The organism is Allobosea sp. ASV33 (assembly GCF_016428755.1).
Classification (GTDB): Bacteria; Pseudomonadota; Alphaproteobacteria; order Rhizobiales; family Beijerinckiaceae; genus Allobosea.
In genome coordinates this window covers 1-54671 of record NZ_JAELTI010000018.1, presented here as the reverse complement: position 1 = coordinate 54671, position 54671 = coordinate 1, and the positions used below count along the sequence as shown (strand labels likewise).

Sequence of the window (54671 nt, the reverse complement as noted above, 5' to 3'; positions counted from 1 at the left end):
TGACGAGAGGTCTTCGTTACGCGACGATTTAATCAATCGATTGATTAAATCAGCCGACGGTGCTATCGGCGAGGCATGAAAGCCATTCCAGACAGCGATGCAGGGACGCGCGAGGCGCTGATCCGGGCTGGGCTCGACCTGTTCGGGCGGCACGGGTACGAGGCGAGCTCGATCCGGGAGATCGCGCAGGCGGCGGGCGTTAACAGTGCCGGCATCGCCTATCATTTCGGCGGCAAGGACGGTCTGCGCCGGGCCTGCGCCGAGGCCGTGGTCGCGACGATGAAGCAGCGCGTCTTCGGTGCCGCCGCGGCGATGCCGCCGCTCGACGGGCTCGCGCCGGAGGCGGCGGTGGAGCTGATGCTCGGCATCGTCGGGCGCGTCACCGCCTTCGCGACACAGGCGCAGGAGAGCGAGACGATCGCCCGTTTCGTCATCCGCGAGATGATGGAGCCGACGGCCGCCTTCGAGGCGCTCTATGAGGGGCTCGTCGGTCCGGTCCATGGCCAGGTCTGCCGGCTCTGGGCCGCTGCGACCGGCATGGAGCCGGAGGCGCAAGACACCAAGCTCGCGGTCTTCGCGACGATCGGGCAGGTCATCTATTTCCGGCTCGCCCGGCCAGCCGTGATGCGGCGCATGGGCTGGGACGCGATCGACACGGCGCAGAGCGAGGCGATCGCGGATGTCATCCGCGCCAATGTCCGCGCGAGCATCGCCAGCATGCGGGAGAGACGGTCATGATTCTCGGCTTCCTCTGTTCCTTCGGGCTGATCGCCGGCAGCTTCTCGGCCTGCGGCGGCGATACGGTCCGCATCGCCGGCTATGTCGAGGGCGAATACGTCCGGCTCGGCCCGATCGATACGGCCCGGATCGAGCGCATCGATGTCCGCCGGGGCGATCGCGTCGAGGCCGGCAAGGCCGTGGCCGCGCTGGAGACGACGGATGCCGAGAATGCAGTCCGGGAAAGCGAGGCGCGGTTGGTGCAGGCGCAGGCGCAGCTCGACAATCTGCGCAGCGGCAAGCGGCCGGAGGAGATCGCGGTGATCGAGGCCAATCTCGCCTCGGCCAAGGCGCAGCAGCGCGAGGCCGAGCGGGCGCTGGATCGCCGGCAGGATCTGCTGCGGCGCGGCGTCTCGACCCAGGCCGATTTCGACCAGGCGGAGACGGCGCGTGATGTGGCAGCCGCGAGTGTCCGCCAGAATGCCGCCAATCTCGATGTCGCTCGCCTGCCAGCGCGTCCTGACGAGATCAAGGCGAGCGAGAACGCGGTCGAGCAGGCCAAGGCTGCCTTGGCGCAGGCGCGCTGGCGGCTGTCGCAGCGCCAGCTCGTCGCGCCGTCGGCCGGGCGGGTCAGCGACGTGCTGCGCCGGGTCGGCGAGCTCGCAGGGCCGAGCGCGCCGGTGCTGCTGATGCTGCCGGACGGCGCCGCCAAGCTGATGCTCTATGTGCCGGAGATCAGGATTTCGGGCGTGACGACCGGCATGAAGCTCGATGTCCGCTGCGACGGCTGCGCGCCCGGGCTGACCGCGACCGTGACCTATGTCTCGCCGGAGCCCGAATTCACACCGCCGGTGATCTATTCGGCGCAAACGCGGCAGAAGCTGGTCTATCTGGTCGAGGCGCGGCCCGATGGCGGGCCGCAATCGGCGCTGCAGCCCGGCCAGATCGTCGACGTGACGCTGCGGGTGCAGCGGTGAACGCGCCGCTCGCCATCGACGTGCATGGCATGACCAAGCGCTTCGGCAAGCGCACGGTGGTCGACGATGTCGATCTCGCGGTGGCGACGGGCGAGATCGTCGGCTTCCTCGGACCTAACGGATCGGGCAAGACCACGACGATCCGGATGATCTGCGGCTTGCTCAAGCCCGATGCCGGGGAGGGCACGGTGCTCGGGCTCGATGTCCGCACCCAGAGTGCGGAGATCAAGCGCCAGGTCGGCTACATGACGCAGCGCTTCTCCTTCTATGAAGACCTGACCATAGCCGAGAACCTGACCTTCGTGGCCAGGCTGTACGAGCTCGATCCGGTCGACGAGGCCGTGGCGAAGACGCTGGACGGGCTGGGCCTGACCTCGCGCAAGGACCAGCTCGCCGGCACGCTCTCGGGCGGCTGGAAGCAGCGCCTGGCGCTGGCCGCCTGCATCATGCACCAGCCGAAGCTCCTGCTTCTGGATGAGCCGACCGCCGGCGTCGACCCGAAGGCGCGGCGCGAGTTCTGGGACGAGATCCATCGGCTGGCCGGAGATGGCCTGACCGTGCTGGTCTCGACCCATTACATGGACGAGGCCGAGCGCTGCCATCGCATCGGCTACATCGCGTATGGGCGCATGCTGGCGACCGGGACGGTCGAGGAGGTCGTGAAGGGCTCCGGCCTCGTCACCTATGTCGTCAACGGCGCGCTCAAGCCTGCCCAGATCCGGGCGCTGGAGGCGACGGACGGCGTCGAGCAGGTCGCGCCCTTCGGGACGACGCTGCATGTCGTCGGCACCGATCGCGGCAAGCTTGAAGCGGCGCTGGCGCCCTTGAGGAGCGAGGCTGGCATCAAGGTCGAGCCGGGCGAGACCAGCCTTGAGGATGTCTTCATCAAGTTCATGACCGGCGCTCAGGAGCGGGCGGCATGACCGGCCTGTTCTCGCCCCGCCGGCTCGGCGCGATGCTGGCCAAGGAATTCGTGCAGATGCGGCGGGACCGCATCACCTTCGCGATGATGCTGGCGGTGCCGATCATCCAGCTCCTGCTCTTCGGCTATGCGATCAACAACGATCCGCGTGGCCTGCCGGCGGCGATCCTCGCGCTCGGGCAGGACCAATATACCCGCGCCGTCGTTTCCGCGATGGAGGTCTCGAACTATTACCGCTTCGGCGAGCGGCCGCAGAGCGCGGCCGAGGCCGAGAGCCTGATGGCGAAGGGCGAGATCTCCTTCCTCGTCACCATCCCCAGCGATTTCGGCTCGCGCGTCGAGCGGGCGGACGAGCCGCGCATCCTGGTTGAGGCCGACGCGACCGATCCGGCGGCGGCGAGCGGCGCCGTATCGGCACTCGGCGCCATTGCCAGCCGGGCCTTGCAGCGGGCGCAGGGGCGCAAGCCGGTCACCGATCCGGCCGGTGCCAGCGGCGACAGCCTCTCCTTCGTCGTCCACCGGCGCTACAACCCGGAGAACATCACCCAGTACAACATCGTGCCCGGCCTGCTCGGCGTCATCCTGCAGATGACCATGGTGATGATGACGGCGATGGCGCTGACCCGCGAGATCGAGCGCGGCACCATGGAGAACCTGCTCGCCATGCCGGCGACGGCCGGCGAGATCATGCTCGGCAAAGTGCTGCCCTATCTCGCCGTCGGTGCCGTGCAGGTGCTGATCGTGCTGGGGGCTGCGAAGCTGCTCTTCGCCGTGCCCTTCCTCGGCGGGCTTGGCCTGTTGCTCACTTGCGTGCTGATCTTCGTGCTGGCGCTGGTTCTGCTCGGCTACACGATCTCGACGATGGCGCGCACGCAGCTCCAGGCGATGCAACTGACCTTCTTCTTCTTCCTGCCGTCGCTGATGCTGTCGGGCTTCATGTTTCCCTTCGCCGGCATGCCGGGCTGGGCGCAGACGCTGGGCGAGTTCTTTCCGCTGACGCATTTCCTGCGGATCATCCGGGCGATCATGCTGAAGGGCGCGGGCCTCGGCGATATCGGCGACGAGGTGCTTTATCTCAGCCTGTTCGTGCCGGCTTTCGCCGGGCTCGCGCTGATGCGATTCCGGAGCACGCTGGATTGAGCGGAGCTGCTGCGCGGCCTGCGCAGCGGGCGAGTGACTTGCAAAATGATAGTAACGGGGTTAGCTGGGGCGCATGCAGCCCCGGCTCATCCCGCTTGCCGAATGTCCCTGCGCCCGCGCCGTCGAGGCGGTGGGCGAGTGGTGGAGCATCCTGATCCTGCGCGATGCGCTGCAGGGCTTTTCTCGCTTCGACGAGTTCCAGCGCAGCCTCGGCATCGCGCCGAACATGCTGGCGCGGCGGCTGAAGCACCTGACCGAAGCCGGGCTATTCGAGCGGCGGCTCTATAGCGAGCGGCCGAAGCGCTACGAGTATGTGCTGACGGAGAGGGGCAGGGACTTCTTCCCGGTGGTCGCGGCGCTGGTCGCCTTCGGCAACCGCCATCTTGCGCCGGAAGGGCAGGCGCTTCTGCTGGCCGATCGCGAGAGCGGGCGGGCGGTCGTCCCGGCCTATGCCGATGCTGAGACCTTTCATTCCGTGAATTCCGACAACGTCACCGTCATCGCCGGCCCACAGGCCAGCCCCGGCATGCTGCAACGCCTCGCCATCCTGGCGGCGCGGGATGCGGCTGCGCCGGCCTCTCGCAGATAGGAGTTTTCGTATGCGCCGTATCGTCGTCACCGGAATGGGCGTGGTCTCGCCGCTCGGCTGCGGAACCGAGATCGCCTGGCAGCGCCTGCTCGCGGGACGCTCTGGCCTGCGCCGCCTGCCGGACGCGATCGTCGAGACCTTGCCTGCCAAGGTCGCCGGCATCGTGCCGCCCAAAGCCGAGGATGCCGAGGGCGGCTTCGATCCCGACGCCGTGATCGCGCCGAAGGACCAGCGCAAGATGGACCGCTTCATCCAGTTCGCACTGGTCGCCGCGAAGGAGGCGCTGGTGCAGGCCGGCTGGGAGCCGCAGAGCGAGGCCGAGCGCGAGCGCACCGCGACGGTGATCGCCTCTGGCATCGGCGGCTTCCCGGCGATCGCCGAGGCGGTAAGGATCACCGACGAGCGTGGGGTGCGGCGGCTTTCGCCCTTCACGATCCCGTCCTTCCTCGTCAATCTCGCCGCCGGCCATGTCTCGATCGAGCACGGCTTTAAGGGGCCGATCGGCGCGCCCGTGACCGCTTGCGCCGCCGGTGTTCAAGCGATCGGCGACGCGGCACGCATGATCCGCGCGGGCGAAGTGGATATCGCGCTCTGCGGCGGCACCGAGGCTTGCGTCGACCTCGTCGCGCTGGGCGGTTTCGCGGCGGCGCGCGCGCTTTCGACGGGCTTCAACGACGAACCCGAGAAGGCTTCGCGACCCTTCGATGCAGCCCGCGACGGCTTCGTCATGGGCGAGGGCGCCGGCCTGCTGGTGATCGAGGCGCTGGAACACGCGCAGGCGCGCAGCGCGACGATCCTGGCGGAGCTGACCGGCTACGGCACGAGCGCCGACGCCTATCACATCACTTCGGGCCCCGAGGACGGGTCCGGCGCGCGGCGGGCGATGGAGACGGCGCTGAAGCAGGCCGGGCTCCAGCCGGCCGATATCGCGCATCTAAACGCCCATTCGACCTCGACCCCGGTCGGCGATCGTGGCGAGCTCGCTGCGATCAAGGCGCTGTTCGGCAGCGAGGGCGGCATCGCGATCAGCGCAACGAAATCGGCGACCGGCCATCTGCTCGGCGCTGCCGGCGGGCTGGAGGCGATCTTCACGATCCTGGCACTGCGCGACCAGATCGCTCCGCCGACGCTCAACCTCGAAAACCCCGACGAGGCTACGAAAGGGCTCGACCTCGTTACGAAAGCAGCGCGTCCGCTCGCGATGGAGCACGCCATCTCGAACGGCTTCGGCTTCGGCGGGGTCAATGCCAGCGCCGTGTTCAGGCGCTGGCCGTAGGCTGCCGGTTCAGAGCGGAATGTTGTCGTGCTTGCGCCAGGGGCGTTCGACGTTCTTGGTGCGGAGCATCGCGAGCGCCCGCGCAATGCGACGGCGCGTCGAGTGCGGCATGATGACTTCGTCGATATAGCCGCGCTCGGCCGCGACGAAGGGGGACATGAAGCGGTCCTCGTATTCTTTCGTCTTGGCCGCGATGCCATCCGCGTCCATGCCGCGGAAGATGATCTCGACGGCGCCCTTGGCACCCATCACCGCGATCTGCGCCGTCGGCCAGGCATAGTTCACGTCGGCGCCGATATGCTTGGAGGCCATCACGTCATAGGCGCCGCCGAAGGCCTTTCGGGTGATGATCGTGACCAGCGGCACGGTGCATTCCGAATAGGCGAAGAGCAGCTTGGCGCCGTGCTTGATCAGGCCGCCATATTCCTGCGCCGTGCCCGGCAGGAAGCCGGGAACGTCGACCAGCGAGACGATCGGGATCTCGAAGGCGTCGCAATAGCGCACGAAGCGGGCGGCCTTGCGGGATGCGTCGGAATCGAGCACGCCGGCCAGCACCATCGGCTGGTTGGCGACGATGCCCACCGTGCGGCCCTCGATGCGGCCGAAGCCGGTGACGATATTGCCGGCATAGGCCTGCTGGATCTCGAAGAAGTCGCCCTCGTCGACCGTCTTCAGGATCAGCTCCTTGATATCGTAGGGCTTGTTCGGATTGTCGGGGACCAGCGTGTCCAAGCTCATGTCGACGCGGTCCGGCACGTCGAATGACGGCCATTCCGGCACGCCGGCCGTGTTGTTGGCGGGCAGGAAATCGAGCAGGCGGCGCACCTGCAGGAGCGCCTCGACATCGTTCTCGAAGGAGCCGTCGGCGACCGAGGACTTGCTCGTGTGGACCTTGGCGCCGCCGAGTTCCTCGGAGGTCACGGTCTCGTTTGTGACGGTCTTCACCACCTCCGGGCCGGTCACGAACATGTAGGAGGTGTCGCGGACCATGAAGATGAAGTCGGTCATCGCCGGCGAGTAGACGTCGCCGCCGGCGCAGGGGCCCATGATCACCGATATCTGCGGGATGACGCCGGAAGCCTGCACGTTCCGCTTGAAGACCTCGCCATAGCCGCCGAGCGCCGCGACGCCCTCCTGAATGCGGGCGCCGCCGGCATCGAACAGGCCGACGATCGGCGCGCGCATCTTCAGCGCCATGTCCTGGATCTTGATGATCTTCTGGGCGTGGGTCTCGGAGAGCGAGCCGCCGAAGACGGTGAAGTCCTTGGAGAAGACGAAGACGGTGCGGCCGTTGACCGTGCCCCAGCCGGTGACGACGCCGTCGCCGGGGATCTTCTCGGCCTTGTCCATGCCGAAATCGACGCAGCGATGCTGGACGAACATGTCGAACTCCTCGAAGGAGTCCTTGTCGAGCAGGAGTTCGATGCGCTCGCGCGCCGTCAGCTTGCCGCGCTTGTGCTGCGCCTCGATGCGCCGCTCGCCGCCGCCCTTGCGGGCGCCATCGCGGCGCGATTCGAGCTGTTCGAGGATGTCCTTCATGGCGGCAGGCTCCCGGCGGGAAAAACGCGTCTCCAAGCCGGCTTAAGCGGCGATGCGCCGCGAGTCTATTGCGACGTTTGCCGAAGTCGGAACCGCAATCATGCGGAAGGCGAGGTTCGGCGCTAGCCTTTCAGGAGGAGCAGCACGGCGGCATCGAATTCGCGGCGGCGGATGACCCGGCGCTCGGCCGCTTCCTCGTCCTGCCCCCAGATGCCGATCTGGTAATCCTCGTCGAGATGGGCCGCGTTCCAGGCGGGGTCGGGATCGATCAACCCGTTCGCCAGTGCGAGCGTCAGGATGGCCGAGCCGGTCAATGTCATGACGTTATGGGCGCCGGCGAGCGCAAGCGGTGCGGGGATTTGCTCGACATGCCGGGCCATCGCCGCGAGCGTTCCTTCGGGCTGCTGCGCGAAGACGATGCCTTCGGCCAGCAGGAAGCGGGCGCCGACCAGCGCTTCGACATCGCCCAAGATCGGCTGCCAGACCTGGTTCTGCCGTTCGACCAGTGCCTCGGGCTCGCCGGCGCGATAGCAAAGCGCGTCCGAGCCGGCATAGCGGACGATCTCGGCGCGCACGGCCTCCTGCTGGTCCTCGACGCCGTCCAGCGCCGAGTTGACGAGCCGGGTCAGCGGCATCCGCGCGGGGTCGATCCGCTCGGCCTGAGCCTGCCATTCCACGGCGAGGGCTTCTGCCACAGGGCGGGAGGTTACGGCGAGCGGCTTGCGGGCCGGGGTCCGCGCCGTCTTGCCGTCGAGGGCGATATGGAAGAGGCCGTCGCGCTCCAGGACGCCGGCTTCCTTGTAGAAGCGGGCGGGCAAGGGATTACGCATGGCCTGCTGGGCGGCGGCGACCGGGTCCGGCTGGCTGGCCCCGGGGGAGCCGAAACGGGCGAGGAAATCGTCGGTGGACATGGCCCCGCCATAGCGCATTCGCGGCCAGCAGGGAAACGGGGCTCAGGCGGCGCGGATGCGGCCGAGGAACTGGGCGACCTCGCTGTCGAGATGGACGGACTGGCGCGAGAGCTTGTCGGCGGATTCGGCGACATGGCTTGCGGCCTCGTCGGTTTCCGCGGCGATGCGGCTGACGATGTCGATATGCCCGGCGGCGAAGACGGTCTCGTCGGCGGCGCGGCGGATGATCTGGGCGATGCCGGCCGCCGCCGCATTCTGCTGCTCCACCACCGTCGCGACATTGCCGGAGATCTGGTTGAGCGAGCCGACCGTCGCGTTCATGGCGTCGATCGCCACGATCGCCTCCGTGCTGGATTCGCGGATCGCGCCGATCTGATTCTGGATCTCCTCGGTGGCGCGCCAGGTCTGGTTGGCGAGCGACTTGATTTCCTGGGCGACGACGGTGAAGCCGCCGCCGGAATGGCCGAGGCGCGCGGCCTCGATCGAGGCGTTCAGCGCCAGCAGGTTGGTATGCTTGGCGATGGTCGAGATCGCGTCGGTGATGTCGCCGACCTGGCCGGCCTTGCGCGACAATTCGCCGACGGTGTCGAGCACGGCGCGGGCCTGCCGTGTCGTCTCGCCCACAACCCGCGTGGTTTCCGCGACCTGGCGGTCGACCTCGGCGAAGGAATGCGCGAGCTCGGTCGTGCCTTGCGTGACGGCGACGACGTTCGAGGAGGTCTGGCGCGAGGATTGCGACGCCGCGCTGGAACGCTCGGAGACCTCGAGCGCACCGCTCTTCATCTGCTGCGAGGCGATGCGCAGGGACTGCACGGAGGCGATGACGTCGCGGGCGATGCCGGCGATCTCGCGCTCGAAATCATCGGCGACGGCGTGCAGGACCTGGCGGCGGACGAGGGCGCCGCGCTCCATCGTCTCGGCGAGGTCTTGCCGGGCCTGGTCCGCGGCAGCGCGTGCAGCATCGGCCGCATGGCGCTCGCGCTCGGACATCTCCAGCGATCGACGCAGCGACCAGACCAGGCAGCTCAGGGCGAGCGACTGGACCAAGACGATCAGCCCATGGAGCAGGACGCGGTCGATCTGGCTGCCGTTCAGGAAGACCGCGCTCGGCATCAGCAGGCTGAAGGCGAGGTGATGCACGACGATAGCAAGCGTCGCCGGAATGAAGATGCGCCAGTCCAGCCAGCCGGCGAGCACCGCCAGCATCGCGAAGAAATACATGTGCATGTCGGCCTGATAGGGATGGCCGGCATAGGCATAGACCAGCAGCATCACCTGGCCCATGGTCGCGATGCTCGTGATCTGGCGCGTGATCCAGCCGGTGCGTTCGATGCGCCAGACCAGCGTGCAGAGCACTGCGAGCGCGACGCCCGCCAGCACCAGCGTCGGGCTGTTGAGCGGCGAGGCCGACGGTGTCCCGAGCGCCAGAACGGCGGCATTCGCCCAGAGGATCGCGATCAGGACGCGGGAAAAACGGTCGCGAAAGCGGAAGACGTCGTTCATCGGCTGCTCCCTGCGGAACTTCCGGTGCAGAGCCTGGCAAAGGCGGCATCGATGACGAGCCAGGCGCCCGCGCCGTAGAGGGACGAGACGAAGCCGTCACGCTCCGCCATGGTGAAGGCGACGGAGGAGGCGGCATCGATCTGCAGGAGGCTGCCGCTCGCGTCGGTGACGGCGCGGGCGATGTCGGCCGTTCCGGTGCCGGCGGGGAAGAAGGCGGCGATCGGCCGCCCCGGCACGGGCCAGGCTGCGATCAGGAGTGCGGCGACCGCCATCGCGATACCGCAGATCAGGCCAAAGCCGATTTCGCGCATAGGTCCCCCCGGTTGCCCAGCCATGCATACGAAAACCTAAGCGAGCAGGTTAGGGGCGCCGCCTTTATGCTTGGTAAATTGTTTCGCTAACGTTGGGGAATGTCCCCGAGATCGCTTCAGGAGCCGAAGCGGTCCTGCCAGGCGGGCCTGGCGCCGGGGAAGGGCAGGGCCGTGGCGGCATGGATGCCTCGCGCCACGGCGCGGGCGAGCACGTCGGCCGCGGTGGCGCAGAGCTCGGTCATTGCGAAGGCGTCCGAAGGCGCGCCGCTGTAGCCGGTGGCGGCGGCGAAGACGATATCGCCGTCGAGCGGGGCGTGGGCAGGACGCAAGGCCCGGGCGAGGCCGTCATGGGCGGCGAGCGCGAGCCGGCGGGCCTGCGGCTTGGTCAGCGAGGCATCGGTCGCGACGAGGGCGATCGTGGTGTTCTGGCCGGTGCCGCCCTTGAAACGCAGGGCGATGTCGTCGGGCGAGATCACGGCGGGCCAGCCCAGGCCGCCGAATTCTCCGTCGCGCTCATAGGGCGCCGCCCAGAAATGCGGGCCATCGCCGATGGTCGCGGTGCCGACGGCGTTGACCGCGACGAGTGCGCCTACGACCTGCCCCGTGGCGGCGCGGGCGCTGGCCGAGCCGAGCCCGCCCTTCAGGTTAGCAGTGGTGGCGCCGAAGCCCGCACCGGCGGTTCCCAGCATGAAATCGGCGGAGGCGGCCGCTGCGGCTTCCGCGCCCAGCCGAGCATAAGGGGTGGCGTCCTCGCCACGAGCCCAGGGCTTCTCGCCACCGTTCATCAGGTCGAACAGGATCGCCTGCGGGACGATCGGCACGCGGAAGGCGCCGACGGGGAAGCCGCGGCCTTCCTTCGCCAGCCAGCGCATCACGCCGTCGGCGGCGCCCAGCCCCCAGGCCGAGCCGCCCGAGAGCACGATGGCGTCGACATGTTCGACGGTCATTTCGGGGTCGAGCAGGGCGGTGTCACGCGTACCCGGCGCGCCGCCGAGCACCGCGGCAGAGGCGATGGTCGGGCGATCGAACACCGTCACGGTGACGCCCGTCGCCGCGGCTGCATCATGGGCCTGCCCGACCAGCAGGCCGCGAACATCGGTGATGAGATTTTTCATGGAGAACCTGATGGCGAACCGAAACGCACGGACGGCGTTGTCGCTACATTACGATCTTTTCATGCGCTGGCCATTGGCGGGTCAGGCCGGCAGGATCAGGGTCGCAATATCGCCAATCGGCTTCGAGACCCGCTGCGCGACGCCTAGACCGGACCGATTCAAGGGAGATTGCCCGTGAAACCCATTGCCCTCATCGCCGCATCGTCGATCGCGATGCTCGCCGGCAGCTTCGCCCTGGCGCAGCCGCAGCCGGTTCCGCCCGCGAGCGGAGACCAGAAGCAGGAACGGACGGAAAACCGCGAACAGCGCCGCGACGAGTGGCGCGAGCGCCGGGCCGAGCGCGCCAAGGCCAAGCTCGACGAGCGACTGGCCAAGGTCCGCGCCGATCTCAAGCTCAAGCCGGAGCAGACGGCCCTGTTCGACAAGGTCGAGGGCTTGATCAAGCAGCGCAGCGAGCAGCGCGCCCAGCAATGGGCCGGGATGCGCGAAGAACGCGAAAAACTGCGCCATGCCGATTTGATGGAACGCCTCGACGCGGCCGCGAACCGGGCAAACATGCGCGCGACGCGCTCCAAGGAACTGGCCGATGCGGTGCGTCCGCTCTGGACGACCCTCAGCGACGAGCAGAAGACGGTATTGCGCCGCTCCGTCCGCGAGGCGATGGCGGAAGGGCGCGAGCGCTTCCGCGAGATGCGCGCCTGGCGCGGCGGCTGGCATCAGGATCAGAACGATCAGGGGCCGCGGCGCTGGCGCGATCGCGACGACCGGCGCGATCGGGGCGGTTTCAACGACGACGAGTAAGGGGCGCGCCTGCGTTCTCCAGGTGGTTGAGCGCCCTGTTCTGACGACATCGCGCCCCCGGCTTGCCGGGGGCGTTTCTTCATGCCAAGCACCGCTGCCCGTCACGCGAGACAGCGGCCATGCGCTTCGTCCAGACCTTCGAACTTATGCCCTTCCTCGACACGGTCGTCAGCCTGACGGCCGCTTTCGTGCTGGGCATGCTGATCGGCGCTGAACGGCAGTATCGCCAGCGGACGGCCGGATTGCGCACGACGGTTCTCGTCGCGCTCGGGGCGGCGGCCTTCGTCGATCTCGGCATGCGCCTGGAGGGTTCGGCGGGCGCGATCCGGGTGGTCGCCTATGTCGTCTCGGGTATCGGCTTTCTTGGCGCCGGCGTGATCATGAAGGAGGGCATGAATGTCCGCGGCCTCAATACCGCGGCGACCCTCTGGGGCTCTGCCGCGGTGGGGGCCTGCGCCGGCGCGGACATGATTGCGGAAGCGGCGCTCGTCGCGACCTTCGTGATCTTCGGCAACACGCTGCTGCGGCCGCTGGTCAATGCGATCAACCGTATTCCGCTCGACGAGCAGGCGCTCGAGGCGACCTATGAGGTGGTCGTCACCACGCGCGATTCGACCCTGGCCGCGGTGCGTGAGACGCTGGTCGACTATCTCGAGGCGGCGCAATACCCGGTCAGCGACATCACCACGGTCGAGCGCGGCGAGGACACGGTCGAGATCGTCGCCAAGCTGATCAGCACGGCGGTCGACCGCAAGGAACTGGATCAGGTCGTCGACAGGCTGGCGCGCCTGCCGGGCGTCAGCCACGCGACCTGGGAGAGCAGCACCACCGACTGACCGCACCGGGCACAGCCGCGCCCGGTCGCCGCGCGATGCCGCTCTCGCTCAGGGGCTCAACCGCTGACCGCGTCCGAAACGCATTTCTTGGTGAAGCTGTTCTTGGCGGCGCCCGCCAGCTTCTTGTCGGCAGCCTGCTTGTCGCAAGCCGCGCCGGCATCCTTCTCGCATTTGGTCAGGAAGCTCGTCTTGGCGGCGCCTGCAAGCTTCTTGTCGGAAGCCTGGAGGTTGCAGCTTTGCGCCTGGGCGGCGCCGGCCATGCAGCACAGGGTGAAGGCCGTCAGCAGAATTTTCTTCATGCGAATCTCCTCTCGGGAAGGCGAGGTTACGCTACGGCGGCGCCGGGAGGAACGGGGAGCGGAAAGGCCGCCCTGCTTTCGCCAAAATCCCTAACGCGCGGAATTCAAAGGGAATTCAGACGTTTACCATATCCGTTTAGGTTGGATTCACGGCTCGCCATTTACGCTTTGTCAGTGATTGCGATGCGAGAGGTGAACCATGAAGCAGACATGGTCATGCTGGGCGATGCGGGCCTTCATCGGCTCGGTCTTCATCGTCTGCCTGTTCGGGCCCTACGCGCTGTCGATCCTGATCGGCTGCCTGGGGGTGGGCTGCTACTTCTTCCGCCATGAGGTCGGCTCGCATCTTTGAGCCGTTGCAAGGCCCCCGCGCACGCCAGACCGCGGCTGCCGTTCCGCCGCGGACGCGCTCTACCTGATCCGGCGCAGGTGACAGGTCTTCACGCGCCCGCCGCGGCCGTCCGCGCGCCAGACGCAGCCCGATCGGGCCGGGGTGCGGTCATAGAGATAGATCTCGGCGCGCCGCTTGCGATCGAAGCGCTGGTTGGAGAAATCGTGCCCGCCCACGCGCACATTGCGGCCGAAGCGCACTTCGGCCGAGGCCGTCGCGGACAAGGTCGCGCTCAGCCCTGATGCCACTGCGACCAGGATTGCGGCGGTCGCTAGAGTGCCGTGAAACGTCTTTCGGGCTCTCATCCCGTTCTCCGGATCGTCGTCGGCGCCGCCATCCGGCAGCTTCGACCGTGCGGCAGAATAAAAAAGGGGACGGCCCGAAGGCCATCCCCTGAATTGTGTCCAGGCCTTGAAAGGCCGTGGGCGTTGCCGCCGATCAGCGCGAGTAGAACTCGATTTTCGACCTACCTAACGCGCTGAACTCATTGACGTTGCACCCTTTATTGGTATGCGTGTGGGGTAGAACGTGTGGGGAGGCATGTGGGGTGGTCAAAGTCGCTGGGTATCTGGAGAAGCGCGGGCCGGGGTTTGTGGCTGTAGTTGAGGTCCCACCGGCGAAGCGTGCTGCGGTCGGGGCGAAGCGCCTGAAGAAGGGGCTCTCGACCAGAGACAAGCATGTTGCCGAGGCTCGGCTTCCAAAGGCACTGCTGGAACTGCACGCACGCATTGATGAGGCATGCCGCAGGCGTCCCGAGACCGACCCCCTCACTGCGGAGGCGATGGCCTTTAGAGAACAGCTTCAGGGCGTTCGGGCTGGCGGACGGGTGTGCATCCCCTCGACAGTCTTCGACCCTGACACGGGATGCGAGGAGGAGATCGAGGTCGAGATCGCGGGCGACATCCTCGTGGACGAAGTGCAGGCAAGAGGCGAGGCGATCCAGCGGGAGCAGGGAAGTGAGCGGGCCAAGGGGTTCGCGGACATCGCGTTCGGCCGGGCGACCCCGCTTCTGCACCACATGGAGACATGGTTGGCTGAGCCGGGGAAGCGGGGGACGCTGCGGGCTCCGAGGACGATTCGCGAGTACCGGGGAATGCTGGAAGCGTTCAGGGACTGGTTAGCGGAGCAGGGGTTGGCAAGTCCCACGCTTTTCGGCAAGGTCAAGAATGCGGGACTTCGCGACCTGATGCTTCTGTCGTTGCTGTCAGGGATGCGGATCAACGAGGCCTGCTGCCTGACTGTCAGTCAGTGCATGGACGACGTCTTCGACGTGAGTGGCACAAAAACCAGAGCAGCGAAGCGTAAAGTCCCGATCCACCCCGCCTTGTCGATACTTATTGAGCGACGGACGGACGAAAGCCGGATGACTGGCTGCTCCCCGAAGCCGGAGAGCCGGACCGCGACGGGAAGCGCGGATCGAACATGAGCGCCTACTTTCATCGCCTGAGGCTGGATGCAGGCGTCGATGACCGACCGGAAGGCGGAGGGGTGTCCCGCGTCAACTTTCACTCTTTCCGCCGCTGGTTCATTTCGCAGGCCATCCTGGCTAGCCAGCCTCCGCATGTTGTGCGGCAGGTCGTGGGACACGAGCAGCCGAAGAACGACCCAACCCTCGGCGTGTACTTCAAAGGCGACCTCTCGCAGGCCAAACGGGTCTGCGTAGAAGCGGTCAAACTACCGGCAACCGTCCGGAAGGTGCTTGGGTTGGGAGATGCCACTGATGCAGACAGTTACAGTTCAGATACCTGAGGTCGATCCGAGATCGCGGTGGTTGCCGAATTATTCGAGATCGTCGTCTCTGGGGGAACGACCAATTTCTTTACCCGTGGACGCCAGCTCGTTGCGTTTTTAGGCGTCCAACCATAACGTCCCACGATATTGAAACTCAGTTACAAAGTTGGCTCGGTGGTGCGCTCTTGACCAAGACCATACCCAAACCGTCGATATTCGATGATTTTGAACTTCTTGGGGCCTTCGGGGGTAAAAAGCGGTGGAGAAGCCACGGGGGGAAGCGGCTTTACGAATGGGACGCCCTCCACGGAGAGGTTGAAGTTTATGATGCTCGTGGAAACCATTTGGGTGTCATGGATCCCGTTTCTGAAGATTGGCTAAAGCCGGCCGTAAAGGGAAGGCGAATTGATGTCTAACTCCATGCATTCTTTTCTGTCATTGGCTCTCGTCGGTGAAGTCCTGTACGATGAGATCGACGATTTTGTTGATGCTTGGCATAAGGACCGAGAGACTACCCTCGAGCTGCATCAATACCTCGGTATGAATGAGGCTGAGTATTCGCTTTGGCTTCGGGAGCCTGACATGCTTCCGATCATAATCGCGGCCCGTCATCAGAAGCGACCTCTTACGGAGGCCGTTAATGACAATTTTAATCAGAGGCGCTTGGCGGCAAGATCTGACGATAATATCAAAATCGCACGCCTTCAAAGATGGCTGACTGAACAGGGTAAGTTAGGTTGAGTTTCTCGCCTGAAGTTAATTTGGCAAGGCGGCTTGTTGACCGTAAAGGCCTCACACCTCCTATCGACATCGAAAAGCTGGTTAAAGATTACGCGACTATTGAGGAATTAGCGTTTCCGGTTGATGTCGATGGGGTTTGTCTCGATCTAAAGCAGCCTGGAAAAAAACCCCGAATTCTTGTGAATTCAGTGGGCAGAAGTCGCAACCGGATGCGGTTCACACTTGCTCACGAATTAGGTCACGTTCTCATACCCTGGCACACGGGTTCGATCGTTGACGAAACAGACATTGGTAATGGTGACGAAAATGCTGACTATTGGCAGCTCGAGGGCGAAGCAAACCGCTTCGCATCAGAATTACTTATGCCTACAAAATGGGTTCTTGAGATTGCCCAGCAGTTTGCCAGTCCATTAGATGTTACTGAAAAGATTGCCAATGTTGCAAATGTCTCGTTTCATGCGGCCACTATTAAGTTGATCGGGTGCCTGCCGCAGGGATTTATTTTTGCTCAGACGCAGGAAGGGATAGTTAGGTCCTCAGGAAGATCGCCGGGCACACTGGCGAACCAGCCTTTCATTGGCGAAGCAGTAAATCCTGAGAAAGCGTACCCATGGGCAAAATCCGTATGGCACAAGCATGCTGGTGATTTGGAGTATCATTGGTGGCGGTCGAAGGCAGACAAATCAGAGCCCGCTGCAATCGATGCACGAGGATGGCGGAATATACTTGATAGTATATTGGTTCATACTGGTATACATGGCGAAGAATTGAAAAAATTTAAACAATCTATCAATGGTATCATTGCTTATGCAAACGGCCACGTCAGAGTCAATCGTTCATCTGCTGCAATCTATGATGCTTGTTTGCAGAGGCTGCATAGCGTAGCTAAAAGGGACGCGCGAATTAACGCGATGCTTGAACATGATGAATTCGATGCTTTCCTTTGGTCGAAAATTTCTGATCTTATTAAGCTCGATTAATGCTCGCTAGCTGCGCAATGGGATTGGTAAAAGCTCGAGAAAAGCCCCGAATTGGGAGCCCCGACGATGGTCGAGGCCCCCTTTATGTTGATCACGGCCTACTAGACCTGCCCTGCCCCTGATGGCTTCAGCGGCGGCCAGAGCGGACTTCGCAAGCGCAGCGATTGCGGCAACGGCAACCTTACCCGCCGGATAGGGTCCAGCGGCCGGAAGTTCATCTAACGCTGCCGGCGCGACGTCTGGAAAGCGATCGCCGGTAGCGATCTCTGCGACACGACCTCCATTGACCCCAAACCACGCAGCGATGTCGTGCTGGCGGTCCCCACGCGTCAGCATTCCCTTCACGAGTGCGGCGTCGGCCTCATCGAGGACAATGCCGCTCGGCTTTGCACGTGTTAGCGCGTTCGAGATACTCGCGCATAACAAGGGCTCAGGCATCGGACAGGTCTTGGAGCTGTTATCGGGCGTCGACTGGCAGAGGAAAAGCAAGTTCGAGATTGACCGAGGCTTCAAGAAGCAGCGCCGCGTTTATGAGACGAACCTTGCGGGCGAGCTGTATGAGCGTCTCAACCACGTGCGTAACCAGTTTCTTCACGGAAACCCCGTCACTCCAGACACGCTTAAGGTTCCTAGATGCGGTCGCAGCCTGCTCAACTTTGCGGCCCCGCTGTATCGACTGGCATTAACGGCCGCTCTGAGCCTATCGCGCAATTCCGATCCGCCAAGTCTCGATGATGCACAGGCGTTCGCCACATACTTCTCAGAGCATTCAAGCTTCTGTGAACCGCAAAAGAGGGTCGAGGATGCGCTGCTGATGGCCCGTGGTGACCATTCGACCGAGGGCGAGCTGCGGGTCAAAAGCCGTGGACGCCACATTTTCGAAGAGGTGTGACGGACGGCTGCTGTTGGGTGGTGTGCGGCAATCTTAGCGAACAAGGGCGGGAGCGCACGCTCAACAACCGGACCGAATAGGCACCCTCTAAAAGCGTGAGGGGGAAAACGTGTGGGGTGGCGTGTGGGGGGCGGCGAAATCTCGTCGCCCTCCAAATCGTTGAAAACAAACGGGTATTTGTTCCCGTTCCGAACGGCTTACCGAGAGTAGAACTCGATGACCAGGTTCGGCTCCATCTGCACCGCGTAGGGCACGTCCGACAGGGTCGGGGTGCGGGTGTAGGTGGCCGTGGACTTGCTGTGGTCGGCGTCGATGTAGTCCGGCACGTCGCGCTCGGCGAGGGCGGCCGACTCGATGACGATGGCGAGCTGGCGCGAGCTCTCCTTGACCGCGATCACGTCGCCCGGCTTGACCTGATAGGACGCGATGTTGACGCGCTTGCCGTTCACGGTGATGTGGCCGTGGTTGACGAACTGGCGGGCCGCGAAGACGGTCGGCACGAACTTGGCGCGGTAGATCACGGCGTCGAGACGACGCTCGAGCAGGCCGACGAGGTTCTCGCCCGAGTCGCCCTTCAGGCGGATCGCCTCGGCGTAGTAGCGGCGGAACTGCTTCTCGGAGATCGAGCCGTAATAGCCCTTCAGCTTCTGCTTGGCGCGGAGCTGCGTGCCGAAGTCGGACGGCTTGCCCTTGCGGCGCTGGCCGTGCTGGCCGGGGCCGTATTCACGACGGTTGACCGGGGACTTCGGACGGCCCCAGATGTTCTGACCGAGGCGGCGGTCAATCTTGTACTTCGCCTCATGGCGCTTCGACATGTCGCGTGTCCTCTCAGGTTCGCGAGTTGAGGACCGCGCCCTCCTGCTCCCCCGCATATTGGCCGGGGCGACAGATCCAGCTTCCGAAGAAGAGCGGATCACGGGTGCGGAAAAAGCCACGCGGCCCCGTGAGGAGCCGCGCGACGAAAGGGCGTATGACGGAAAGCCGGCTTCGAGTCAATTCCGAACCGGCCAAAAGCCGGGATCAGCGCCAATGCCGATGGTGGCGATAATGGTGGTGGCGCGGGCGATGCTTGTGCCAGCCGTAGTGATGGCCGCGATTCCAGCCGTGGTGCCGGCGCGGACCGTGGCGATAGACGGCGTGATGACCATGGCCCTTGTGCCAGCCATGGGGCCTCGCCTGCGCTTCCGTGCTGGCTCCGGCGCCGGCGAAGGCGAAGCCGGCGACAAGCGCCAGCAATAACAGCAGCTTTCTCATGGGTGCGTTCCTCCGCGATGGTCGCCAGCACCAAAACGTCGAGGCCGACCGCCGGTTCCCTCAGTTTGCCAGCGGCATGGGCTCGATGACGACCTGCGCCAGCCCGTAGCCGGCCAGAGCGATGCGCAAGGGACCGGTCAGCCCGGAGCCGTTGGTGAAGACCGCGGTCGCGTCGTGGCAGGTCGAATCGGGCTGCCGCGCGCCGGACAGGAGATCGGCGACGCGGCGCGCGATCGCGGGGGCCGGATCGATCCACTCGACCGGCCAGGGCGCGAGCCGCTTCATCCGTTCCAGCAGCAAGGGGTAATGCGTGCAGGAGAGGGTGACGACATCGGTGCGGCGGCCGTTCGCCTCGACGAAGCAGGGCGCGATCTCGGCGGCAAGGACCGCGTCGTCGACGGCCTCCCCCTTCAGCGCCTGCTCGGCGAGGCCGGCGAGACGCGTCGCGCCGACGAGCGTGACGTGGTGGCTGGCCGCATAGGTCTCGATCAGTTCGCGGGTGTAGTCGCGCGCCACGGTTCCGGGGGTCGCCAGCACCGAGATCATGCCGCTGCGCGTCGCCGCCGCGGCCGGTTTGATGGCCGGCACGGTGCCGACGAAGGGAATGGCGAAACGGGCCCTGAGCGCCGGCAGCACCAGCGTCGAGGCCGTATTGCAGGCGATGACCGCGAGATCGGGATGGAAGCGCGCGACGAGGCGCTCCATGACCGCGAGGACGCGGATGACGAGTTCCTCCTCGCTCAATCGGCCATAGGGGAAACCGGCATCGTCGGCGGCATAGACGATATGGGCGCCGGGGCAGGCCTGGGTCGTGCGCCCGAGCACGGTGAGGCCGCCGAGACCGGAATCGAAGACGAGGATGGTCGGCTGAGGCCGGGGGATCGTGAAGGGGCGATAGCCCGTGCCGGCGAGGAGATCGACTTGCATGGTGGTGCCGAGGATTTCAAAGCCCGACTCCGCCAGAGACCGGTTAAGGGATGGTCAATGGCGCGTTTATCCACTGTCTCGAATTGAGCAGGATTTCAGGCTGGTCGCAGGGAGGGCCCCTTCGAACCGCTGCGGCCTGATGCCCGTCAGGCCTTCAGCCGCGCGATCGCTGCGGCGGCTGCCCGACCGGCGAGCGTCGCACCGCCGACCGTCATCGCGCCACCGCCCGCCGTCGCTTCGCCGGCGATGAACAGGCGGTTGCCGATCGGCTGGGCGAGGGCGTCGCGCGCTGCCTCGTGGCCGGGATCGCAGATCGAATAGGAGCCGCGGGCGAAGGGATCAGTCCACCAGGCCGGGAAGGAGACCGCCTTCACGGCCTTTCGGAAATCGGCGCCGACCATCTTCACCAGGAGATCGACCAGATGCGCCCGCGCCTCGTCGGTTCCCGCTTCCGAGAGCTTGCGGGCATAGTCGCCGCCGCAATAGCCGATGACGATGTCCTGCCCGCCCGGGAACATGTCGAGATTCATCAGCCGCTCGGGCGCAGCCGCTTCGAGATAGGTCGCTCCGGGCGTGATGCCGAAGCGGTCGCCCTCCACCTTCAGCGCGATCTTGGTCAGCGCGCCCATATGCAGGCCGGCCAGCGCGTCGCGCGTCGTTGTGGGCAGTTCGGGGACGAAGCGGATCGTACCGGCCTTGAGCACGCCGACCGGCACCGTGACGACGCAGGCCTTGGCCCGCAGCGTCCCGGAATGCGTGGCAACGCTAACGTCCGGCCCATCCCAGCGGATCGTCTCGACGGCTTCGTTCAGGCGGATGTCGAGCCCGGCGGCCGAACGTGCGACGAGATTGCCGTAGCCCGAGGGCACGATGAGATCGTCGCCCGACCACAGGCGCTGGTAGTCGCGTGCGGAAATGCGGCTCGATTCCTCGCCGATCGAGAGCAGCAGGCCGGAGGCGGCGACGGGTGCGAGCTCCGGGCCGAGATCCCCCAGCAATTCGGCGACAGACATGTCGCGCTGGCCGAGATCGACCGTTTCCAGCCGGCGATCGATCTGGCCGAAGGCGTCGCGGCGACGCCGGCGCTCAGGCTCCGCCATGGGGCGGCCGTCCGCGAAGACCTTGAAGCCGCTTCCCCACGGTTCTGAGGGCGTGGCGATGCCGAGGTCACGGGCGATCTGGACCCAGGGGTTGCGCTCGGCCCAATGGATGAACATCGCGCCGGCATCATAGATCGGGCCGAGCGAGGCATCGGTGAAGGCGCGACCGCCGACACGGCTGCGGGCTTCGAGCACGACGGCCTGCCGCCCGGCGGCACGCAGGGCCTGGGCGGCCGCGATGCCGGCCGCTCCGGCGCCGATCACGACGACGTCGACATCCCTCGCAGCAGCCACCCGACCGGCTATGGCGAAGCTCGCGGCCATGGCGCCGCCTCCGGTCAGCAGCTTGCGACGATTCAACCCGGAATGACGTGAACTCATGACAGGAGAATGTGCGCGAAGTTTTGCATTGCAATGGCGGGGAGGCCGCTTGCCGATCCGCATCGATCACGAGATCGGGAGCTTCGCCCGGGCGTCACAAAAGGAACGGAGTGACGCTAGTCTGGAATTGGCCGATGCAATCTTATTATTTAGAGGAATTCTACCATTGTGATCTTCCTGCATCGGGAAATCTCCTTCGAGATGCAGATGATTGACAGTTATCGATTCGCTCAATATCCGAATATTGTCTTATCTGGGGCAGATAAGATCTTGTTTGTATTAATTTAAAACTGTTGAGCTGCGGCGAGTTCGCGTGCGGCATTCAGAAGGACGGGTCAAGGCCATGGGGACGTATTCCGGCTCATTGCGCGAGGGGGTCGCGCTCGGAACTTTGATGGTGGTGCTGCTGGCTTCGCCCGCCATCGCCCAGCAACAGAGCCGGACCCGCACCGCACCGGTGGTGCAGAATTCGGATGCGCCGGTCGTTCTCGACCAGATCAACGTGCAGGGCGAGGGGCAGCCCGGTGGAGCGCTGCTCAACGGGCCGACGACGACACGCGTCACCCGCCAGGAGCTTGACCGCCAGCAGATCACGAGCCTGACCGACCTGTCCAACCGGGTCGAAGCCGGCATCACGTTCAACCGGACGACCAATTCGCTGAACATCCGGGGCCTCGACGGCGCGCGCGTGCTGACGACGATCGACGGCATCCGCCAGCCCTTCCTGGTCGATACGCGCGTCACGCGCGGCGCCCAGAATGCCTTCGACTTCGATTCCCTCTCGACGCTCGATCTGCTGCGCGGTGGCAGCGGCGGCAGCACGCTCGGCAACGGAGCGTTGGGCGGCGCGCTGGCGGTCCGCACGCTCGATCCCGAGGATCTGATCCGCAACGGCCGGTCCTACGGCGCCCTCGCGAAGACCGGCTATGACAGCACGGATCGCGCCTGGTTCGGCAGCGCGGCGGCGGCCGCCCGCCTGGGCGACACCTCCGTCCTGCTCCAGGGCGGCTTCCGCGACGGGCACCAGATCGACAGCAAAGGCAACTACAAGGCGATCGGGGCGACGCGCACGGCGCCGAACCCGAGCGATTTCAACCAGTACAACTTCCTCACCAAGATCTATCAGCAGGTCGGCGATCACCGCTTCGGCATCCAGGGCGAGTTCTTCAAGCGCGCCGACCGGGTACAGACCCGCACCAGCACGGTGTCGCTGACCGGCAATTTCCGCCCTGGTTCCTACCAGACCGGCGAGGATGTCGAGCGCAACCGCGTCTCGCTGAGCTATGACTACAAGGTGCCGGGCTCGTTCTTCGACGAGGCTCATGCCATCGCCTATTGGCAGCGCCTGAAGCGCAACGACCTCGTCAATGCCTGGCGCTATACCAGCATCGTCGGCCCCTATGCGCGCGACAACGAGAACGAACAGAACGCCTACGGCTTCAACGGCCATGTCATCAAGAGCTTCCAGACCGGCGCGCTCTCGCACCGGATCACGGCCGGCACCGAACTGCGCATGTCGTCGCTGGAGCAGTATTCGGCCGGCGTCGACAACTGCCCGGCCCGCCCGGCTTCGGGGTCGTATTCGGGCGCCTTCGCGACCTGCAACAACCTGTTCACCAACCAGGCCGACCAGCCGAAGGTCGATGGCAAGCTTGTCGGCCTCTACCTGCATGACGAGATCGGCATGCTCGACAACCGGCTGCGGGTGACGCCGGGCGTGCGTTTCGACTGGTACGAGGAATCGCCGCAGAACACGCCAGCCTATACCAATAGCGGCTCGCGCCCGGTCGGCCTGCCGCCGTCATCGAGCGACAACGCCTGGTCGCCGCGCATCCGGTTCGAATACGACATCCTCAAGAACGCGCCCGTCGTGAAGGACGTCACCCTCTTCGCGCAATGGGCCAAGACCTTCCGGGCGCCGACGGCCGACGAGCTCTATGGCCGCTTCGGCGGGCCTTCCACCTATCTGCGTGCGGGCAACCCGACGCTCCGGCCTGAAATCGGCAATGGCATCGATGTCGGCCTGCGCCTCGGCGACAAGCAGCTCGGCGGCTCGATCACCTATTTCCACTCGAACTACCGGAACTTCATCGATACCTACCAGTCCCAGGCTCCGGGCGTCGGCGGCCTGTATCCGCAGGGCGGCATCACGACCTTCCGCAATATTCCGAAGGCGGAAATCCAGGGCGTCGAGATCAACGGCCAGTATGCCTTCGCGCCGAACTGGCTGGTGCGCGGCTCCTTTGCCTATACGCGGGGCATGAACAAGAGCGACAACACCTTCCTGAACTCGATCCCGCCGATGCAGGGCATCGTCGCCATCGCCTATGGGACGGAGACATGGGGCGCGGAGGTTTCGACCAAGCTCGCCGGCAAGCGTGACGACGTCGCGGCGACGACCGGGTCGGCCCAGGGCTTCCGGGCGCCGGGCTATGCGCTCTTCAACGCTTCGGCCTGGTGGCGCCCGATGCCGCAGATCGCGGACCTTGAATTCCAGGTCGGCGTCTACAATATCTTCGATCGCAAGTATTTCGATGCCGTCAACGTCCCGACCGGCGTTCTGGCCCAGGCCCGCGACTACTACAGCGAGCCCGGCCGCACCGTGAAGGCGACGATGAAATACCAATTCTGACCGGGCGTTTCGAGACCCCCCGACCAGACGAGCCGGCCCTTCGGGGCCGGCTTTTTTGTTGTCCTGTCTGCCCCTTCGCACGTCATTCCGGACAAGCCGCGAAGCGGCGCCGATCCGGAATCCATCGGAGGGAGCGGAGCTCTATGATGGATTCCGGGTCTCCGCTTCGCTCCGCCCGGAATGACGGCGTGTTTCTATCGCCAAGCGAAGTCTCAGTCCCCAGCTCCGTCAGCCCCATCGGCCTGCCGCGCCAGGAGCTTCGCCTTCTTCGGGCCTTCGACCAGCGACTTGAAGACGCCGCGCAGCGTCCGGGCCTCCTGCTCGGTCATGTCGAGCCGGTGCAGGATGTCGCGCAGGTTCGCCGTCATGACCGGCTTCTTGCCGGGCGGGAAGAAGCCGCAGAGGTCGAGCTCGGCCTCGAGATAGTCGAACATCGACAGGATCATCTCGCGCTTGGCCGGCGGCGAGGGATTGTTCTCGCGGAAGGGCGGCTCGCCATTGGTGGTCTTGAACCATTCATAACCGTTGAGCAGCACGGCCTGGGCGAGGTTCAGCGAGGCGAAGGCCGGATTGACCGGAAAAGTCAGGATCGCGTCGGCCAGGCTGATCTCCTCATTGGTCAGGCCGATGCGCTCGCGCCCGTAGAGGATGCCGACGCGCTCGCCGGAGCCGATGCGTCCGGCAACCTCCGGCATCGCCTCGGCCGGGGTGAGCACGCGCTTCATCTGGCCGCGCTCGCGGGCGGTCGTCGCCAGGACATGGTTGAGATCGGCGATGGCCTCGGCGGCGCTATCGAAGAGCCGGGCGTTCTCCAGGATATGGGTGGCACCGGAGGCGGCCGCGGTCGCGCCCTTCTTGAGGCCGCCGCCGCTCGGCCAGCCGTCGCGCGGTGCGACGAGGCGCATCTCGGAGAGGCCGAAATTCGCCATGGCGCGGGCGCACATGCCGATATTCTCGGCGAGCTGCGGCTCGACCAGGATGACGATGGGGGCGGGGGCCTGGAGGGCCGGGCGGGTGCGGTCGGTGCCGGAACCGGTCATGGGGAATCAGGTCTTGTCTTTGCGATGAGGCTGCTTTGCGCCCGGGATGGCCGGGCGCGTTGGGCAAGCTCATACGTCATGCTCGCCCTTGTGGCGAGCATCCGCGTCTTGACCCCACGCCAGACCAGCAAAGACATGGATGGTCGGGGCCAGCCCGACCATGACGAGGTCGCGAGCGTTCAGCCCGCCGCCTTCTCCACCGCGCGCAGCACGCGCAGCATGTTGCCGCCGGCGAGCTTGGTCAGGTTCTCTTCCGACCAGCCGCGACGGATCAGCTCCGCAATCACCGACGGGAAGGTCGTCGTGTCCTCGAGCCCGTCCGGATTGACCCAGCCGAAGAAGTCCGAGCCGATGCCGACATGGTCATGGCCGATGCGCTTGGCGAGATAGTCGACATGGTCGCAATACTCGGGGAGCGTCGCCTTCGGGCGCGGGCCGGACTTGGCCGTGATCTCGGCTTCGGCCTTGGCGCTGTCCATGCCATCGGGCGTCTTGCCGTACTGGTCCTTGGCCGGGCGGTGCCAGTCGCGGGAGGCCTGGCTGATGAAGTCCGGCACGAAGGTCGCCATGACGATGCCGCCATTGCCGGCGACGCGGTCGAGCACGTCGTCGGGAACATTGCGCGGATGGTCGCAGAGCGTGAAGGCGTTGGAATGCGACCAGACGAGCGGGGCGCTGGAGACGTCGAGCGCATCGTGCATCACCTTCGGTGCGACATGGGCGAGATCGATGACCATGCCGAGCTTGTTCATCCGACGCAGCACGTCCTTGCCGAACGCGGTGAGCCCGTTATGGCGCGGGGCGTCGGTCGCGGAATCGCACCAGTCGGTGGTGTCGTTGTGGCAGAGCGTCATCAGGCGCACGCCGAGATCGTAATAGGCGTCGAGTGCATCGAGCTCGCCATCGACAGCCGAACCGTTCTCGATCGTCATGAACAGCGCGATCCGCCCCTCGGCCTTGGCGGCTTCGACATCGGCGGCCGAGAGGCCGGGACGGAAGACGTCCGCGTGGCGCTTCAGGATGCCGCGCATCAGCGCGATCTGGGCGAGCGCGAAGCCGGCGGGCTTCGGATGGCTAGGCGGGACATAGGCCGCGAAGAACTGCGCCGCCATCTTGCCGGCCTGCATGCGCGGGATGTCGGTGTCGCCCTCGGTATGGACCTTGTCGAGGCCATAGGTGGCGACGTCGCCCTTCGCGTTGCGGTCCTTGCGGATGACATAGGGCAGGTCGTTATGGCCGTCGATCAGCGGCACGCGATCGAGCAGCGCGAGCGCGGCGGCGTAGGCATTGTCCTGGACGGGCGGTTTGGCGAGGGCCATGGCGAGGTCTCGGTCGGGAATCGGAAGCGGGATCGTGGCAGGGAGCGCGCCGGGAGGCGAGGGGGCAGGACGCAGGTCGGTTATCCCGAATGCGCTGCCTAGGTGTCATCCCGCACGCGCCGAGTGTGTCATCCCGTACGCGCTGCGGCACGCAGTGCTGCTGCGCTGATGCGGGATCGTGCGACGAGAGGGCGCCTTTTCCAGAGGGCGGTCCCGTGTCTGCGCAGCAGCGCTTCACGCTGCGGCGCGCACGGGATGACAGGTGCTCTATGACCGCGGTTAGGCGAACCGCGCCGGGGCGAACGGAGCCGGGTCGACGAAAACCTTCTGGCCCGTCACCATTTCCGCGATCATGCGGCCGGTGACCGCGGCGAGCGTCAGGCCGTGATGGGCGTGGCCGAAGGAGAACCAGAGGCCCTTGTGCTTCGGCGCGGGGCCGATGATCGGCATCATGTCCGGCGTGCAGGGGCGGCGGCCGAGCCAGGGCTCGGCATCGACGCGCTCGCCGAGCGGGAAGAGCTGTTTGGCGATCGGCTCGGCGCGGGCGAGCTGCACGGGAGTCTTGGGCGCATCGCGATCGGCGAATTCGGCGCCGGTGGTCAGGCGGATGCCCTGCAGCATCGGGGCGAGGAAATAGCCGCGCTCGGTGTCGAGCACCGGATGGTTGAGCACGGCGTTGCCCTGCGGCTTGTAATGCATGTGGTAGCCGCGCTTGACCGCGAGCGGCAGGCGATAGCCGAGCTTGTTGCTGAGCACGTCCGCCCAGGGGCCGAGCGCGACGACGACGTCCTTCGCCTCGGCCATGGTGCCGTCGGCGAGCGTGACGGTCCAGCCGGCACCGTTCTGCTGGAGCGTGCCGGCATCGCCGATGGCGAGCTTTCCGCCGAGCTTCTCGAACAGCGCGACATAGGCCTTCGACAGGCCGAGCGGGTCGACTACCGTCGTCGGGTCGGTCCAGTGCAGGCCGCCGATCAGGCTGCCATGGTCGAGATGCGGCTCCTCGGCCTTGAGGGTCGCCATGTCGAGCGCGCGGTAGTTCAGGCCGAACTCGCGATTCCAGCGGGCGGCCTCGGCGAGGCGGGTGTCGCGCTCCTTCTCGGTGCGGAACACCTTCATCCAGCCGTCGCGGCGCAGCAGGTTGGTCGCGCCGGCTTCCTGAGCGAGCGCGTCATGCTCGGTGACGCAATGCTCGATCAGGGTCGCGTATTTATGGGCGATCGCCTCGTGATGCGAAGCGCGCGAATGCATCCAGTAGGAGAACAGGAAGGGAGCGAGCTTCGGGATCGCGCTCCAGTGATAGTGAGCGTCGATGGTGTTGTTCATCGCGTAGCGGATGAGCGCGCCGAAATCATGCGGGAAGCCGTAGGGGTAGACGCCCTCGCGCTGGATCAGGCCGGCATTGCCGTAGCTGGTTTCCTCGCCTGGCGCGCGACGGTCAACCAGCAAGGTGGCGCGCCCGGCCTTCTGGAGATGAAGCGCGACCGAAATGCCGACGACACCGGCGCCGAGAACGATCGTATCCACCTTCATGACCTGCTCCTGCCAACCCTTTTCCCGCAAGGATACCGGTTTGCGCCGGCTTGTCAGCGGCGCGACCGAATTTTGCGCGGAATGGGATGATCTTTCGCAATTTCTGCGCCAACTCTACCGAGCCGTTTGGCGTGAGCCGCAATCGGCCGGCTTGGGCGCAATTTTATGCCGGCGCAGGACTGGGCTGCCTTGCCGGGAGGTGACGCTGCGCCTGCCTTCAGCCAGTGTGCGTCTGTTTCGAGAGCGATTCCAGAGCCCAAGCCGATGAATCCTGCCGCCTCCCTCGCTGCCGCGCTCGCGTGGCTCGGCCGCCATGGCACGCAAGGATTCGCGCTCTCGATCTTCCTCGGGCTGGCGCTGCCACAATTCTCGGCGATGGCGCGGCCGGCGCTGCCGATCACGATCTTCTGTTTCACGACGGTCGTGTTCATGCGGCTCGACATGAGCGTGACGCTCGGGCTGCTGCGGCGCCCGGCGAAACTCGCCGCGAGCTGCGCCTGGCTGATCGCAGGGCCGGCCCTGCTCATCGGCGGAGCGTTGCTGCTGGTCGGGCGCGAGAACCTCGATCCCGGCATCGTGCTCGGGCTCGCGATCATGGGGGCGGCACCACCGATCATGTCCTCGCCGGCGGTCGCGATCCTCTACGGCTTCGAGCCCTCGCTGATCATCGCCAGCGTCATCCTGACCACGATCGTCAGCCCCATCGTCGCGCCGATCCTGGTCGAACATCTGGCAGGCGCCGCGGTGCCGCTCGACCGCTGGGCGCTGACGCTGCGCCTCTTGATCTTCATCGGCGGCGGCATGGCGGTGGCCGCGGCGATCCGGCTCTGGCTCGGGCTGGCGCGCGTCAAGGCGATGAAGGCCAATCTCGATGGCTTCGGCGTGCTGATGTATTTCATCTTCGCCATCGCCGCGATGGACGGCGTGACCAAAGCCGCGCTCGACAATCCGCGGCTCGTGCTGTTCGTGCTGGGATGCGTCTTCGCGGTTTCGGCCGCGGGGCTGGCGTCGAGTTGGCTGGTGCTGCGGCTGCTGCCGGCCTCCGAGCGCTTCATGATCGGCTATGGCACCGGGCAGCGGAACATGGGCCTGCTCGTCGCGGCGCTGGGAGCCGGAGTCTCGCCGACGACCTTCCTCTATTTCGCGCTGGCGCAGTTTCCGATTTACCTGCTGCCCTGGCTGCTTGGCGGCGTTGCGACCCGGATTCGGCGCCGGGAGGCTGCTGACGGGCGTTGACGCAAGGGCTTGCGAGGCTTTCCCCGTCGCAGGAGAGCCGCGCCATGATCACCCTTTATTCCGGGCCGCTGAGCCTGTTCTCACGCAAGGTCGAGATCGCGCTGACCGAGAAGGGGCTCGCCTTCCAGCGTGTCGTGGTGCCGTTCAACCAGACGACGGGCTACGATCCCCGGCACCCCGAGGTGCTGGCGCTCAACCCGAAGCGGCAGGTGCCGGTGCTGACCGATTGCGGGCTCGTTCTCTACGATTCCACCGTGATCAACGAATATCTCGACGAGGCCTATCCCGAGCCGAAGCTGATGCCGGATTCTCCCGTCGATCGGGCGCGCTGCCGGCTCGACGAGCTCTATGGCGACGAGATCCTGTTCCAGGCCTTGAAACCCCTGATGCATCGCACGGAGCCGCCTTCGCCGGATCGCGACCGCCGCATTGCCCAGGAGGCGGATGCGCTGATCGCGGAGGAGGGGCTGCTGCGTCATTACGACGTGCTGGAGCAGAAGCTGGCGGGGCGTCCGTTCTTCGGCGGCCGGTTGTCGGTGGCGGATATCGCGCTGTTCATGAGCATGCTCTTCATTCGTCGCCTCGGCGGGCCGTCGCTCGACGGCTATCCCGGATTAGCGGAGTGGTATGCGCGGCTGAAGCTGCGGCCGGCCTTCGCGCAGGTGGTGGCGGAAATGGCGGAAGCCGACCGCCGGCTCTCCTTTCCGGTGGCGCTGCGGCAGGGGCGGAGCGCCTGACCATTTAGGGCGTCATTCTCGGGCTTGACCCGAGAATCTCTTTCAGGAGGAGGCGCTGGAGCCTCCGTGTCATGAGATGCTCGGGTCAAGCCCGAGCATGACGACGTTGTATTGCCCGGTTTCGCGATTGCGGCAGGCGGCTCGGGGCGTTAAACCCCCGCCCATGACCAGCCCAATCCGCATCGCCCCTTCAATCCTCTCGGCCGATTTCGCCAAGCTCGGCGAGGAGGTGCGTGCGATCGACGCCGCCGGTGCCGACTGGATCCATTGCGACGTGATGGACGGTCATTTCGTGCCGAACATCACCTTCGGCCCCGACGTGCTGAAGGCGATCCGCCCGCACACCCAGAAGTTCTTCGACGTGCATCTGATGATCGCGCCCGTCGACCCCTACATCGAAGCCTTCGCCAAGGCCGGCGCCGACCTGATCTCCTTCCATGTCGAGGCTGGCCCGCATCCGCATCGCACGCTGCAGGCGATCAAGGCGCAAGGCAAGCAGGCCGGTATTGTGCTCAATCCCGGCACGCCGGCGAGCGCGGCCGAGGCGCTGATCGAGGACGTCGATCTCATCCTGCTGATGACGGTCAATCCCGGTTTCGGCGGGCAGAGCTTCATCCGTTCGGTGGTCGAGAAGGTCGCGCAGGTGAAGGCGCTGATCGGCGACCGGCCGATCTCCATCGAGATCGACGGCGGCGTGACGCCTGAGACCGCGCCGCTGGTCGTCAAGGCCGGTGCCGATACGCTGGTCGCGGGCTCGGCCGTGTTCAAGGGCGGGCCATCGGCCTATGCCGGCAATATCGAAGCGATCCGTGGGGCGGCCGAAGCCGCGCGCGGGTCGTGGGTTTGAGATTTGACTGAAGACAGCGGCCGTCATCCCGGCCGTAGCGAAGCGGAGCGCCGGGATCCATCATAGGGCGCCGAGCCCTATGATGGATCCCGGAGCGACCTGCGGTCGTCCGGGATGACGGCGCGTATTGTGTGAAAGGCTTGCGATGATCCCGCGCTATTCCCGCCCCGAGATGGTCGCCATCTGGGAGCCGCAGACCCGCTTCCGCATCTGGTTCGAGATCGAGGCGCATGCGACCGACAAGCTCGCCGAGCTCGGCGTCGTGCCGAAGGAGGCGGCCGCGACGATCTGGGCCAAGGCCAAGGACGCCGTCTTCGACGTCGCGCGCATCGACGAGATCGAGCGCGTCACCAAGCATGACGTCATCGCCTTCCTGACGCATCTGGCCGAGATCGTCGGTCCTGAGGCGCGCTTCGTCCACCAGGGCATGACCTCGTCCGATATCCTCGACACCACGCTCTCGGTCCAGCTCGCGCGCGCCACCGATATCCTGATCGCCGATGTCGATGCGCTGCTCGCCGCGATCAAGCGCCGCGCCTTCGAGCACAAGCTGACCCCGACCATCGGCCGCTCGCACGGCATCCATGCCGAGCCGGTGACCTTCGGGCTGAAGCTCGCCCAGGCCTATGCCGAGTTCGACCGCTGCCGCGCCCGCCTCATTGCGGCCCGCGCCGAAATCGCGACCTGCGCGATCTCGGGCGCCGTCGGCACCTTCGCCAATATCGACCCGCAGGTCGAAGCCTATGTCGCTGAGAAGATGGGGCTCACCGTCGAGCCGGTTTCGACCCAGGTGATCCCGCGCGACCGGCACGCGATGTATTTCGCGACGCTCGGCGTCGTCGCCTCCTGCGTCGAACGCCTTGCGACCGAGATCCGCCATCTGCAGCGCACCGAGGTCTACGAGGCCGAGGAGTATTTCTCGCCGGGCCAGAAGGGCTCCTCGGCGATGCCGCACAAGCGCAACCCGGTGCTGACCGAGAACCTGACCGGCCTGTCCCGCCTCGTGCGCGGCATGGTCACGCCGGCGCTGGAAAACGTCGCACTCTGGCACGAGCGCGACATCTCGCACTCCTCGGTCGAGCGCATGATCGGCCCCGACGCGACGGTGACGCTCGATTTCGCGCTGGCGCGGCTGACCGGCGTCGTCGACAAGCTGCTGATCTATCCGCAGAACATGCGCAAGAATCTCGACAAGCTCGGCGGCCTGCACAATTCGCAGCGCGTGCTGCTGGCGCTGACCCAGGCGGGGGCGAGCCGCGAGGACAGCTATGCCATGGTCCAGCGCAATGCGATGCGGACCTGGGAGCACGGCGAAGACTTCCTGACCAACCTGATGGCCGACAAGGACGTCGCGGGGAAGCTCTCCGCGTCCGAGCTCAAAGCGATGTTCGACGAGGGCTATCATTTCAAGCATGTCGACACGATCTTCCGCCGGGTCTTCGGGGACGCTTGAACCCGTTGGTGGGCCGACTTAGTTTTATCACCGGTTCGTCATCCCGCACGCGCGGCAGCACGCAAGTGCTGCTGCGCAGATGCGGGACCGCATGACGGAAAGGCGCTTCTTCGTGAGACGGTCCCGTGTCTGCGCAGCAGCGTTTCACGCTGCAGCGCGCACGGGAAGACGGCTCTACGATCATGAAATCCTCCGACGTCGATATCCTCATCGTTCCCGGCTGGTCGGGCTCCGGGCCCGACCATTGGCAGAGCCGGTGGGAGACCCGCCTGAAGACGGCGCGGCGCGTCGAGCAGGCGGATTGGTACAAGCCCTCCCGCCATGTCTGGGCCGATGAGATCGTGAAGGCCGTGCGCTCCGCGACGCGCCCCGTCGTGCTCGTCGGGCACTCGGCCGGCTGCAGCGCGATCGCCTTTGCGGCCGAGCATCTGCATCCCGGCGAGGTCGCGGGCGCCTTCCTGGTCGCGCCGGCTTCCGAGAAGGCCAAGGGCGCGGTGCCCGGCATGGGGCCGGATTTCATCGCGCATCGCCGCGAGAAGCTGCCGTTTCCCTCAGTGCTGATCGCCAGCGCGACCGATCCCTATTGCACGCCGGACGAGGCGAAGGCGCTCGCCGAGGCCTGGGGCTCCGAATTCGTCGATGCCGGCGATAGCGGCCATCTCAACAGCGAATCCGGGCATGGCCCCTGGCCGGATGGGCTCCTGCGTTTCGCGGGCTTTCTCAAGAGCTTGAGCGTCGTTCCGCAGACATTGAGTCAATAGCGTTCGGGTCGACACGGATGCTTCGCAGCAAAAAGCCCGCCCCGGATGGTCCAGGGCGGGCTCTGTCGTTCAGGAGGCTGAATCAGCCGCCGAGATCAATTCTCGACATAGGTGATCTTGCCGTCGGCACCCTTCTTCCAGGTGTAGACGGTGTAGTCCGGACGGGTGATGTCGCCCTTCTTGTCGAAGCCGATGTCGCCGATCACGGTCTTGACCGGCTGGCCGCCATGCAGAACGTCGGCGATCTTCTTGGGATCGACCGAGTTCGCGCGCTTGGCGCCTTCGGCCATGATCTGGACGGCGGCGTAGCTGTAGAGGGTGTAGGCTTCCGGCTTGAAGTTCTTGGCTTCGAACTTCTTGAGGACGGCGGCCGCCTCAGGGCGCTTCTGCGGGTCCGGCGGGAAGGTCATCAGCGTGCCTTCGACGCCGGGGCCGCCGATCGTGGCGAACTCGTCGGTGGTGATGCCGTCACCGGATACGAGGACCGTCTTCAGGCCCTGGTCGCGCATCTGGCGCACGATCAGGCCGCCTTCGGTGTGCAGGCCGCCCCAGTAGAGATAGTCGGCACCGGCCGCCTTGATCTTCGAGACGAGCGCCGAGAAGTCCTTCTCGCCGGCATTGACGCCTTCGTAGAGCACTTCCTTGACGCCGCCGGCGTTGAGGCCCTTCTTGGTTTCGTCGGCCAGGCCCTGGCCATAGGTCGTCTTATCGTGGACGACGGCGATCTTCTTGTCCTTGAAGTTTTTCAGGAGATAGGCCGAGGCGACGCTGCCCTGCTGGTCGTCACGGCCGCAGGTGCGGAAGGTGTTCCACAGGCCGCGCTCGGTGATCTTCGGGTTGGTGGCCGAAGGCGAGATCATCAGGATGCCGTTCTCGGCATAGACTTCGGAGGCCGGCATGGTGACGCCGGAGTTGAAGTGGCCCAGGACCCATTTCACGCCGTCGCCGACGAACTTGTTGGCGACCGAGACGCCCTGCTTCGGATCGGAGACGTCGTCGCCGACCGTGATGGTGATCTTCTGGCCGAGGACGCCGCCGGCGGCGTTGATATCCTCGACGGCCTGCTCGGCGCCGTTCTTGAGCTGCGCACCGAACGCGGCGTTCGGGCCGGTGATCGGGCCGCCGACACCAAGCTTGATCTGCGCGTTGGCCATGCCGGAAAAGGCAAGGACCGCGCCGAGCGCAATACCGCCCAACAGCAGTTTCTTCATGTGATGCAACTCCCCTGTATTGATTGATCAACGGGCTGGACGGACCGCCCGTCTCGGCGCGTTCTGGCCACCGTGGATCGCAGTCTTGCGCTTTTCCGATGGTCTGTCACGCGACAAGCTCGTTAGACGTTGTGATGGCGCATGGCGCGGTTCGGCGAGCCATCACAGCCCCTGGTTTCAGAGCAATTCAGGCCGGATCACCGCGCCTGCCCGCGGCTTCCAGCCGAAGGGGCCGGCACGCTCGAACAGCCAGTGATATTGCCGCGTCATCTGCTTGGCGCGGGTGTAGCGCCAGCCGGCATAGCCGAAGGCGATCAGCACGATCGTGTCGACGATGTAGTAGTGCAGTGTCAGCAATGTCGCCTGGAACAGCGCGAAATGGATGAAGCGCACGAACAGGCCGAGCACCAGCATGTAGACGACGAGCTGCCAGTTCGGCCGCCAGGTCATCGCGATGGCGCGGCCGGCCATCCAGGCGAGCCAGCCGCCCATGACGACCGTGACCAGCAGGAAGAGCCAGATCGTCGGTTCTTCGTAGAGGATGCCCTGCATCGTCAGTGCCTCCCGCCTTCGAGATAAGCTGCCCGCACCTGCGGATTGGCGAGCAGTTCCTTGCCCGTGCCGCTCATGGTGACGACGCCGTTGACCATCACATAGCCGCGATGGGCGAGCTTGAGCGCATGGAAGGCGTTCTGCTCGACCAGGAAGACGGTCAACCCTTGCGTCCGGTTGAGCTCGCGGATCGCCTCGAAGATCTGCTTTACGATCAGGGGGGCGAGACCGAGCGAGGGCTCGTCGAGCAGCAGCAGCTTCGGGCGCGCCATCAAGGCACGCGCGATCGCGACCATCTGCTGCTCGCCGCCCGAGAGCGTGCCGCCGCGCTGCTGCAGGCGCTCCTTGATGCGCGGGAAGAGCGCGCAGATCTTTTCGAGATCCTCGTCGAAATGCGCGAACTTGCGGACGGCGGCACCCATCTGCAGGTTTTCGAATACCGTCATACGCGGGAAGATACGTCTTCCTTCGGGGGACTGCGCTATGCCGAGACGGGCGATCTCGTGGCTCGGCATGCGCGTGATATCGCGGCCTTCATAGGTAACCGAGCCTTCACGGGCCTGCGGATTGCCGAAGATCGTCATCATCAGCGTGGATTTGCCGGCGCCGTTGGCGCCGATCATGGTGACGATCTCGCCGGCATTGACGTCGATGTCGACGCCCTTCAGCGCGATGATCTTGCCGTAATAGGTCTTGACGCCGCGGACGGCGAGCAGGGGCTGGGCTGCAGTCACGAGATGCCGACCTCCGCTTCGACCTCTTCGACCTCCTCGTCATCGACGCCGAGATAGGCGGCGATGACCTTCGGGTCGGCCTGCACTTCGGCCGGCGTGCCGTCGGCGATCTTGGTGCCGTAGTCGAGGACCACGACATGGTCCGAAATTTCCATGACGACCGACATGTCGTGCTCGATCAGCAGCAGCGCCGTGCCGATATCCTTGCGGATCGAGAGCAGCAGCGTGTTGAGGTCGAGGCTCTCGCGCGGGTTGAGGCCCGCGGCCGGCTCGTCCAGGCAGAGCAGGACGGGGTCGGTGCACATCGCGCGCGCGATCTCCAGCCGGCGCTGGTCGCCATAGGGCAGGTCGGCGGCCGGATCGTCGGCGCGATGGGTCAGGTTGATCTTGTCGAGCCAGAACTTGGCCTTCTCGATCGCCTCCTTCTCGCGCGCCTTGTAGCCGCCGATGCCGAGCACGCCCAGGAAGGTGAAGCCCGACGCCGCCATCAGCGGGTTGTGCTGGGCGACGAGCAGGTTCTCCAGCACCGTCATGCCGCCGAAGAGGCGGATGTTCTGGAAGGTGCGGGCGACCTTGGCCTTCCAGGAGATGCGAAAGTCCGGCATGCGCTCGAGCAGATAGGTCGAGCCGTCGTCATGGTTGAGCGAGATCACGCCCTGCGTCGGCTTGTAGAAGCCGGTGATGCAGTTGAAGACCGTGGTCTTGCCGGCGCCGTTGGGGCCGATCAGGGCGGTGATGTCGCCCTTGCGGGCCTCGAAGGTGAGGGCGTTGACGGCGGTCAGGCCGCCGAAGCGCATGGTGACCTGCTCGACCTCCAGCAGGGCGCGGCCCTGCGGCGTCTTTTGGGGGGCGGAGGTAGCCATCAGCCGTGCCCCTCCTGGACCATATCGGCGGAGATCTTCTTCTTCTCCTTGAGGAAGGCGGTGGGCTCGCGGGTCGAGATCAGGCCGCGCGGCTTCCAGATCATGATCACCACCATGGCGAAGCCGAAGATCAGCATGCGGTACTTCGTCGGGTCGAAGTCGTTGCCGAAGATCTGCTTCATCCATTCGAGCTCGCGCAGGAGCTCGGTGCCGCCGATCATCGCGATCGCCGCGATGGCGCAGCCCCAGAGCGAACCCATGCCACCGAGCACGACGATGGCGAGGATCACCGCCGATTCCATGAAGACGAAGGATTCAGGCGAGATGAAGCCCTGCCGCGCCGAGAAGAAGGCGCCGGCGAAGCCGCCGAACATGGCGCCGATCGAGAAGGCGGTGAGCTTGGTGTTGGTGGTGTTGATGCCGAGCGAGCGGCAGGCGATCTCGTCCTCGCGCAGGGCCTCCCAGGCGCGCCCGACCGGCAGGCGGCGCAGACGCAGCGTCACGAAGGCGGTCAGCAGCGCCAGGCAGAGGATCAGATAGTACAGGAAGATCGTTCGATAGAGCGGCGAGAACTCCAGACCGAAAACGGCGGCGAAACCATTGTCCGCCGCCGTGAAGGGAATGCCGAAGAAGGTGGGGCGCGGAATGCCGGAAATGCCGGCATAACCATTGGAGAACTCGGTCCAGTTGATCAGGACGAGGCGGATGATCTCGCCGAAGGCCAGCGTCACGATGGCGAGATAGTCGCCGCGCAGGCGCAGCACCGGGAAGCCGAGCAGCATGCCCCAGAAGGCGGCGAGGATGCCGGCGAGCGGCAGCAGCAGCCAGAAGGACAGCCCGAAATTCTTGGCGAGCAGCGCGTAGGAATAGGCGCCGACGGCATAGAAGGCGACATAGCCGAGGTCGAGCAGGCCGGCGAGGCCGACGACGATGTTCAGGCCCCAGCCGAGCATGACGTAGATCAGGATCTGGATGCCGAAATTGTCGATCCATTTCAGCGCGCCGCCCCAGCCCGCCAGTCCGATCGCGATCGCCGGGAAGGTGACGAGGAAGCCGAGGCCGAACAGCGAGAAGGCGCGCGAATGGCGCTGGAAGAAGGCGATGGTGCCATGCGGCAGGATGCGCACCGTCGGCTTGCCCTCCTGCTGGCCCTGCTTGCGCAACGTCATCAGGAAGCGGCCGACGAAGACGATGCCGACGGCCCAGGCGACGGCATCCCAGCGCGGGTCCAGCACCAGGACGTTGTCCATGTTCTGGCGCGTGCCCCAGGCGATGATCGGGATGCAGAGGCCCAGCGTGACGAAGGCGGCGAAGCCGGCCTCTTTGAAGGCCGCCTTCAGGTCGCGGCCGCGAGCGGCCGGGTTTGCGGTCGGATTGCTTGCCATGGGATCAGACCTTCTCGACTTCCGGGCGACCGAGCAGGCCTGAGGGCATGAAGACGAGCACGATCGCGAGGATGCAGAAGGCGGCGACGTCCTTGTAGTCGATAGTGAAATAGGCCGACCACATCACCTCGATCAGGCCGATCAGCAGGCCGCCGATGACCGCGCCGGGGAGCGAGCCGATGCCGCCGAGCACCGCCGCCGTGAAGGCCTTCACGCCTGGCACGAAGCCGTCGGAGAAGTTCACGACGCCGTAGAGCACGAGGTACATCACGCCGGCCACCGCCGCGAGCGCCGCACCCATGATGAAGGTGATCGAGATCGTGCGGTCGACATCGATGCCGAGCAGGGCGGCCATCTTGCGATCCTGCTCGCAGGCGCGCTGGGCGCGGCCGAGCGGCGTCTTCTGCACGATGTACCAGAAGGCCGCGAGCAGCACCGCCGTCGTCAGGATGATGACGATCTGCTTGTAGGAGATCTGGACCGAGTAGGTCGTGCTCTCGATCAGCGTGATCGACTTGTTGAGCAGCGGCGGGATCGACTTGTTACGGGGGCCCTGCACGACCTGCACGAAGTTGCCCAGGAAGATCGACATGCCGATCGCCGAGATCAGCGGCGCCAGGCGGAAGGAGCCGCGCAGCGGCCGGTAGGCCACACGCTCGATCGCCCAGTTCCACAGCGAGGTGAAGAACATCGCCAGCGCCAGCACGATGATCAAGGCCAGCATCACCATGCCGGCGCTGGTCCCGAGGACCGCTGTGACCAGCATGAAGAAGATCAGCGCGATGAAGGCGGAGAGCATGAAAATGTCGCCGTGGGCGAAGTTCACCATGCCGATAATGCCGAAGACCATCGTGTAGCCGATGGCGATGAGACCGTAGATCGATCCCAGTGTCAGCCCGTTGATGAGCTGCTGCAGGAAGACTTCCATGGAAAACGCCGACCCCTCGAACCAGCTCCCGTTCTCGTCGTCGGCATGACACCGGCGCATGCGGGATGCGATTGCTATGCAGAGCTACCAACGGCTCGTGCCGGGGACAATCGCTCCGCGCCAAATTTCTGTCAAAAGCAATTACGAACGAAACGTCGTGAAATTGTGCAGAATACTCTGCGGAGCAGCCGACATTCTGCGCATGATGATTGCGTCATGGGCTGCGAAATTTCGGGATGGGAGGCGTTCAGCACCAAGCGCTGTCGGCGCACCGCCATGCCTCCGACGGCGGATTAGCCGAAAGACGAATAACAAAACCCGATAGTCGGATCGGAAAAATGCATGGACCGACGCCGCGGCGCGTCGAGCCTCGGCGGTGGCCCCGAGGCCTGCCGGGCGACCACCGTCATCACGGCAACGTGAGCTCCTTGAGGGCGCCGGGCTGCTTCACCTCGATCTCGACGAAGGCAATAGGATGGTCCGAGCCGTTCATGACGTCGTGGCGGATGCCGGCCGGGCGCATATAGGCTTGGCCCTGCGCCAGCGGTACGTCCGAGATATCCGTGCCGTTGTGGATCCGCAGCGTTCCCGCGATGAGCATCACCACGAAATAGGGCCAGCCGTGCTCGTGCCAGCCCGTCACGGCTCCGGGCTCGAAATCCCAGCGGGTGATGCGAATCGTCTCGTCGTCCTGCTGGACGGTCGGTGTGGCGGGAATCGTGCAACTGAAGGCCATCGGGGTCTCCCTGGTCGGAACGCCGGCATGCCGGCAGTACCGATCAGGCCGGGCCCGGCCCTGGCAGCCGACATTGCCCGAGCCTGATGGATCGCCAACGCCTTAGCAAGCCGCAGCGCCAGGTCCCGGGCCTGTTAACGGAAGGGGTAGTGCTTGCTGCTACAGTCTGTGGCGCGCCGCGGCTGGTGCCGGCGGCCTCAAGTCTCTACATGAACTGCTGTTCCCCGGAGCCGGGACATCGAACAGATCGAGCCGATGACGAAGACCGTCCATCCCCTGCCGCCGCTGGACTATCCGGATGCCCACGCCTTCCGCGATGCCATGGCGCAGGTCGCGAGCGCCGTGCATGTCGTGACTACGAATGGGCCAGCCGGGCGCGTCGGGCTCACGGCGACGGCCGTCGCCTCCGTCTCCGATTCGCCGCCGACGGTGCTGGTCTGCGTCGCGCGAGGCAGCCGCACGCTGGCCGCGATCGAGGCGAGCAAAACGTTCTGTATCAATACCTTGCCGGAGCAATTCGTCGATCTCGCGGAGATCTTCGCGAGCCGGCGGGGCATCGAGGGCGAAGCACGCTTCGATACGGCTCGCTGGGGTAAGCTCGCGACCGGGGCGCCGGTTCTGCTCGATGCGATCTCGGCCTTCGACTGCCGGCTGGTCGCGACGCATGACGTCGCCAGCCATCGTATCTTGATCGGCGAGGTTGCCGGTCTCGGCGGCGCGGGGCGCGGGGCAGGGTTGATCTACCGCCATCGCCGTTTCAGCGCCGTCTAGAACGCGCTTTCCATCTCATGCGAGGGTGATCCGGCCCTCTTGCGAGATCGTGATCTCGCGACCAGCGAGTGCCGCCTGATCGGCTGCCGGCAGGCGGAAGGCCGGTGGCGTCGGCCAGCCCATCTCGCGGGCGACGACGAGGCCGAGCAGCAGGATCGCGTCCGGCGCATCCATCAGCAGCGCGGCCGGCGCCTTGCCGGCATGGACCAGCTCGAGCAGCACGGCCGAGGCCGAGGACGAGCCGATCGTGCCGGGCAGGGCGAGGATGCGGCCGGCGATGTTCTGCCCGCGCTCGGGATGACGGGCATCGATGATCGTGCCGCTCGCCGGATCGACGCCGCCCCAGAAGCTAATCGAGGCGGTGAGAGACAGGCAGGCGCCGGTGACGGCATCGCCGGGCAGGAGGGGCTCCGCTTTCAGCTCCATGAGCGCGTTTCCCTGACGAGGCGGCCGGCGACCGCGCTCTCGACGCATTCCGAGAGCGAGCCATAGGTCACGGCGTAGCCGGTATTGCCCGGCGCGTAATGCGCGAACTTGCCGGAATTGGTCATCAGCACCGCGTCTTCCAGCTCCGGCAGGATCGGAGTGACGACGACGCAGGTGTCGACCACGAAGACGACGCCTGCCGCTTCGAGCGCTCCACGCCGGCCCTGCGCTTCCAGCGGACCGACGACGTGGCGGCCGGTATTGGCGTAGAGCGGTAGCTTCAGCTTGCGCCCGGCCATCAAGCGCTCGAGTTCGTCGATCTCGGCCAGCGAGAGATGCGGCGAGCCGATCGCGACGGCGTCGACGCGGTCCGTCGGTCCGGCCGTCGACAGGCGGGCGAGGGCGGTGGCGATGTCGTCGGGCGCCAGCACGATCGTCTCGGGCGGCGCCGTGCCGGCGAGCGCCGTCGCAGCGTCCGGAGCCTCGGGCGTCACGCCCGCGACGTGGAAGAGCCCGACGCCGCCGGCCGAGGCGGCCGCGGCGCCGAGCGCCTTGAGCCGGTCCTCGGTGGTGCAGCCCTGCAGGCCATCGAGAACGGCGACATCGCTGCCGGCCCGGCGGCCGAGGATCGTGCCGAGCACGGGGTAGAACACGTCGGAGGAGCGGAGTTCGCGGGAGAGGCCACCGACATCGATCAAGAGCGTCGCGACACGGTTCTCCGGGCGGTGCAGGCCGTAATCGGGCGCGCGGCCGGCGATGGCGCAGGCGATGTCGAGGAAGTCGCCATAGCGGTTGGTCCGCGCGCCCAGCACCGAGTTGCAGAACACCACGGCGTTCGATTCGCCCCAGGCGACGTCGCTGCCCTGGGCGGGGCGGTGGCCGGCCTGATAGGGGGCGCAGGTCCAGCTCGGCTCGCAGCCCATCGCTTCGTAGGCGCGCATCATGCGCCGGGCCATGTCCCGCTCATGCGGCGGAAGGCGGATCGCAGCGCAGCCGGCCGGTGCCAGCGAGCCGACATTGAGGCTGGCGCGCACGCCGACGCGGGCGCGGCCCGCGACCAGCTTCTCCGCGAAAAGCGTGCCGGAATCGCCGTGGTAGAGCGCGCCGTCGATATGGGCGGAGGCGATCGGGATCAGGCGCGGCGCACCCATCAAGCGGGCGGCCTCGGCGACGATCCGCATCGCCATGGCCGCGCCTTCGCCTGCGCCGCCGGCGGCAATTGCGCGTTCGTCGGTGGTGAGCTCCAGCATCGGTTCTCCCGGAAGCGGCGCGGCCCCAGGCCCGGCGCCTCTTGTGCTGGCGGGGGCTTTGCGACCATGGATAGGAACTGGATAACCTTCGAACCGCGCCGGCCGCAATCGTCCGCGCTGCGGTGACCTATGCGGGAGATGCGCCATGGCGATGACGATGAACGGCGAGGCGACGCTGCCGGCCGCCAAGGACGTGGTCTGGGCCAAGCTCAACGATCCCGAGGTGCTGAAAGCCTGCATTCCCGGCTGCGAGCAGCTCACCATGGACGACGACACGCATCTCTCGGCCGTGGTGAAGGTCAAGCTCGGCCCGGTGAAGGCGACCTTCAAGGGCAAGGTCGAGCTCAGCGAGCTCGATCCGCCGAACGGGTACCGCATTTCCGGCGAGGGCGAGGGCGGCATCGCCGGCTTCGCCAAGGGCGGCGCGCGAGTCCATCTGAGCGACGCCGAGGGCGGCCAGACCCTGCTGCGCTACGAGGTCGAGGCCCAGGTCGGCGGCAAGCTCATGCAGCTCGGCTCGCGCCTGATCGATTCGGTCTCGAAGAAGCTTGCCGACGAGTTCTTCGCGAATTTCGCCAAGGCGGTCAGCGAGGGCTGAGCGGCGCTCAGGAGGCTTCGCGCAGCGCGTCGAGCGCCTCGCTGACGGTAGCCTCGGCCGCGCCGACCTGCAGCGCCATCTGCGAGGCCACGAGCGTGGCGCGCTCGATCGCGCGCGCCGTCGTTTCCAGGCTCTGGCCGACCGCCTGCGCGCTGGCGATCGCGTCGTCGGAGCATCCGGCGACGTCGGAGGCATCCCGTGCGATGCCAGCCGTCACGTGGCTCTGATGGGCGACCGAGTCGGAGATCGCTTCTGAAGCGCTCCGAATTTCGCCGATCGTGGTGCTGATCGAGGCGGCGCGATCGCCACATGCGGCGGCGCTTGCCGAGAATTCGCCGATCTGGCGCGCGATTTCCTGTGTCGCGTTGGCGGTCTGCGTCGCGAGCGACTTCACCTCCGAGGCCACGACCGCGAAACCGCGGCCGGCTTCTCCGGCGCGAGCAGCCTCGATCGTCGCATTCAACGCGAGCAGATTGGTCTGCGCCGCGATGTCGGCGATCAGGCCGAGGACCGAGCCGATGCGGGCCGTCGATTCACGCAATTGGGCGATCGCATCATTCATGGCCTCCGCGTCGCCGACGGCACGCGTGGCGATGGCGACGCTCTGACGCGAACGGTGCTCGATTTCGCTGATATTGGCAGACATCTCCTCGGTCGCGGCGGCGGTCTGGAGAGCTCTGTCGCGCATCATTTCCGCTGCACGCGTGACATCGAGAACCTGCGTCCTGATGAAGGCCGTAGCGCCCGTCGTCTCATCGGCAGCCGCGCCGAACTGCTCGACGGCGCCGCTGATCCGCGAATCGAGCGTGCCGATCCGCGACTTCAGCATATGCGCGGCGGTATCGAAGGCTTCGCCGCGATGCCTGGCTTCAGCCGCCTCGAGCGCGTGATCCTGCGTGATCGCGGTATTGATATCCATGACGAGGATATGCTCGATGATCTCCATGTCCCTGGCGAAACGGCGGCGGAACGGAAATGAGGCCCACCGGGATTTCGTCGCGATGACCCTCAACAGGGCGGCCGCGATCGCGACGCGCGAGCGGGTTCCGACCTTGACCAGGCGCTCCAGTAAACACACGCGCTCCACCGATTCGACATAGCGCGCGTCGAAGTCGCCCTCGAAGATCAAGGCGAAGTGCTGTTGGGTGGCTTCGCAGAGGTCATCCGTCAGCCGCGCATGCTGGCCTTCCAATCCGGGATGAATCCGGCGTCCATATGCGAAGGATTCCGTGACGATGTCCTTGATGACGACGCCGACAAGCCTGCGATAGTCCCGCAGCGCGTTGCGTTCCCGTTCGTTGTAGCCCGTCGAGCGCAGGCGCCGTTCGACCTGATCGGAAATGGACGTCAACGACCGGCCTCCGCGCCGACAAGAGCGTTGTGTCGAGCCGGCTGACCCTGGAGCGGTTCTGTTAAAATTCCGCCAACGGTATGCACATAAGGCCTCCTCGGCCTCGATCAGGACGGTCGACGCGATGAAACCGGCGAGAAACGGCGCCAAATGGCTGGTCTCGACCCTGCGTCTCTGGCTTGACCCCGGAAAAACGCGGGTCCACATTCGATTTTGAGCTGTTCCAAGGAAAGCCTGCCTGATGAGGCCGGCTGCTCCCTAGGCTTCAGCACGGTCCAGTCCCGGGGAGGGGACGGATCGGCGTCAGAGACGGGTCACAGGAGATATGCTCATGGCCACTGTTTCGCTGACGGTGAACGGCAAAGCCGTCACCGCCAACATCGACCCGCGCACCCTTCTGGTGCAGTTCCTGCGAGAGAACCTGCGGCTGACCGGGACCCATGTCGGCTGCGATACCAGCCAGTGCGGTGCCTGCCTCGTGCATCTCGACGGCAAGGCGGTGAAGTCCTGCACGACGCTCGCCGTCTCCGTGGACGGCGCCTCCGTGACGACGATCGAGGGGCTCGCCAGCGGCGACACGCTGCATCCGATGCAGGAGGCCTTCCGCGAGCATCACGGCCTGCAATGCGGCTTCTGCACGCCGGGCATGATCATGTCCGCCGTCGACATGGTGAACCGCCGCGGCCACGAGCTCGACGAGAAGACGATCCGCGAGGATCTCGACGGCAATATCTGCCGCTGCACCGGCTACCACAACATCGTCAAGGCGATCGCCGCCGGGGCGCAGGCCATGGCCGGCGGGTCGCTCAAGGACCGGGAGCCTCCGCGCCACGCTGCCGAGTGAGGCATCTGCCCGCGCCTTGCAGGCGCGCGCGTCCCGTCTGTCTTGCGTTCCAGGCAATGAGGCGCCCGCCAGAGGCGCCGTGCGAGGAGGGAACACCATGTCCGCCACCGGAATCGGCGCCGCAGTCCGCCGCAAGGAAGATCACCGTTTCATCACCGGCCAGGGCCGCTATACCGACGACGTCAACCGGCCGGGCCAGGCCCATGCCTATTTCCTGCGCTCGCCGCATGCCCATGCGAAGATCAAGTCGATCGACACCAAGGCCGCTGCCGGCATGCCGGGCGTGCTCGGCATCTTCACCGGGGACGACCTTGCCACCGACAAGATCGGCGGGCTGATCTGCGGCTGGATGATCCACAACAAGGACGGCTCGCCGATGCGCGCCGGCCCGCATCCGGCACTGGCCCAGGGCAAGGTGCGCTATGTCGGCGACCATGTCGCGGTGGTGGTGGCCGAGACGCTGGCCCAGGCGCGTGACGCGGCCGAGGCCATCGCGGTCGACTATCAGGAGCTGCCGGCGGTGGTCGACACCGCCAAGGCGATCGGCGCCAAGACCGTGGTCCATGACGAGGCGCCGGACAACAGCGTGTTCAACTGGCATCTCGGCGACAAGGACGCGACCGAGAACGCCTTCAAGGCGGCCAAGCACGTCACCAAGATCGATCTCGTCAACAACCGCCTCGTGCCGAACGCGATGGAGCCGCGCGCGGCCGTCGGCGATTACGATGCCGGCGACGGCATCTTCACGCTCTACACCACCAGCCAGAACCCGCATGTCGCGCGGCTCGTGCTCTCGGCCTTCATCGGCATCGCACCGGAGAACAAGCTGCGCGTGATCGCGCCGGATGTCGGCGGCGGCTTCGGCTCCAAGATCTTCATCTATGCCGAGGAGACGGTCTGCGTCTGGGCGGCGAAGAAGGTCGGGCGGCCGGTGAAATGGACAGCGGACCGGACGGAGGCCTTCCTCTCCGACGCGCATGGCCGCGACCATGTCACCCATGCCGAGCTCGCGACCGATGCCGAGGGCAAGATTCTCGCCATGCGGGTCAAGACGACGGCCAATCTCGGTGCCTATCTCTCGACCTTCTCGTCCTCGGTGCCGACCTATCTCTATGCGCCGCTGCTGTCGGGCCAGTACGACATCCCGGCGATCTATTGCGAGGTCGATGCCGTCTATACCAACACCGCGCCGGTCGATGCCTATCGCGGTGCCGGGCGGCCGGAAGCGACCTTCGTGGTCGAGCGGCTGGTCGAGATCACCGCGCGCCAGCTCGGCAAGGACCCGGCCAAGTTCCGGATGCAGAACTATATCAAGAAGTTCCCGCACCAGACGCCGGTCATCATGATGTACGATGCCGGCAATTACGGCGCCTCCATGAAGAAGGCGCTGGAGATCATCGACTACAAGGGTATCGGCAAGCGCAAGCGCGACTCGGCGCGAGCCGGCAAGCTGCGCGGCATCGGCTTCTCCTCCTATATCGAGGCTTGCGGCATCGCGCCGTCCGCTGCGGTGGGTTCGCTCGGTGCCGGCGTCGGCCTGTGGGAATCGGCCGAGGTCCGGGTCAACCCGGTCGGCACGGTCGAGGTGCTCACCGGGTCGCACAGCCACGGCCAAGGCCATGAGACGACCTTCGCGCAGCTCGTCTCGGATCGGCTCGGCATCCCCATCGACAACGTCTCGATCATCCATGGCGACACCGACAAGGTGCAGATGGGCATGGGCACCTATGGCTCGCGCTCCGGTGCGGTCGGCATGTCCGCGATCTTCAAGGCGATCGACAAGGTCATCGCCAAGGGCAAGAAGGTCGCCGCCCATGTGCTGGAGGCCGACGAGGCCGATATCGATTTCGCCGACGGGCATTTCTCGGTGAAGGGCACGGACCGCAAGCTCGATTTCGGCTCCTGCGCGCTGCAGGCCTATGTCGCGCACAAGTTCAACGGGCAGGAGCTGGAGCCGGGCCTGAAGGAAGGGGCGTTCTACGACCCGACCAACTTCACCTTCCCGGCCGGCGTCCATATCTGCGAGGTCGAGATCGATCCCGAAACCGGCGTGACCAGGATCGAGCGTTGGGCGGCCGTCGATGATTTCGGCAATGTCATCAACCCGATGATCGTCGAGGGGCAGGTCCATGGCGGCATCGCTCAGGGTGTTGGCCAGGCGCTGCTGGAAGGCGCGCGTTATAACGCCGACGGCCAGCTCGTGACCGCGAGCTTCATGGACTACACCATGCCGCGGGCCGACGACCTGCCGTCCTTCGATGTCGGCATGACGGTTACGCCGTGCCCGTCGAATCCGCTGGGCATCAAGGGCTGCGGCGAGGCTGGGGCCATCGCCTCGCCGCCCGCCGTCATCAACGCCATCACCGATGCGCTCGGCCATGAGGACATCGCGATGCCGGCGACGCCGCAGGCGGTGTGGCGCGCGGCACAGAAGAGCGTGAATCGTATGGCTGCCGAATGAATGCGCGTCATGGCCGGGCTTGACCCGGCCATCTCCTCGGGGTGAGGCGCCTTGAGCGCTTTCCTGGATGAGATGCTCGGGTCAAGCCCGAGCATGACGTTTCCCGAACAGAGCGGAGACCCACCATGTACGCTTTCACCTATCACAAGCCCACCAGCGCCCGGCAGGCGGCGACGCTGCTCGCCAAGAAGGAGGACGCCAAGCTCCTGGCCGGCGGGCACACCCTGCTGCCGACGATGAAGCAACGCTTGGCCTCACCGACCGCGCTGGTCGATCTCGGCGCCTGCGCCGACCTGAAAGGCATCACGGTCAAGGGCCGCAACATCGTCATCGGTGCGATGACGACACACGGAGAAGTGGCGAACTCGGCCGAGGTGCAGGGAGCGATCCCCGCGCTCGCCTTCCTCGCCGGCAGCATCGGCGATCCCGCCGTGCGCTATCGCGGCACGATCGGCGGTTCGGTCGCCAATAACGACCCGGCGGCGGATTATCCGGCGGCGCTGCTGGCACTCGGCGCCACAGTCGTCACCAACAAGCGCAAGCTGACGGCGGAAGAATTCTTCACCGGGCTCTACGAGACCGCGCTGGACGAGGGCGAGATCATCACCAAGGTCTCGTTCCCGCTGGTCTCCAAGGCGGGCTATGCCAAGTTCCGCAACCCGGCCTCGCGCTATGCCATGGTCGGCGTCTTCGTCGCCAAGCGCGGCAGCGAAATCCGCGTGACGGTGACGGGCGCGGGCGAGGGCGGCGTTTTCCGCTGGCCGGAAGCGGAGGCGGCGCTCAAGGCCCGCTTCGCGCCGAAATCGCTGGACGGGCTAAAGCACACGGCAAATGGCATCAATGGCGACATCCATGCCGATGCCGAATACCGTGCCCATCTGATCGGCGTGATGGCCAAGCAGGCCGTGGCGCAGGCGACGGGGAAGTAGGGGCCGCCCGGCCGTCGCCCGGTGCGGCTCTGGGAATTCGCGCTGACGGCGATCGTGACTGAAATCACGCCTGGGCCGAATATGGGCTATCTCGTAGCGCTCAGCCTCGCGAGAGGCTGGCGCAGCGGCATGGCGGCGGTGGCCGGCGTCGCACTCGGTCTTGCGTTGCTCGGTCTTGCCGTAGCCTTCGGCTTCTCGCTGATGAGCGAACGATTTCCCGCCGTCACCTGGCTTCTGCGCTGGGGCGGTGTGGCTTATCTGTTCTGGCTCGCCTGGGATGCCTGGCGCGATCCGAAACCCGAGGCGCAGGGCGATGTGGCCTTGTCGTTCCGGCGCGGGCTGATCACCAATCTGCTCAACCCCAAGGCGGCGGTCTTCTATGTCGCGGTTATTCCGCTCTTCCTGACGGCGCCGGCACCGCGTGACGAGGTTCTTATCCTGACGGCGGTTTTCGTCGTCATCGCCACGACAATCCATGCTGCGCTGGTGTTCGGGGCGGATGCTGCGCGTCAGCTTCTGTTTCAGCCGAAGCGCGAGCGGGCGATCCGTCGCAGCGCTGCGGTCGGGATGGCGCTGGTGACCACGTGGTTCGCCTGGTCGGTACGATAGGGAGCGTCTGCCTTGCAATGCCGGCAGCGTGGTGGCGTGTTCGATGCCTTCCTTCGACCGGACAGGAACGATAGAGAACGGTTATGCTGAAGTCTTCCCAGATCCCGGCCTCCATCGACGCCACGCTCGCGCTCTTGCAGGGCCAAGGCTATGTCGCCGACCGCGCGCTCGCGACGGTGCTGTTCCTGGCGCTGCGGATGAAGCGGCCGCTGCTGCTGGAAGGCGAGGCCGGTACCGGCAAGACCGAGATTGCCAAGGTTCTGGCCGCCGGGCTTGGCCGACGCCTGATCCGGTTGCAGTGCTATGAGGGGCTCGACCTCGCTTCCGCCGTCTACGAATGGAACTATGCCGGGCAGATGATGGCGATCCGTTTGGCGGAGGCCGGCGGCGCGGCTGGCGATCGCGAACGGCTGGAAGGCGACATCTTTTCCGAGAAATACCTGGTGAAGCGACCGTTGCTGCAGGCGCTGGAGCCGCAGGAGGGCGGGGCGCCGATCCTGCTGATCGACGAGCTCGACCGCACCGACGAAGCCTTCGAGGCTTTCCTGCTCGAGGTCTTGGCCGATGCGCAGGTCACGATCCCCGAGCTCGGCACGATCCGGGCAGCCGAGCCGCCGATCGTGATCCTGACCTCGAACCGCACCCGCGAGATCCACGACGCGCTCAAGCGCCGCTGCCTCTATCACTGGGTCGGCTATCCCGATGCGGCGCGCGAGCTGGCGATCCTGAAGGCGAAGGTGCCGGAGGCCCCGGCGAAGCTCTCGAAGCAGCTCGTCGCCTTCGTGCAGGCGATCCGCAAGGAGGAGCTGTTCAAGGCGCCGGGCGTCGCCGAGACGCTGGACTGGGCGACTGCCCTGGTCGAGCTCGATGCGGTCGCGCTCGATCCGGCCATCGTTTCGGATACGCTGGGGGCGCTCTTGAAGTATCAGGACGATATCCAGGCGATGCAGGGCTCGCAGGTGAAGGAGCTTCTGGATCGGGCCAAGGCGGAGGCGGGGCGCTAAGCTTTCGGCGCCGCGAAGGGAGAGGGTGCTGCCATGAACGCCGATATCAAGGCCGTCGAGGCGACGGTCCGGACCTATCTCGACGGGCTCTATGAGGGCGATGCCGAGAAGCTCGCCCATGTCTTCCATCCGACCAGCGCGCTCACCACGGCCCGCGACGACGGCGCGATCCAGATCGTGCAGCGTGACGCCTGGCTCGATGCCGTGCGCACCCGGCCGGCGCCGCAGGCGGCGGGGATGCAGCGCGACGACCATATCCTGACCATCGATCTCGTCGGGCCGACGCTGGCGCTGGTCAAGGTGAAGTGCCAGATGCCGCCGCGTTATTTCACCGACCTGCTCTCGCTCCTCAAGATCGAGAGCCGCTGGCAGATCGTCCAGAAGGTGTTCATGACGGAGACGCGGGGCGCGTGAGCGGCAAGCTTGCCGAGAACGTCGCCTATTTCGCCCGTGCGCTGCGCGCGGCGGGGCTGCCGGTCGGGCCGGGCGCCGTGGTCGAGGCGATCGCGGCGCTGGGCGACGGGGCGCTCGGCGGGCGCGACGATGTCTATTGGACGCTGCATGCGATCTTCGTGAAGAAGCATGAGGATTCACCGGTCTACGATCAGGCCTTCCGGCTGTTCTGGCGGCGCCGCAACCTGATCGAGAAGATCATGGCGCAGATGTCGCCGGTTTCGCCCCGCGCCGACAGCCAGCCGGAGAAGGCCGAGGCCGGGGCTTTGCGGGTCGCGGAAGCCTTCGCGCCGCCGCCGCGCGAGGACGAGCCGCCGAAGGAGCTGACCGAACTGACGGCGCGGCTCACGGTCTCCGATCGCGAGATGCTGAAATCGCGCGACTTCGCCCAGATGAGCGCGGCTGAGATCGCCCGCGCCAAGCAGTTGATCGCCGAGCTCAGGCTGCCCGACGACAGCATCGTGACGCGGCGCTTCCGGCCCGCCCATCGCGGCACGCGCATCGATCCGCGCCGGACTTTCCGGCAGTCGTTGCGCGCTGGCGGCGCCTCGATCGACCTCGCCTTCCGCGAGCGGCGCGAGGTGCATCCGCCGATCGTGGCGCTGGTCGATATTTCCGGGTCGATGGCCGAGTATTCGCGCATCTTCCTGCATTTCCTGCACGCGCTGACCGAGAAGCGCCGGCGCGTGCATTCCTTTGTTTTCGGCACGCGCCTGACCAATGTGACGCGGATGCTGAGGTCGCGCGATCCCGACGAAGCGCTGGCGCTCGCCGGGAAGGCCGCGCCGGACTGGGAGGGGGGTACGCGCATTGCGACCGCCCTGCATGATTTCAACCGCGTCTGGTCTCGGCGGGTGCTGGCGGGCGGGGCGATCGTCCTGCTCTTCACCGACGGGCTGGAGCGGCATCTCGACGACAGCCTCGGTTTCGAGATGGACCGATTGCACCGCTCCTGCCGGCAACTCGTCTGGCTCAATCCGCTTCTGCGCTATGACGCCTTCGCGGCGCGGGCGAGCGGCATCCGGGCGATGCTGCCGCATGTCGACTCGTTCCGGCCGATCCATAATCTCGCGGCGATGGCCGATCTCTGCGCCGCGTTGTCGCTGGATGCAGGGCGGGAGAGCGATCCGCGCCGGTGGTTGAAGAAGGCCGGTTGAGGCATGATCTCAAAGGCCAGATTCAGGCGTAAGGTGACATCATGATCAGCACCGAAACCGACATCCTGCGCGCTGCCGAGGATTGGGCGCGCGGCGGCCGCGGCGTCGCCATCGCGACCGTGGTCGAGACCTGGGGCTCTGCGCCGCGGCCCGTCGGCTCGCATCTCGTGATCGACGGAGAGGGGAATTTCCTCGGCTCGGTCTCGGGCGGCTGCGTCGAGGGCGCCGTGGTGGCCGAGGCTGCCGACGTCATCGCCGACGGCAAGGCGCGCATGCTGGAATTCGGCGTCGCCGACGAGACGGCCTGGCAGGTCGGGCTCTCCTGCGGCGGGCGCATCAAGGTCTATGTCGAGAAGGTGAACTGAGATGGCCTCCTGGGAAACCCTCGTCGCGTTCGCGACGGTGACGATCCTCGTCGCCTATTTTCCGGGGCCGGCGCTGCTCTACACCGCCGCCCAGACGATCAGCCATGGCCGCAAGGCCGGCCTGATGGCGATGCTCGGCATCCATCTCGGCTGCTACCTGCATGTCTTCGCCGCGGCCTTCGGGCTGTCGGCCGTGTTCAAGCATGTGCCGGAGCTCTATGTGGCCGTGAAGATCGCTGGCGCGCTCTACCTGATCTGGATTGGCATCGGCATGATCCGCTCCCGCCTGGGCACGCCAGACCAGCCGGTCGCGCCGCCGAAGACGGTGAAGCGGGCGCTGCTCGATTCATTCATCGTCGAGGTGCTGAACCCGAAGGTCGCGCTATTCTTCATCGCGCTCCTGCCGCAGTTCGTCGATCCGGCCGCCGCGCTGCCGGTCTGGGCGCAGTTCCTGATCCTCGGCACGATCGTGAATTTCGCCTTCTCCTCGGCCGATCTCGTCACCGTCTTCGGCGCTTCGCTGGTTCTCGGCGCGATGAAGAAGACCAAGGCGAGCTTCGCCTTCGGGCGCTGGATCGGCGGCTCGCTGATGATCGCGCTCGGCCTGAAGCTCGCGACGGACAGGGGCTGAGCGGTGGAGCTTTCGACCCTCTCCGCGCTCAACGTCGAGCGGCACGCGCGCCGCGCCGCCGTGCTGGTCAGCGATCTCGCCACGGGCACGCAAAGGCTGGTGAAGCAGGCCGCGATCGCGGCCGATCCGCTGGCTGAATTGCTGGAGCGGCAATTGCGATCCGGCAAGAGCGGCATGGTCGAGGCGGAGGGAACATCCTATTTTCTGACCGTGCAGGCGCCGCATCCGCGCGTCGTCGTGACCGGCGCGGTCCATATCTCGCAGGCGATGGCGCCGATGGCCCGGGCACTCGATCTCGATCTCGTGGTGATCGATCCGCGCAGCGCCTTCGCCACGCCTGAGCGTTTCCCCCAGGTGACATTGCTCGCCGAATGGCCGGAGGAGGCGCTTCAGCGGATCGGGCTCGACGCCTATACCGCCTTCGTCGCGCTGACCCATGATCCGAAGATCGACGATCCCGGCCTCGTCGCGGCTCTGCGCTCGGACTGCTTCTATGTCGGCGCGCTCGGCAGCCGGAAGACGCATGGCCGGCGGCTGGAACGATTGGCGGAAGCCGGTTTCGGCGCATCCGCGACGGACCGCATCCATGCGCCGATCGGGCTCGATATCGGCGCGGTTTCGCCGGCCGAGATCGCGCTCGCGATTCTGGCCGAGATCGTCGCGACGCTGCGCGGCCCGCGCCGCAAGCCGGCCTGAGGATCAGGGATGAAATTCGGACCGGTCGCCATCGCGGACGCCGTCGGCTGCATTGCCGCGCATACGATCCGTGCCGATGGCACCATCGTGAAGAAGGGCGCGACCGTCACGGCGGAGCTTGCCGCGAAGCTCAAGGCGGCCGGGGTCGCCGAGATCGTCGCGGTCCGGCTGGAGCCCGGCGATATCGACGAGAATGCCGCGGCGGCGCAATTGGCCGAGCGGATGGTCGGCGAGGCGATCGTGGCAGAAGCGCCCTTCACCGGGCGGGTCAACATGTTCGCAACCCGAGCGGGCGTGCTGCGCATCGATGTCGCGGCGATCGACGCCTTCAACGCGGTGGATGAGGCGATCACGGTCGCGACCTTGCCGGCGCTGAAGGCTGTCGTGGCGGGCGAGCTCGTCGCCACCGTGAAGATCATTCCCTACGCGGTTCCGCAGGCGCTGATGGAGCAGGCGCTTGACGCGCTCGGCAACACGCCGCCGGTCTCGGTCGCAGCCTATCGTCGGTCAAGCGTGGCGGTGATCTCGACGCTGCTGCCGGGGTTGAAGCCGAGCGTGGTCGACAAGACCCTGCGCGTCATGCGCGACCGGCTGGAGCCGGCAGACGCGGTGCTGGCGGCGGACAAGCGTGTGCCACATGAGACCGGTCCGCTGGCCGCGGCGATCGCCGAGCAGGCGGTAGGCAAGGCGGATATCATCGTCGTCTTCGGCGCTTCCGCCATCACGGACCGGCGCGACGTGATCCCGCAGGCGCTGGTGGAAGCCGGCGGCGAGGTCGAGCATCTCGGCATGCCGGTCGATCCCGGCAACCTGCTGATGCTCGGCCGCATTGCCGGCAAGCCGGTCATCGGTGCGCCCGGCTGTGCCCGCTCGCCGAAGGAGAACAGCTTCGACTGGGTGCTGCAGCGCTATCTCGCCGGTGTTCCCGTCGGGCGCAGCGATGTCCAGAAGATGGGGGTCGGCGGCCTGCTGATGGAGATCGTCTCGCGGCCGCAGCCGCGCGCGCCGGGCGCCGCCGAGAGCGGGCCGCTTGCGGGGATCGTGCTGGCTGCCGGGCAGTCGACGCGGATGGGTGCGCAGAACAAGCTGCTGCAGCCGCTGCGCGGGAAGCCGATCCTGCGTCACGCCGTCGAGGCGCAGATCGAGGCGGGCCTCACCCCCGTCATCGTGGTGACAGGGCACCAGCGTGCCGAGGTCGAGGTCGCGCTGGCGGATCTGCCGGTGCGTCTGGTCCATAATGTCGATTACGCCTCCGGACTGGCGGGTTCGCTGAAGGCGGGTGTGGCGGCGCTGGCTCCGGACGTGCCCGCCGCGGTGATCTCGCTCGGCGACATGCCGAATGTCACGCCGGCCGTCATCGAACGCCTGGCGGAGGCGCATCGCGCCCAGCCCGATGCGCTCGCGGCGGTGCCGACCCTGTTCGGCCAGCGCGGCAATCCGGTGTTGCTGGCGCGGGCGATCTTCCCGGCAGTGTCGCTGCTGAGCGGCGATCGCGGGGCGCGGCGATTGCTCGACGAAGCCGGCGAGCGCGTTGTCGACGTGCCGTTCGAGGATCCGGCGATCGCGATCGATGTCGATACGCCGGAGGCCCTGCGGGCGTTGCGGGGCTGAGGACGGAGAGCCGGTTAGCGCAACCCCGCCATTCCTCGAATTGCGGGATTGCTCTAGATCTTTGTTTTATCGCATTTTCTTCACGCGAACCGGTGTCCACTTCGCTCGAAAATGCTCTAGCGCAGCCAGTGCAGTCCAAGCGTGCCGTATAGGGCGGAGGATCGGTCGCTCGTCGATTGCAGGCCGCCGGATAGGCGCCATTCCAGGCCGAGGAAGCG

The 54671-nt window shown here is 66.1% G+C and carries 57 protein-coding genes; 33 read left to right on the top strand and 24 right to left on the bottom strand.

What is annotated here, in order from left to right:
- The first annotated feature begins 75 nt into the window (after window positions 1-75).
- From JHD80_RS08225 to fabF, 6 genes are all read left to right on the top strand, one after another.
- Window positions 76-738 carry a CerR family C-terminal domain-containing protein gene (locus tag JHD80_RS08225; RefSeq protein WP_199085908.1) on the top strand — a complete coding sequence of 221 codons (663 nt, stop codon included), beginning with the start codon at window positions 76-78 and terminating at the stop codon, window positions 736-738.
- On the top strand, window positions 735-1694 hold the full coding sequence (locus JHD80_RS08220; protein WP_199085906.1) for an HlyD family secretion protein: 960 nt from the start codon (window positions 735-737) through the stop codon (window positions 1692-1694). The genes JHD80_RS08225 and JHD80_RS08220 overlap by 4 nt, the downstream gene beginning before the upstream one ends.
- Before the next feature lie 29 nt (window positions 1695-1723).
- Window positions 1724-2617, top strand: coding sequence for an ABC transporter ATP-binding protein (locus JHD80_RS08215; protein ID WP_199085934.1), 894 nt, complete (start codon window positions 1724-1726; stop codon window positions 2615-2617).
- Complete coding sequence (locus tag JHD80_RS08210; protein ID WP_199085904.1) at window positions 2614-3756, top strand: ABC transporter permease; 1143 nt, start codon at window positions 2614-2616, stop codon at window positions 3754-3756. Before JHD80_RS08215 ends, JHD80_RS08210 begins: the two co-directional genes overlap by 4 nt.
- A gap of 73 nt (window positions 3757-3829) precedes the next feature.
- On the top strand, window positions 3830-4345 hold the full coding sequence (locus tag JHD80_RS08205) for a winged helix-turn-helix transcriptional regulator (protein WP_199085902.1): 516 nt from the start codon (window positions 3830-3832) through the stop codon (window positions 4343-4345).
- 10 nt (window positions 4346-4355) lie between these two features.
- Window positions 4356-5621 (top strand): beta-ketoacyl-ACP synthase II, encoded by a 1266-nt coding sequence (gene fabF, locus JHD80_RS08200; protein WP_199085900.1) that lies wholly within the window; start codon window positions 4356-4358, stop codon window positions 5619-5621.
- A gap of 9 nt (window positions 5622-5630) precedes the next feature.
- Here the strand turns inward: fabF and JHD80_RS08195 are convergent, their stop codons facing one another.
- The 5 genes from JHD80_RS08195 to JHD80_RS08175 form a co-directional block, all read right to left on the bottom strand.
- Entirely contained in the window at window positions 5631-7160 is a 1530-nt protein-coding gene (locus JHD80_RS08195) for an acyl-CoA carboxylase subunit beta (protein ID WP_199085899.1), read from the bottom strand.
- 122 nt (window positions 7161-7282) lie between these two features.
- The gene (locus JHD80_RS08190) at window positions 7283-8071 is read right to left on the bottom strand and encodes an ATP12 family chaperone protein (protein WP_199085897.1); all 789 of its coding nucleotides are present in this window, start codon (window positions 8069-8071) and stop codon (window positions 7283-7285) included.
- A 42-nt stretch (window positions 8072-8113) separates the two neighbouring features.
- Complete coding sequence (locus tag JHD80_RS08185) at window positions 8114-9574, bottom strand: methyl-accepting chemotaxis protein (RefSeq protein WP_199085895.1); 1461 nt, start codon at window positions 9572-9574, stop codon at window positions 8114-8116.
- On the bottom strand, window positions 9571-9885 hold the full coding sequence (locus tag JHD80_RS08180) for a P-loop NTPase family protein (RefSeq protein ID WP_199085893.1): 315 nt from the start codon (window positions 9883-9885) through the stop codon (window positions 9571-9573). The genes JHD80_RS08185 and JHD80_RS08180 overlap by 4 nt, the downstream gene beginning before the upstream one ends.
- Window positions 9886-10001: 116 nt before the next feature.
- The gene (locus tag JHD80_RS08175; protein ID WP_199085891.1) at window positions 10002-11000 is read right to left on the bottom strand and encodes a P1 family peptidase; all 999 of its coding nucleotides are present in this window, start codon (window positions 10998-11000) and stop codon (window positions 10002-10004) included.
- A 174-nt stretch (window positions 11001-11174) separates the two neighbouring features.
- On the opposite strand from JHD80_RS08175, the gene JHD80_RS08170 reads away from it, so the two are divergent.
- Complete coding sequence (locus tag JHD80_RS08170) at window positions 11175-11801, top strand: Spy/CpxP family protein refolding chaperone (protein ID WP_199085889.1); 627 nt, start codon at window positions 11175-11177, stop codon at window positions 11799-11801.
- Between the two features lie 119 nt (window positions 11802-11920).
- Window positions 11921-12637, top strand: a complete 717-nt coding sequence (locus JHD80_RS08165) for an MgtC/SapB family protein (RefSeq protein ID WP_199085887.1) — start codon at window positions 11921-11923, stop codon at window positions 12635-12637.
- 56 nt (window positions 12638-12693) lie between these two features.
- On the opposite strand, the gene JHD80_RS08160 is transcribed toward JHD80_RS08165, so the two are convergent.
- Window positions 12694-12936 (bottom strand): hypothetical protein, encoded by a 243-nt coding sequence (locus tag JHD80_RS08160; protein ID WP_199085885.1) that lies wholly within the window; start codon window positions 12934-12936, stop codon window positions 12694-12696.
- A gap of 199 nt (window positions 12937-13135) precedes the next feature.
- On the opposite strand from JHD80_RS08160, the gene JHD80_RS08155 reads away from it, so the two are divergent.
- Entirely contained in the window at window positions 13136-13288 is a 153-nt protein-coding gene (locus JHD80_RS08155) for a hypothetical protein (RefSeq protein WP_199085883.1), read from the top strand.
- A gap of 59 nt (window positions 13289-13347) precedes the next feature.
- Here the strand turns inward: JHD80_RS08155 and JHD80_RS08150 are convergent, their stop codons facing one another.
- Window positions 13348-13632 carry a hypothetical protein gene (locus JHD80_RS08150; protein WP_199085881.1) on the bottom strand — a complete coding sequence of 95 codons (285 nt, stop codon included), beginning with the start codon at window positions 13630-13632 and terminating at the stop codon, window positions 13348-13350.
- Window positions 13633-13874: 242 nt separating this feature from the next.
- On the opposite strand from JHD80_RS08150, the gene JHD80_RS08145 reads away from it, so the two are divergent.
- The 5 genes from JHD80_RS08145 to JHD80_RS08125 all read left to right on the top strand — a co-directional run bounded on the left by JHD80_RS08145 (window position 13875) and on the right by JHD80_RS08125 (window position 17671).
- Entirely contained in the window at window positions 13875-14753 is an 879-nt protein-coding gene (locus tag JHD80_RS08145) for a site-specific integrase (protein ID WP_199085879.1), read from the top strand.
- The gene (locus JHD80_RS08140) at window positions 14750-15076 is read left to right on the top strand and encodes a site-specific integrase (RefSeq protein WP_199085877.1); all 327 of its coding nucleotides are present in this window, start codon (window positions 14750-14752) and stop codon (window positions 15074-15076) included. Before JHD80_RS08145 ends, JHD80_RS08140 begins: the two co-directional genes overlap by 4 nt.
- Window positions 15077-15243: 167 nt before the next feature.
- A complete protein-coding gene (locus JHD80_RS08135; protein WP_199085875.1) occupies window positions 15244-15474 on the top strand; it encodes a colicin E3/pyocin S6 family cytotoxin in 231 nt (76 codons plus the stop codon).
- Between the two features lie 321 nt (window positions 15475-15795).
- Window positions 15796-16779, top strand: a complete 984-nt coding sequence (locus JHD80_RS08130) for an ImmA/IrrE family metallo-endopeptidase (RefSeq protein ID WP_199085874.1) — start codon at window positions 15796-15798, stop codon at window positions 16777-16779.
- Window positions 16780-17152: 373 nt separating this feature from the next.
- Complete coding sequence (locus JHD80_RS08125; protein ID WP_199085873.1) at window positions 17153-17671, top strand: hypothetical protein; 519 nt, start codon at window positions 17153-17155, stop codon at window positions 17669-17671.
- 197 nt (window positions 17672-17868) lie between these two features.
- Here JHD80_RS08125 and rpsD read toward each other — a convergent pair whose 3' ends face one another.
- From rpsD to JHD80_RS08105, 4 genes are all read right to left on the bottom strand, one after another.
- Window positions 17869-18486, bottom strand: a complete 618-nt coding sequence (gene rpsD / locus JHD80_RS08120) for a 30S ribosomal protein S4 (RefSeq protein ID WP_199085872.1) — start codon at window positions 18484-18486, stop codon at window positions 17869-17871.
- A 205-nt stretch (window positions 18487-18691) separates the two neighbouring features.
- Window positions 18692-18925, bottom strand: coding sequence for a hypothetical protein (locus JHD80_RS08115; protein ID WP_199085871.1), 234 nt, complete (start codon window positions 18923-18925; stop codon window positions 18692-18694).
- A gap of 60 nt (window positions 18926-18985) precedes the next feature.
- On the bottom strand, window positions 18986-19852 hold the full coding sequence (gene murI, locus JHD80_RS08110; RefSeq protein ID WP_199085870.1) for a glutamate racemase: 867 nt from the start codon (window positions 19850-19852) through the stop codon (window positions 18986-18988).
- 146 nt (window positions 19853-19998) lie between these two features.
- A complete protein-coding gene (locus tag JHD80_RS08105; protein WP_248311443.1) occupies window positions 19999-21276 on the bottom strand; it encodes a flavin monoamine oxidase family protein in 1278 nt (425 codons plus the stop codon).
- A gap of 400 nt (window positions 21277-21676) precedes the next feature.
- Between JHD80_RS08105 and JHD80_RS08100 the strand changes: the two genes are divergently transcribed.
- On the top strand, window positions 21677-23965 hold the full coding sequence (locus tag JHD80_RS08100) for a TonB-dependent hemoglobin/transferrin/lactoferrin family receptor (protein ID WP_199085868.1): 2289 nt from the start codon (window positions 21677-21679) through the stop codon (window positions 23963-23965).
- Between the two features lie 212 nt (window positions 23966-24177).
- On the opposite strand, the gene JHD80_RS08095 is transcribed toward JHD80_RS08100, so the two are convergent.
- The 3 genes from JHD80_RS08095 to JHD80_RS08085 all read right to left on the bottom strand — a co-directional run bounded on the left by JHD80_RS08095 (window position 24178) and on the right by JHD80_RS08085 (window position 27854).
- Window positions 24178-25005 (bottom strand): RNA methyltransferase, encoded by an 828-nt coding sequence (locus tag JHD80_RS08095; RefSeq protein WP_199085867.1) that lies wholly within the window; start codon window positions 25003-25005, stop codon window positions 24178-24180.
- Window positions 25006-25184: 179 nt separating this feature from the next.
- On the bottom strand, window positions 25185-26324 hold the full coding sequence (locus tag JHD80_RS08090; protein ID WP_199085866.1) for a dipeptidase: 1140 nt from the start codon (window positions 26322-26324) through the stop codon (window positions 25185-25187).
- A gap of 279 nt (window positions 26325-26603) precedes the next feature.
- Window positions 26604-27854, bottom strand: a complete 1251-nt coding sequence (locus tag JHD80_RS08085) for an NAD(P)/FAD-dependent oxidoreductase (protein WP_199085865.1) — start codon at window positions 27852-27854, stop codon at window positions 26604-26606.
- 264 nt (window positions 27855-28118) lie between these two features.
- Between JHD80_RS08085 and JHD80_RS08080 the strand changes: the two genes are divergently transcribed.
- From JHD80_RS08080 to JHD80_RS08060, 5 genes are all read left to right on the top strand, one after another.
- Window positions 28119-29090 (top strand): hypothetical protein, encoded by a 972-nt coding sequence (locus JHD80_RS08080; RefSeq protein ID WP_199085864.1) that lies wholly within the window; start codon window positions 28119-28121, stop codon window positions 29088-29090.
- A 44-nt stretch (window positions 29091-29134) separates the two neighbouring features.
- Window positions 29135-29827: a glutathione S-transferase family protein gene (locus tag JHD80_RS08075; protein ID WP_210339830.1), complete on the top strand. Its 693-nt coding sequence runs from the start codon at window positions 29135-29137 to the stop codon at window positions 29825-29827.
- 163 nt (window positions 29828-29990) lie between these two features.
- Window positions 29991-30674, top strand: a complete 684-nt coding sequence (rpe, locus tag JHD80_RS08070) for a ribulose-phosphate 3-epimerase (protein ID WP_199085863.1) — start codon at window positions 29991-29993, stop codon at window positions 30672-30674.
- Between the two features lie 145 nt (window positions 30675-30819).
- A complete protein-coding gene (purB, locus tag JHD80_RS08065) occupies window positions 30820-32127 on the top strand; it encodes an adenylosuccinate lyase (protein ID WP_199085862.1) in 1308 nt (435 codons plus the stop codon).
- Between the two features lie 182 nt (window positions 32128-32309).
- A complete protein-coding gene (locus JHD80_RS08060; RefSeq protein WP_199085861.1) occupies window positions 32310-32888 on the top strand; it encodes an RBBP9/YdeN family alpha/beta hydrolase in 579 nt (192 codons plus the stop codon).
- Between the two features lie 95 nt (window positions 32889-32983).
- Here JHD80_RS08060 and JHD80_RS08055 read toward each other — a convergent pair whose 3' ends face one another.
- From JHD80_RS08055 to JHD80_RS08025, 7 genes are all read right to left on the bottom strand, one after another.
- Window positions 32984-34099 carry a branched-chain amino acid ABC transporter substrate-binding protein gene (locus JHD80_RS08055; protein ID WP_199085860.1) on the bottom strand — a complete coding sequence of 372 codons (1116 nt, stop codon included), beginning with the start codon at window positions 34097-34099 and terminating at the stop codon, window positions 32984-32986.
- A gap of 177 nt (window positions 34100-34276) precedes the next feature.
- Complete coding sequence (locus tag JHD80_RS08050; protein ID WP_199085859.1) at window positions 34277-34651, bottom strand: DUF6867 family protein; 375 nt, start codon at window positions 34649-34651, stop codon at window positions 34277-34279.
- Between the two features lie 2 nt (window positions 34652-34653).
- The gene (locus tag JHD80_RS08045) at window positions 34654-35385 is read right to left on the bottom strand and encodes an ABC transporter ATP-binding protein (RefSeq protein WP_349237232.1); all 732 of its coding nucleotides are present in this window, start codon (window positions 35383-35385) and stop codon (window positions 34654-34656) included.
- Window positions 35382-36182: an ABC transporter ATP-binding protein gene (locus JHD80_RS08040; RefSeq protein WP_465246504.1), complete on the bottom strand. Its 801-nt coding sequence runs from the start codon at window positions 36180-36182 to the stop codon at window positions 35382-35384. Before JHD80_RS08040 ends, JHD80_RS08045 begins: the two co-directional genes overlap by 4 nt.
- Before the next feature lie 65 nt (window positions 36183-36247).
- Window positions 36248-37633: a high-affinity branched-chain amino acid ABC transporter permease LivM gene (livM, locus tag JHD80_RS08035; RefSeq protein WP_199085857.1), complete on the bottom strand. Its 1386-nt coding sequence runs from the start codon at window positions 37631-37633 to the stop codon at window positions 36248-36250.
- 4 nt (window positions 37634-37637) lie between these two features.
- On the bottom strand, window positions 37638-38561 hold the full coding sequence (locus JHD80_RS08030) for a branched-chain amino acid ABC transporter permease (RefSeq protein WP_199085856.1): 924 nt from the start codon (window positions 38559-38561) through the stop codon (window positions 37638-37640).
- Window positions 38562-38970: 409 nt separating this feature from the next.
- Window positions 38971-39297, bottom strand: coding sequence for a cupin domain-containing protein (locus tag JHD80_RS08025; protein ID WP_199085855.1), 327 nt, complete (start codon window positions 39295-39297; stop codon window positions 38971-38973).
- A 255-nt stretch (window positions 39298-39552) separates the two neighbouring features.
- Between JHD80_RS08025 and JHD80_RS08020 the strand changes: the two genes are divergently transcribed.
- Entirely contained in the window at window positions 39553-40068 is a 516-nt protein-coding gene (locus tag JHD80_RS08020) for a flavin reductase family protein (RefSeq protein WP_199085854.1), read from the top strand.
- Window positions 40069-40083: 15 nt separating this feature from the next.
- Here JHD80_RS08020 and JHD80_RS08015 read toward each other — a convergent pair whose 3' ends face one another.
- Both JHD80_RS08015 and JHD80_RS08010 read right to left on the bottom strand, forming a co-directional pair.
- The gene (locus tag JHD80_RS08015) at window positions 40084-40494 is read right to left on the bottom strand and encodes an aconitase X swivel domain-containing protein (protein ID WP_199085853.1); all 411 of its coding nucleotides are present in this window, start codon (window positions 40492-40494) and stop codon (window positions 40084-40086) included.
- Complete coding sequence (locus JHD80_RS08010) at window positions 40485-41744, bottom strand: aconitase X (RefSeq protein WP_199085852.1); 1260 nt, start codon at window positions 41742-41744, stop codon at window positions 40485-40487. The genes JHD80_RS08015 and JHD80_RS08010 overlap by 10 nt, the downstream gene beginning before the upstream one ends.
- 145 nt (window positions 41745-41889) lie before the next feature.
- Here JHD80_RS08010 and JHD80_RS08005 point away from each other — a divergent pair, with 145 nt between their 5' ends.
- Window positions 41890-42342, top strand: a complete 453-nt coding sequence (locus JHD80_RS08005; RefSeq protein WP_199085851.1) for a CoxG family protein — start codon at window positions 41890-41892, stop codon at window positions 42340-42342.
- Between the two features lie 7 nt (window positions 42343-42349).
- Here JHD80_RS08005 and JHD80_RS29095 read toward each other — a convergent pair whose 3' ends face one another.
- Window positions 42350-43843, bottom strand: a complete 1494-nt coding sequence (locus JHD80_RS29095) for a methyl-accepting chemotaxis protein (protein WP_282568370.1) — start codon at window positions 43841-43843, stop codon at window positions 42350-42352.
- A 181-nt stretch (window positions 43844-44024) separates the two neighbouring features.
- Between JHD80_RS29095 and JHD80_RS07995 the strand changes: the two genes are divergently transcribed.
- From JHD80_RS07995 to JHD80_RS07945, 11 genes are all read left to right on the top strand, one after another.
- Window positions 44025-44537, top strand: coding sequence for a (2Fe-2S)-binding protein (locus JHD80_RS07995; RefSeq protein WP_199085849.1), 513 nt, complete (start codon window positions 44025-44027; stop codon window positions 44535-44537).
- A 97-nt stretch (window positions 44538-44634) separates the two neighbouring features.
- Window positions 44635-46998 (top strand): xanthine dehydrogenase family protein molybdopterin-binding subunit, encoded by a 2364-nt coding sequence (locus tag JHD80_RS07990; RefSeq protein ID WP_199085848.1) that lies wholly within the window; start codon window positions 44635-44637, stop codon window positions 46996-46998.
- Between the two features lie 125 nt (window positions 46999-47123).
- Entirely contained in the window at window positions 47124-47927 is an 804-nt protein-coding gene (locus JHD80_RS07985) for an FAD binding domain-containing protein (RefSeq protein WP_199085847.1), read from the top strand.
- A gap of 54 nt (window positions 47928-47981) precedes the next feature.
- Window positions 47982-48536: a LysE family translocator gene (locus JHD80_RS07980; protein ID WP_349237231.1), complete on the top strand. Its 555-nt coding sequence runs from the start codon at window positions 47982-47984 to the stop codon at window positions 48534-48536.
- An 83-nt stretch (window positions 48537-48619) separates the two neighbouring features.
- Window positions 48620-49540 carry an AAA family ATPase gene (locus JHD80_RS07975; RefSeq protein ID WP_199085846.1) on the top strand — a complete coding sequence of 307 codons (921 nt, stop codon included), beginning with the start codon at window positions 48620-48622 and terminating at the stop codon, window positions 49538-49540.
- Between the two features lie 33 nt (window positions 49541-49573).
- Window positions 49574-49954: a nuclear transport factor 2 family protein gene (locus JHD80_RS07970; RefSeq protein ID WP_199085845.1), complete on the top strand. Its 381-nt coding sequence runs from the start codon at window positions 49574-49576 to the stop codon at window positions 49952-49954.
- Window positions 49951-51150 carry a VWA domain-containing protein gene (locus JHD80_RS07965; RefSeq protein ID WP_199085844.1) on the top strand — a complete coding sequence of 400 codons (1200 nt, stop codon included), beginning with the start codon at window positions 49951-49953 and terminating at the stop codon, window positions 51148-51150. Before JHD80_RS07970 ends, JHD80_RS07965 begins: the two co-directional genes overlap by 4 nt.
- 41 nt (window positions 51151-51191) lie before the next feature.
- On the top strand, window positions 51192-51515 hold the full coding sequence (locus tag JHD80_RS07960; RefSeq protein ID WP_047574650.1) for an XdhC family protein: 324 nt from the start codon (window positions 51192-51194) through the stop codon (window positions 51513-51515).
- Between the two features lies 1 nt (window position 51516).
- Entirely contained in the window at window positions 51517-52146 is a 630-nt protein-coding gene (locus tag JHD80_RS07955; RefSeq protein ID WP_199085843.1) for a LysE family translocator, read from the top strand.
- A 3-nt stretch (window positions 52147-52149) separates the two neighbouring features.
- The gene (locus JHD80_RS07950; protein ID WP_199085842.1) at window positions 52150-52842 is read left to right on the top strand and encodes an XdhC family protein; all 693 of its coding nucleotides are present in this window, start codon (window positions 52150-52152) and stop codon (window positions 52840-52842) included.
- Between the two features lie 9 nt (window positions 52843-52851).
- Window positions 52852-54453, top strand: a complete 1602-nt coding sequence (locus JHD80_RS07945; protein ID WP_199085841.1) for an NTP transferase domain-containing protein — start codon at window positions 52852-52854, stop codon at window positions 54451-54453.
- Window positions 54454-54671 lie beyond the last annotated feature (218 nt).

Excerpts from the sequence above, each read along its gene's own strand:
- JHD80_RS08225 (WP_199085908.1), top strand. The coding sequence starts at position 76 with ATGAAAGCCATTCCAGACAGCGATGCAGGGACGCGCGAGGCGCTGATC.
- JHD80_RS08220 (WP_199085906.1), top strand. The coding sequence starts at position 735 with ATGATTCTCGGCTTCCTCTGTTCCTTCGGGCTGATCGCCGGCAGCTTC.
- JHD80_RS08215 (WP_199085934.1), top strand. The coding sequence starts at position 1,724 with ATGACCAAGCGCTTCGGCAAGCGCACGGTGGTCGACGATGTCGATCTC.
- JHD80_RS08210 (WP_199085904.1), top strand. The coding sequence starts at position 2,614 with ATGACCGGCCTGTTCTCGCCCCGCCGGCTCGGCGCGATGCTGGCCAAG.
- JHD80_RS08205 (WP_199085902.1), top strand. The coding sequence starts at position 3,830 with ATGCAGCCCCGGCTCATCCCGCTTGCCGAATGTCCCTGCGCCCGCGCC.
- fabF (WP_199085900.1), top strand. The coding sequence starts at position 4,356 with ATGCGCCGTATCGTCGTCACCGGAATGGGCGTGGTCTCGCCGCTCGGC.
- JHD80_RS08195 (WP_199085899.1), bottom strand. The coding sequence starts at position 7,160 with ATGAAGGACATCCTCGAACAGCTCGAATCGCGCCGCGATGGCGCCCGC.
- JHD80_RS08190 (WP_199085897.1), bottom strand. The coding sequence starts at position 8,071 with ATGTCCACCGACGATTTCCTCGCCCGTTTCGGCTCCCCCGGGGCCAGC.
- JHD80_RS08185 (WP_199085895.1), bottom strand. The coding sequence starts at position 9,574 with ATGAACGACGTCTTCCGCTTTCGCGACCGTTTTTCCCGCGTCCTGATC.
- JHD80_RS08180 (WP_199085893.1), bottom strand. The coding sequence starts at position 9,885 with ATGCGCGAAATCGGCTTTGGCCTGATCTGCGGTATCGCGATGGCGGTC.
- JHD80_RS08175 (WP_199085891.1), bottom strand. The coding sequence starts at position 11,000 with ATGAAAAATCTCATCACCGATGTTCGCGGCCTGCTGGTCGGGCAGGCC.
- JHD80_RS08165 (WP_199085887.1), top strand. The coding sequence starts at position 11,921 with ATGCGCTTCGTCCAGACCTTCGAACTTATGCCCTTCCTCGACACGGTC.
- JHD80_RS08160 (WP_199085885.1), bottom strand. The coding sequence starts at position 12,936 with ATGAAGAAAATTCTGCTGACGGCCTTCACCCTGTGCTGCATGGCCGGC.
- JHD80_RS08155 (WP_199085883.1), top strand. The coding sequence starts at position 13,136 with ATGAAGCAGACATGGTCATGCTGGGCGATGCGGGCCTTCATCGGCTCG.
- JHD80_RS08150 (WP_199085881.1), bottom strand. The coding sequence starts at position 13,632 with ATGAGAGCCCGAAAGACGTTTCACGGCACTCTAGCGACCGCCGCAATC.
- JHD80_RS08140 (WP_199085877.1), top strand. The coding sequence starts at position 14,750 with ATGAGCGCCTACTTTCATCGCCTGAGGCTGGATGCAGGCGTCGATGAC.
- JHD80_RS08125 (WP_199085873.1), top strand. The coding sequence starts at position 17,153 with ATGCCGCTCGGCTTTGCACGTGTTAGCGCGTTCGAGATACTCGCGCAT.
- rpsD (WP_199085872.1), bottom strand. The coding sequence starts at position 18,486 with ATGTCGAAGCGCCATGAGGCGAAGTACAAGATTGACCGCCGCCTCGGT.
- JHD80_RS08115 (WP_199085871.1), bottom strand. The coding sequence starts at position 18,925 with ATGAGAAAGCTGCTGTTATTGCTGGCGCTTGTCGCCGGCTTCGCCTTC.
- murI (WP_199085870.1), bottom strand. The coding sequence starts at position 19,852 with ATGCAAGTCGATCTCCTCGCCGGCACGGGCTATCGCCCCTTCACGATC.
- JHD80_RS08105 (WP_248311443.1), bottom strand. The coding sequence starts at position 21,276 with ATGGCCGCGAGCTTCGCCATAGCCGGTCGGGTGGCTGCTGCGAGGGAT.
- JHD80_RS08100 (WP_199085868.1), top strand. The coding sequence starts at position 21,677 with ATGGGGACGTATTCCGGCTCATTGCGCGAGGGGGTCGCGCTCGGAACT.
- JHD80_RS08095 (WP_199085867.1), bottom strand. The coding sequence starts at position 25,005 with ATGACCGGTTCCGGCACCGACCGCACCCGCCCGGCCCTCCAGGCCCCC.
- JHD80_RS08090 (WP_199085866.1), bottom strand. The coding sequence starts at position 26,324 with ATGGCCCTCGCCAAACCGCCCGTCCAGGACAATGCCTACGCCGCCGCG.
- JHD80_RS08085 (WP_199085865.1), bottom strand. The coding sequence starts at position 27,854 with ATGAAGGTGGATACGATCGTTCTCGGCGCCGGTGTCGTCGGCATTTCG.
- JHD80_RS08080 (WP_199085864.1), top strand. The coding sequence starts at position 28,119 with ATGAATCCTGCCGCCTCCCTCGCTGCCGCGCTCGCGTGGCTCGGCCGC.
- JHD80_RS08075 (WP_210339830.1), top strand. The coding sequence starts at position 29,135 with ATGATCACCCTTTATTCCGGGCCGCTGAGCCTGTTCTCACGCAAGGTC.
- rpe (WP_199085863.1), top strand. The coding sequence starts at position 29,991 with ATGACCAGCCCAATCCGCATCGCCCCTTCAATCCTCTCGGCCGATTTC.
- purB (WP_199085862.1), top strand. The coding sequence starts at position 30,820 with ATGATCCCGCGCTATTCCCGCCCCGAGATGGTCGCCATCTGGGAGCCG.
- JHD80_RS08060 (WP_199085861.1), top strand. The coding sequence starts at position 32,310 with ATGAAATCCTCCGACGTCGATATCCTCATCGTTCCCGGCTGGTCGGGC.
- JHD80_RS08055 (WP_199085860.1), bottom strand. The coding sequence starts at position 34,099 with ATGAAGAAACTGCTGTTGGGCGGTATTGCGCTCGGCGCGGTCCTTGCC.
- JHD80_RS08050 (WP_199085859.1), bottom strand. The coding sequence starts at position 34,651 with ATGCAGGGCATCCTCTACGAAGAACCGACGATCTGGCTCTTCCTGCTG.
- JHD80_RS08040 (WP_465246504.1), bottom strand. The coding sequence starts at position 36,182 with ATGCGCTTCGGCGGCCTGACCGCCGTCAACGCCCTCACCTTCGAGGCC.
- livM (WP_199085857.1), bottom strand. The coding sequence starts at position 37,633 with ATGGCAAGCAATCCGACCGCAAACCCGGCCGCTCGCGGCCGCGACCTG.
- JHD80_RS08030 (WP_199085856.1), bottom strand. The coding sequence starts at position 38,561 with ATGGAAGTCTTCCTGCAGCAGCTCATCAACGGGCTGACACTGGGATCG.
- JHD80_RS08025 (WP_199085855.1), bottom strand. The coding sequence starts at position 39,297 with ATGGCCTTCAGTTGCACGATTCCCGCCACACCGACCGTCCAGCAGGAC.
- JHD80_RS08020 (WP_199085854.1), top strand. The coding sequence starts at position 39,553 with ATGACGAAGACCGTCCATCCCCTGCCGCCGCTGGACTATCCGGATGCC.
- JHD80_RS08015 (WP_199085853.1), bottom strand. The coding sequence starts at position 40,494 with ATGGAGCTGAAAGCGGAGCCCCTCCTGCCCGGCGATGCCGTCACCGGC.
- JHD80_RS08010 (WP_199085852.1), bottom strand. The coding sequence starts at position 41,744 with ATGCTGGAGCTCACCACCGACGAACGCGCAATTGCCGCCGGCGGCGCA.
- JHD80_RS08005 (WP_199085851.1), top strand. The coding sequence starts at position 41,890 with ATGGCGATGACGATGAACGGCGAGGCGACGCTGCCGGCCGCCAAGGAC.
- JHD80_RS07995 (WP_199085849.1), top strand. The coding sequence starts at position 44,025 with ATGGCCACTGTTTCGCTGACGGTGAACGGCAAAGCCGTCACCGCCAAC.
- JHD80_RS07990 (WP_199085848.1), top strand. The coding sequence starts at position 44,635 with ATGTCCGCCACCGGAATCGGCGCCGCAGTCCGCCGCAAGGAAGATCAC.
- JHD80_RS07985 (WP_199085847.1), top strand. The coding sequence starts at position 47,124 with ATGTACGCTTTCACCTATCACAAGCCCACCAGCGCCCGGCAGGCGGCG.
- JHD80_RS07975 (WP_199085846.1), top strand. The coding sequence starts at position 48,620 with ATGCTGAAGTCTTCCCAGATCCCGGCCTCCATCGACGCCACGCTCGCG.
- JHD80_RS07970 (WP_199085845.1), top strand. The coding sequence starts at position 49,574 with ATGAACGCCGATATCAAGGCCGTCGAGGCGACGGTCCGGACCTATCTC.
- JHD80_RS07960 (WP_047574650.1), top strand. The coding sequence starts at position 51,192 with ATGATCAGCACCGAAACCGACATCCTGCGCGCTGCCGAGGATTGGGCG.
- JHD80_RS07955 (WP_199085843.1), top strand. The coding sequence starts at position 51,517 with ATGGCCTCCTGGGAAACCCTCGTCGCGTTCGCGACGGTGACGATCCTC.
- JHD80_RS07945 (WP_199085841.1), top strand. The coding sequence starts at position 52,852 with ATGAAATTCGGACCGGTCGCCATCGCGGACGCCGTCGGCTGCATTGCC.